The sequence below is a fragment of the Mesorhizobium sp. 131-3-5 genome (assembly GCF_016756575.1).
GTDB lineage: Bacteria > Pseudomonadota > Alphaproteobacteria > Rhizobiales > Rhizobiaceae > Mesorhizobium > Mesorhizobium jarvisii.
Genome location: NZ_AP023254.1, coordinates 1,402,990 through 1,458,409 on the forward strand (window position 1 = coordinate 1,402,990; position 55,420 = coordinate 1,458,409).

Below are 55,420 nucleotides of genomic sequence, written 5' to 3' on the forward strand. Positions count from 1 at the left end.
CGGCGCCGCCAAAGGCGCGCACCATGCGCGCACCGGCAACCAGCGCCACGATCTCGTCACGCGTGAACATCAGCGGCGGAAGATCGAAACCCTCCCTCATCATGTAGCCGACGCCGGCCTCGCCGTCGATCGGCACTCCCGTCGACTGCAGGTCGGCAATGTCGCGATAGATCGTTCGCTCGGAAACCTCGAGCCACGTGCCGAGCTTCTGGGCGGTGACCAGACGGCCACCCCGCAGATGCTGCACGATCTGAAAAAGCCTGTCGGCGCGGCGCATCGTTTGCTTCCCAGTGTTGTTGCTGGAGCGTCTCCTGGACCGGAGCCGCTTCCAGACGGCATTCATTACGGTTTCAGTCCTTCGCGCTTGCGCTGCGCGGCGACGAATTCCGCGCCAAAGGACAGTTTCTTCGTTGTCGGCGTCTTCGCATCGAGTACGCGCCAGAAGGGCGCGATGTCGCTCATCGTCATGCCGCGCTCAAGGTCTTCCTTGGCGGCCTCGGCAACCGTGCGCAGATGATAGCCAATAGTCACCGGACATGTCACTTCGGCGCCGTGTTCGATGGCAAGGGCCGTGCGCAACGCGCGGACACCCATCTCGACGCCTTTCGGAATCGAACGGATGAAAGTGTCGACCTGGCGCGCGGTAGGCACCAACATCGGCTGGCCTTCGACCACGTCACCCACCGTGCGTGGCGTCGGTTTCACGCCGTGGATGCCAGGCGTGTTCAGCCTGTCGTTCCAGCTCTTCATCGATCTTTCTCTCGGCCGGCCATGCGCATTATCCCACCATCGCACGTCTCTCCTGACAGCATACTGTCAGGAGGGTTCAGCATATTCCCTGGCAAACAACGTCCGCATCTGCGCGAGATCGCCGCCTCGTTCGGGATAGAGCGTCTTCAGAAAGGCAAGGGCAAAGGTGCCAGGCGCCGAACCCGGCGCGGACACGATCTTGCCATCGGCGATCGCATGCGGCACGTCCTGATAGTTGCTGTCGCCGGCATAACCGGCTTCGTGTCCGTTGATCCAGTCGCGGCGATTGCTGGTATGTTTGGCTTGTTCGAACATGCCAGCCCGGGCCAGTGCCAGCGTACCGGCGCAGATGCCGCCGACGACGCCGCCGCGCGTTGCAACGGCATTGAGCAGTTGAGCGACATCCGGCGGCGTCTTGCCCGCCCATTGGTCGGAACCGATGACGGCGACTGCGTCGAGATCGGCATTCTCGTCGACGCCGGCCGAACGGTCGGGCGTCAGCCGAAAGCCGCTGATCCCGGTCACCGGCTTGCCTCCAGGGGTCAATGACACGGCACGAGCACCGAACCACTCAACCGCCGAGGCTGCCAGCAAGCCGTATTCCCAGTCGGCAAAACCTTCGATGAAGACGAAGCCGATTGTCTTCTGATCAGGCATAAGCTCGCTCCGTCCCCCAACGCGCCGCGTCTTTGTTTTCATGCATGTCGCACCCCCCAAAACCGGAGGCCACTTTTGGGCGACATGCATTGATATCTGGGCATTGGCGCGCCCCATGTCCAATATCGATGTCGAAAAATTCGCCTCAATTGCCGCGGGAGCGACGTTCCGCATACATATCGGGCCAGCCGATATCCTTGCGGATGTCCGCGGGCAGCGCGTTCATGAAACGCTGCGTGCGAATTTCGTTGCGCATGGTGCGAACCTTGCCGACATAGTGCTGCATGCCGCGCAGGATGGTAAAACCGTTCATGGCTATTCTCCTCTCTCTAACTGGAGGCAGTATCGCACACCCCTCCTGACAGCAGTCTGTCAGGAGGGTGGCAGGGCGCGCGGCGATCGTTCCGGCTGGTGGAAATTGTCCACAACACGTGATCTTCGGCCCAGTTGCGAATGGAGGATTGTTCACCGCGAGGCTGCCTACGGAGCATCATTGTTCAGTTGGAGACGACGGACTGTCGGGATAGGCGACCTTCAGCGAGGTGACCGGAGTTCTGATATGAAGGGAGAAAATTCTTCCCCAAAACCAGGGAGACGACCATGAGCCTGCAACTGACAGGAATCCACCATCTGACCGCCATCACCGCCAACGCTCCTGGCAATCTTCATTTCTATACGAAGGTGCTGGGCTTGCGGCTGGTCAAGAAGACGGTGAACCAGGACGACACGTCGGCCTATCACCTTTTCTATGCCGACGGCGAAGCGACGCCAGGCACCGACCTGACCTTCTTCGACTGGCCGGTTGGCCGCGAACGGCGCGGTACCCACAGCATCGCGCGGACCAGCCTAAGGGTCGGCAGCCCGGAGAGCCTGGCCTGGTGGAAGCAGCACCTGGCCGGCGAAGGCATCGTGACAGGAGAGATTGCCGACATCGGCGGCTATCCGTCGTTCGATTTCGAGGATCCCGAAGGCCAGCGCCTGCGGCTCGTTAGCGATGGCGGCAAGGGTGGCAGCCATCCCTGGGCGCAAAGCCCGGTGCCGGCCGATTATCAGATCCGCGGGCTCGGGCCGATCGTCATCAGCGTCCCCGACATCACAAACACCGAGGCGGTGCTGACCAGGGTGATGAACATGCGCAAGGGCCGCGACTATGCTTCGCCGGATGGCGAAGGCCAGGTCCATGTCTTCGAAATGGGCGCTGGCGGGCCGGCGGCGGAGCTTCGTGTCGCCGTGCAGCCCGGGCAGGCTCCCGCAAGGCAAGGCGCCGGTGCGGTTCACCATGTCGCCTTCAGGGCGCCGGACCAGGAGACGCTGCATCAATGGACCGCCCGTCTGGCCGAATTCCGCCTGCCGTCTAGCGGCGAGGTCGAGCGCTATTACTTCCGCTCACTCTATTTCCGTGAGCCCAACGGCATCCTGTTCGAGATCGCCACAGACGGGCCGGGTTTCACCGCCGACGAGCCGCTGGAAACGCTGGGCGAAAGCCTGGCCCTGCCGCCGTTCCTCGAACCGAAGCGCGCCTCGATCGAAGCCGGCCTTAAGCCGCTGAAGTAGATCGCCGCCTGAAAGGTGGGCGCCGCGTTTCCGGTTCGGGACGCGGCCCCTGTTCTTTCCCAGAGATCGAACAAGGCGCTTTGACAGCCGGCAACGTTGCTGATCAAAAGCGGCATGACGAAACTCCTCGCCCTTGTCATCATCGGCTTCATGGTGATCCAGCTGATCAAACCGATCGGCTGGCCAGGGCTCAAGCGCCGCGGCGATTTCTGGAAGCTGGCGCTGCTGGCCATGGCCGCAATCTCGCTGGCGGCCGTGCTCGGGCATTTGACATAGGTCTGCAGGCCGCATCGGCCGTCGGTGTTCAGCTGGCGAGCACCAGGCCGACGAGATGCTCGGCCCAGGCGCGGTAGCCCGCCTCCGAGGCGTGGAAGCCGTCCGAGGCGAAACCCTGTTCGGGATTGGTGATCGGCAGGCGCGGGGCCGGCACCGCGCCGCGCTCCAGGCAAAGCCGTTCACCCATCCGGTTCATCGCGGTGGCGCGGATTTCGAGGATCTTGCCGAGCAGCGGCGGCATGGCCGGCGCCCGCGTGAACTCCAGCACCGGCGACCACACGACGCGTGCCTCCGGCCATTTGGCGCGCAGGCCATAGAGCAAGCCGCCGAACTCCTTCTTGAAGCGCGGCACCGAATGAAAATTCTTGGTGTCGTTGGTGCCGATGGCCAGCACGATATGCGTCCATGGGTCGGCCGACAGGTTGGGCAGGACATGGTCGCGGATCTGGCCCGATGTCGCCGAATTGAAGCCGGCGGCGCGCCAGCGCACGGCGCGGCCGGTGCGCTGCGCAATCAGCATGGCGAGCTGCGCGGCAAGCCCGTCCTCCGAATTGCCGATGCCGACCGAGGCAGCCGAGGAGTCGCCCAGCACCAGAAGCGAGATATCAGGCGCCTTGCCAGCGAGTTCGTGCATGACCGGTCCCTGTGCCGGCAGCATGCGCGTGGTGCGGTGGCGCACGCCGAGCCCTTGCCAGACATAGACGGGGAAGGCGAGCCAGGTGAGAGAGGCCGGGAAGCGCATGGCGGAACCGTGGAATGATCTGCGGCAGGCTTAGCGCATGTTTGGGCCGAGGTGAACGGATCCTTGCATGGCCGGCCGGTGCCCTAAGGGTATATGTCGTCCTGTTGGGACCTGTTCCCATATTCATCGTGCAGCCGCACCCAGTCCATGAAGGTCCCGTAAGGACCGGTCTCGTCACGACCTTTCGGAGCGATGTCGAGATACTGATAGGCGCCGATGAACTGCTCGCTGCCGCGGGCGCGCGACATGAAGGTCAGGAAGATGTCACCGGTTTCGCCCTTGTAGAAGACAGTGGTGCCGGGCAAGTCCTTCGACGTCAGCACCGGTGTTTCGAAATTGTAGACCGCTTCGCCGGATGCGATCTGTTTGTCGGTGAAGGACACCTGCATATCGAAGTTGAAGTCGGACGCATAGGAAGACACCCAGTCGAATGTCCAGCCCATGCGCTGCTTGTAAGGCAGCAGCTCGGCCAGCGGCGCCCGAGATATGGTGACAAGCGACACGTCATGATGCCTGAGATGCCGGTTGGCGCCATCGATATGGTCGGCGACGAAGGCACAGCTTTCGCAGTGATGGGTGGAACCTGGCGCGAACACGAAGTGGTAGACGATCAACTGGCTGCGGTTGGCGAAAAGCTCGGCCAGTTTCTTCGGCCCTTGCTCCGTCTCAAAGACGTAGTCCTTCCTTAGTTTCAGCCAGGGCAGTTCCCGCCGCTCGGCCGCGACACGTTCCCGCAACCGCGTCAGTTCCTTTTCACGCGCCAGATGCCCCTTGTGCGCCTGGAACCAGTCCTCGCGTGAAACGACCTTGTTGCGATGCATGAACCTCTCCCTGTCTCTCATCCCAAGGACGTTCGGGACGAGCGCAAACCGACATCGCCGGCAACGCCCAGAGGAAATAAGGATGAGGAGGTCTTCCCCCAAATCGCAGACAACGAAAACCCGGGCGCGTTGGCCCGGGTTTGAACGGTGACGGAAGCGGTGTGCTCAGGCGGCCTGTTCGAGGCTCGCCTTCCATTTTCCGAGTGCGGCCAGATAGTTCATGTGGGCGCGATGGGTGAAGGCGGCCTGGCCGGCGGCGACGTTCGACGCCTTGCCGCTCCATGCCTTCTGCGGGGCAGCCTGCAGCGCGCGGCCATAGGAGAAGGTCAGCTTCCACGGATGCGGCCCGATGGCATTGATGGCGTTGAGGTTGGCGGTTGCCTCCTCGTCCTCCTGGCCGCCGGAGAGGAAGGCGATGCCCGGGACCGCCGCCGGCACCGTCTCGCGGAACAGTTTTATGGTCATCTCGGCGACTTTCTCGGGACTGTCCACCGTGCCCGACTTCTTGCCCGACAGCACCATGTTGGGCTTGAGGATCGTGCCTTCCAGCACGACGCGCGCCGCATGGAGTTCATCATAGAGTTTGATCAGCGTCGCCTTCGAGACCTCGTAGCAGGTGCCGATGTCGTGGGCGCCGTCCATCAGCACTTCCGGCTCGACGATCGGCACGATGCCGGCTTCCTGGCAAAGGGCGGCATAGCGGGCGAGCGCATGGGTATTCGCGCTGATCGAATTGGTCGAAGGCACGCCCTTGCCGGTATCGATGTCGATCACCGCGCGCCATTTGGCGAAGCGGGCGCCGAGCTTGTAGTAGTCGGCAAGGCGCTCGCGCAGGCCGTCGAGGCCCTCGGTGACGGTGTCGCCGGGAAAGCCGGCCAGCGGTTTGGCGCCGGCATCGACCTTGATGCCGGGGATGGCGCCTGATGCCTTGATGATGTCGACCAGAGGCGTGCCATCGGCAGCCTTCTGGCGGATGGTTTCGTCATAGAGGATGACGCCGGAAATGTATTTGGTCATCGCGTCCTTGGCGCGGAACATCATCTCGCGATAGTCGCGGCGGCTGTCGGCGGTCGATTCGACGCCGATGACATCGAAACGCTTCTTGATGGTGCCGGAACTTTCGTCGGCGGCCAGCAGGCCCTTGCCGTTGGCCACGATCGCGGCGGCTATGTCTTCGAGACGTTCGCTCATCATGCTTCTCCTGAAAGGGGTTCGTTCCGCGCTTAACGGAAGTCTACCGCCAAAGGAATGGCATCGGAAAGCTCGAATCGATTGAAAGTCCCGGGCGTCTCTTTGTGTTGATCGCCTTGCTTGTTCCAGCCGCATTTCTGCGGCGCCAGGCGTTTCCGCCTGGCTGCAAGATGCGCTTCAGTATTGACGCAATTCCCAAGGGAAAGCGCTACGCGCTTTTCCGGGAAAACCGTTCACAGTTTTCCCGGAACTGCTTACCGCTTCAGCACGTCGACGCCGGGCAGCGGCTTGCCTTCCATCCACTCCAGGAAGGCGCCGCCGGCGGTCGAGACATAGGTGAAGTCGTCGGCGACGCCAGCGTGGTTGAGGGCCGCCACCGTATCGCCGCCGCCGGCGACGGAGACCAGCTTGCCGGCCTTGGTGCGCGCGGCCGCGTGTTTTGCCGCCGCCACCGTGGCGTGGTCGAACGGCTCGATCTCGAAGGCGCCGAGTGGGCCGTTCCAGACCAGCGTCGCGGCGCGGTCGATCCATTCGCCGATCGTCTTCACGGTCTTCTCGCCGACATCGAGGATCATGCCATCGGCCGGCACTTCAGAGATGGCGACGGTCTCGCAGGCGGCGCCCGCCTTGAATTCCTTGGTGACGACACCGTCGACCGGCAGGATGATGGCGCAGCCGGCTTCGGCCGCCTCGATCATGATCTGCTTGGCAGTGGCGGCAAGGTCATGCTCGCACAGCGACTTGCCGACATTGGTGCCGCGCGCGGCAAGGAAGGTGTTGGCCATGCCGCCGCCGATGACCAGCGCGTCGACCTTCTTCACCAGGTTCATCAAAAGGTCGATCTTGGTCGAGACCTTGGCGCCGCCGACGATGGCGACGACCGGGCGGACCGGGTTGCCCAGACCCTTCTCCAGCGCTTCGAGCTCGGCCTGCATGGTGCGGCCGGCAAAGGAAGGCAACAGATGCGCCAGCCCTTCTGTGGAAGAGTGGGCGCGGTGCGCCGCGGAAAAGGCGTCGTTGACGAAAATGTCGCCATTGGCCGCGAGCCGCTCGCTGAAGGCCGGGTCGTTCTTCTCCTCGGCCTTGTAGAAGCGGGTGTTTTCGAAGAGCAGCACGTCGCCCTTGTTCATGGCCGCGACGGCACTTCCCGCTGTGTCGCCGACGCAATCCGAGGCAAAGCCGACGGGGCGGCCGAGCACCTCGGCGGTTGCCCTGGCGATCGGCTCCAGCGAGAATTCCGGCGATGGCCCATCCTTAGGCCGGCCGAAATGGGCGAGCAGGATGACCTTGGCGCCCTTGCCCGACAGTTCGGCGATGGTCGGCGCGATGCGTTCGATGCGGGTGGCGTCGGTGACCTTGCCGTCGGCGACGGGAACGTTGAGGTCGACGCGCACCAGCACGCGCTTGCCGCTGATGTTGCCGATATCGTCCAGGGTCTTGAAGGCGGCCATGCGGGTTCCTTTCCTCGGGAAAATCGCGGGGACCATACCCCGCATCGGTGCCGATGCAAGGCTTTGGCCGCGATGCGGCGCGAAATTTTGAGGCGGGCGGGAACATAGTCCGTGAAGATCGCCCGGTATGACGGGGCAGGGCCAGCGATCGCCCTTCTCAGCTCCCGGTCGTGGCTTTTTCAACCGGCGGCTTGGGGGCGTCTTCGGCCTGTGCCGCCGCTTCCTGCGTCTCGGTCGGCTTGCGCCAATTGCGGATGAAGGCGCCGAGGCGGTCGCCCATCTCGCCGGCACTCAGGAACACCGGCACCCGCGCCACCGGCGCGGTCGGCTCGAAGGAAAGACCGAGACCCGTGATCCTGCCCTTGTCGTCGACATCCCTGACGATCAGCTCGATCGAGCCGATCAGCACGCGATCGGCATATTCGGCATGGCCGCCGAGCCGCGCCGTGACCAGAGCGCCGACGGTGAGCTTCTGCTCCGCCTCGGTCAGGCCCGGTGCGTAGGCGGCTTCCAGTTCGGCGCCGGAGCGTGCCGGGTCGACGGCGAAGGCGCCGAAGAAATCGGCATCTTCCGGGTCGACCACCGCGCGGCTGGCGAATAGCTTGTCGAGCAGGCGCGGATAGCGGTCCGGCACGAAAATGTAGACCTGGTCGCCGGCGGCGAGGCGGCCCATGTCCTGGAAACGCATGGAGCGGCCGTCGCGCAGCACCAGGGAGGGCCGCGCCCAGCGCGGAATGCGCTCGCCGCGCGCCACCGGGCTGCCATGCGCCACGCGATAGGCAAGGAGCTCGTGGTGGGCGGAGCCGGGGAGTTCGAGTTCGACCTTGTCGAGTGGGCCAAGGCGGGCCGGCACGATGAGGCCAAGGCGACGCGCCAGCGGGCCGACCGTCCAGCCCTGGATGACAAGCGACACCAGCACGATGATGAAGGCGGCGTTGAAGATGGTACGGCCGTTTTCCAGCCCGCCAAGCAATGGGGTGATGGCGAGCAGGATCGAGACGGCGCCGCGCAGGCCGACCCAGGAGACGAAGGCGACTTCGGGGCGCGGCAGGCGGAACGGGATCAGGCAGAGCCAGACAGCGATCGGGCGGGCGATAAACATCAGGAAAAGGCCAAGCGCTATCGCCGGCACCATGATCGCCGGAAATTGCGAAGGGGTGGCGAACAGGCCGAGGATCAGGAACATGATGATCTGCGCCAGCCATGACATGCCGTCCTGGAAACGCTTCAGGATGGTGACGGCGCGGATGTCGGAATTGCCGGCAATGAGGCCGGCGATATAGACCGCCAAGAAACCGGAGCCGCCGATGGCGCCGGCGGCGGCGAAGACCATCAGCGACAGGGTCAGCACGAAGATCGGCAGCAGGCCGTGGTCGAGATTGAGCCGGTCGACGAGACGCACGATGGCAAGGCCGCCGAGTGCGCCGACGACGGCGCCAAGGCCCATATTGACGAGGAAGCCGAGGATCAGGCTGGTGACCAGGACATTGGTTTCGGGGTTGGCATGGGCGGCGATGACCTCGACCAGGGTGATGGTCAGGAAGATGGCGATCGGGTCGTTGGTGCCGGATTCCACTTCGAGCGTCGAGCGGACGCGCTCACGCAGATTGATCTCGCCGGCGCGCAGCAGGAAGAACACCGCCGCGGCGTCGGTCGAAGCGACGGCGGCGCCGAGCAGGAAGGATTCCAGCCAGGTAAGGTCAAGCAGATAGTAGGCCGCGGCGCCGAACAGGCCCGTGGTGAGAAGCACGCCGAAGGTCGCCAGCGACAGCGCCGGGCCGGCCGCCTGCCGCAAGGCGTTGAGCGGCGTGCCGAAGCCGGAATCGAACAGGATGACCGCCAGCGCCAGTGAGCCCGCAAAATAGGCGATGCGGGCATTGTCGAATTCGATGCCGAGGCCGTCGGTTCCGGTGGCGAGCCCGATGCAAAGAAAGAGCAGCAGGAGGGGGGCGCCGAAGCGGAAGGCGATCAGGCTCGAAAACGCGGCGGCGACAACGAGCGCCGTGCCGACCAGCGTGACGAGATAGATCGCATGCTCCATCCGTGATTTGCCCCTCGAATTCCTCTTTATATCGATTTACGGGAGAGTGGGGCGAAGGCATGGCCAGTGCAAGGCGCGGGGGTGGTTTTTTGGGGCGAGCCGTTGATTTTCCGGTGGTTCGGCGTTGCTGCTCCGGCAAATGAAAAACGCCCGGACAAAGCCGGGCGTTTCAGGTATCGAGAAGACGGGTCCGCGATCAGGCGATGGTCTTGCCGAAGGCGACGGCGGTGTCGCCCATGCGGTTGGAGAAGCCCCATTCATTGTCGTACCAGGACAGCACCGAAACGAAGTTGCCGTCCATCACCTTCGTCTGGTCGAGCGCCATGATCGAGGAACGCGGATCATGGTTGAAGTCGATCGAGACATTCGGGTGATGGGTGACGCCGAGAATGCCCTTCAGCTTGCCGTTGGAGGCGGCGATGACCGCTTCGTTGATTTCCTGCACCGTGGTGGCGCGCTTGGCGATGAACTTGAAGTCGACGACCGAAACGTTCGGGGTCGGCACGCGGATCGAGATGCCGTCGAGCTTGCCCTTGAGGTCGGGGAGCACGAGGCCGATCGCCTTGGCCGCACCGGTCGAAGTCGGAATCTGCGACAGGGCCGCTGCACGGGCGCGGTAGAGATCCTTGTGCATGGTGTCCAGCGTCGGCTGGTCGCCGGTGTAGGAATGGATGGTCGTCATCATGCCTTTTTCGATGCCGACCGTCTCGTGCAGCACGGCGGCCAGCGGCGCCAGGCAGTTGGTGGTGCAGGACGCGTTCGAGATGACGATATGGTCCTTGCTAAGCTTGTCGTGGTTGATGCCGTAGACCACGGTCAGGTCGGCGCCATCGGCAGGTGCGGAGACCAGCACGCGCTTGGCGCCGGCGGTCAGGTGCGCGGCGGCCTTGTCGCGGGCGGTGAAGATGCCGGTGCATTCGAGCGCGATGTCGACGCCGAGCTCCTTCCACGGCAGCTGCGTCGGATCCTTGATGGCGGTGACCTTGAACTTTTCCTTGCCGACGGTGATCTGATCGCCGGACACCGACACTTCATGCGGGAAACGGCCGTGCACGCTGTCGTAGCGCAGCAGGTGCGCATTGGTCTCGACTGGGCCGAGATCGTTAACGGCGACGACGTCGATGTCCTTGCGGCCGGATTCATGGATGGCGCGCAGGATGTTGCGGCCGATGCGGCCGAATCCGTTGATGGCAACTCTGACGGTCATTTTTCTCTCCCTGGGAGCTGGAAGGCTGACGATGGGTCCGCAGCTTCATAGCGGCGGACGGCCAAAGAATCTAGCCAAAGCGACGCAGATTTAAATCGATTAGGTTGGGCCAGCCCGGCGAAATCGCTTTGCGCGGCTTCGCCGGGGCATTTTTGTTTTGTGCATGCCGTTACCCCAAAACCGCGACACGATTTTGGGCGGCGTGCACGGCCTTACTTGGCGTGCAGGCGGGCTTCCGCCGCCTTGGCCGCCGCCTCGGCGGTGATGCCGAAATGCGGGTAGAGCTGTTCGATCGTGCCCGAGGCGCCGAAGCCGGTCATGCCGACGAAGATGCCGTCCGAGCCGATGAGATGATCCCAGCCCTGACGGATGCCGGCCTCGATCGCCATCTTGATCGGCGCGTTGCCGATCGTCTTCTTGCGGTAGTCGTCGCTCTGCTTGTCGAACAGTTCGAAGCAAGGCACCGACACGACGCGGGTCGGGTGGCCGTGCTTCTCGAGCAGGTCGCGGGCGCCGAGCGCGATCTCGACCTCGGAGCCGGTGGCGAAGATCGTCACCGCCGCCTCGCCGCTGGCCGCGGCCAGTTCGTAAGCGCCCTGGCTGCTGAGGTTCTTGGCCGAATGCTCGGTGCGCACGGTCGGCAGGTTCTGTCGGGTCAGCGCCAGCGTCGACGGCGTCTTTTCGGATTCGAGCGCGATCTGCCAGCATTCCGCGGTCTCCACCGCGTCGGCGGGGCGGAAGACATTGTGGTTGGGAATGGCGCGCAGGGCCGCCAGGTGCTCGACCGGCTGGTGGGTCGGGCCGTCTTCGCCCAGACCAATGGAATCATGGGTCATGACGAAGATCGAGCGGATGCCCATCAGCGAGGACAGCCGCATCGACGGGCGAGCATAGTCGGAGAAGCACATGAAGGTACCGCCATAGGCGATGAGGCCGCCATGCAGCGTCAGGCCGTTGATGGCCGCCGCCATGCCGTGCTCGCGGATGCCGTAGTGGACATAGCGCTGGCCGTAATCGTCCGGCGTGATGTTTTTGGTCTGGCTGGTCTTGGTGTTGTTGGAGCCGGTCAGGTCGGCGGAGCCGCCGATGGTCTCCGGCACGGCGCCGTTGATGACCTCAAGCGCCATTTCCGACGATTTGCGGGTGGCGACCTTCGGCTTGTCGGCCGAGAGCTTCTTCTTGTAGTCGGCGATGACGGCGTCGAAATTGGACGGCAGCTTGCCGGCGAGGCGGCGCTCGAACTCGGCCTTCAGCTTCGGCTCTGCCTTGGCGAGACGGCCTTCCCAGTCGGCGCGCGGCTTGGCACCGGCCTTGCCGGCGGCGCGCCAGGCATCGAGGATGTCGGCCGGAATCTCGAAGGGCGGCGATTCCCAGTTGAAGAACTTGCGCGCGCCGGCGATCTCGTCGGCACCGAGCGGCGAGCCGTGCGCCTTGTTGGTGCCGGCCTTGGTCGGGGCGCCGAAGCCGATGGTCGTCTTGCAGGCGATCATCGTCGGCTTGTCGGAATGGCGGGCCGCCTCGATGGCATAGGCGATGGCTTCCGGATCGGTGCCGTCGATATGGCTGGCGTTCCAGCCGGAGGCCTGGAAGCGAGCGACCTGGTCGGTGTTGTCGGCGAGCGAAACCGGGCCGTCGATCGAGATGTTGTTGTTGTCCCAGAAGACGATCAGCTTGTTGAGCTTGAGATGCCCCGCCAACGCGATGGCTTCCTGGGAAACGCCTTCCATCAGGCAGCCGTCGCCGGCCAGCACATAGGTGTAATGGCTGACCAGGTCGTTGCCGAAGGCAGCGTTCATGATGCGCTCGCCGAGCGCGAAGCCGACCGAATTGGCGAGGCCCTGGCCGAGCGGGCCGGTCGTCGTCTCGATGCCGGTGGCGTGGCCGTATTCGGGATGGCCGGCGGTCTTGGAGCCGAGTTGGCGGAAGTGCTTGATCTGGTCGAGGGTCATGTCCTCGTAACCGGTCAGATGCAGCAGCGAATAGAGCAGCATCGAGCCATGGCCCGCCGACAGGATGAAGCGGTCGCGGTCGGGCCAGTGCGGGGCCCTGGGATCGTATTTCAGGAAGCGGGTGAACAGCACCGTGGCAATGTCGGCGCAGCCCATGGGCAGGCCGGGATGGCCGGAATTGGCCTTCTCGACGGCATCCATGGAGAGAAAGCGGATCGCATTGGCCATCCGGTCATGTTGTTCACGCGACGTCATGGTTCCTCCAAAGGTGGGGGTTTGGGGGCTTGGGAGCGCCCTTGAAAAGGTGCGCGACACATAGCAGGCGCGGGCTTTTAGTCAACAAATCGGGCGCAGATTTGCCGGTCTTGTGATGCTGACTGTGGCCCTACATTAGCGTTAGCAGGGGACAGTCGCGAGAGCTTTGTTGACGTTGCCTTCACCCGGTGCCTAATGTTTCAGGGATAACGCGTTCTGAACGCGAACGATTCGGTGATGGGCAGGGCACAGGACGAAGGCCATGACCGGGGAAACCACACTCAAGGAAGTCATCGCCAGGCTGGGCAAGGCCATCGAGGGGCTGGAAAACGCCGTCGCGGCCAAGCTGGAGCATGAACGCGATTACTCGGAAGCCGAGGCCGAGGTGCAGCGGATGAATGCCGACCGCTCCAGGCTGGCGCAGGAACTCGACAATTCCGAAGCGCGCGCCGAACGGCTGGAGGACGCCAACAAGGAAGTATCGCGACGGCTGGTGACCGCCATGGAAACCATCCGCGCCGTGTTGGACAGATAGGAGCTGGCCCATGGCACAGGTCACGGTTTCAATCGACGGCAAACAGTATCGGATGGCCTGCGACGAAGGCCAGGAAGATCATCTGATCGACCTCGCCGAACGCTTCGACCGTTATGTCTCGCATCTGAAGGATTCTTTCGGCGAGATCGGCGACCAGCGGCTGACCGTCATGGCCGGCATCATGGTGATGGACGAACTCTCGGAACTGCAGAAGCGCGTCAAGGGCATGGAAAGCGAGGTGCTGACCTTGCGCAAGACGCGCGACGAGGCGCTGACCAAGGCCGACAAGAGCGACAGCGTGCTGACCAACGCGCTTGGTGCGCTGGCGCAGCGGATGGAAGACCTCGCCACGTCGCTGGCCGTGAAATCCTAGACTTTCGCGACGCCGACAGCGAAATTTCCATATTCCCCCAGAAATGGCGAAAATTTTTCGCGGCCTGCATCACTGCCGGCGACCGCACCGTTTTGAAGGTCGCAGATGGAGTGGTAAAAGGGTTGCCGCCCGCCAACGAGCGGCATTCACAGGGGTAGGAACCATGAGCCTTCGTATCAACGACATCGCGCCGGATTTCACGGCCGAGACCACGCAGGGGACGATCAGCTTTCACGACTGGATCGGTGACGGTTGGGCAATCCTCTTCAGCCACCCGAAGAATTTCACACCGGTCTGCACCACCGAGCTCGGCACGATGGCCGGGCTGGAAGGCGAGTTCAAGAAACGCAACGTCAAGATCATCGGCATCTCCGTCGATCCGGTTGCGAGCCACGACAAATGGCAGGCCGACATCAAGACGGCGACCGGCCAGACGGTGCACTATCCGCTGATCGGCGACAAGGACCTCAAGGTCGCCAAGCTCTACGACATGCTGCCCGCCGGCGCCGGTGAGACCTCCGAAGGCCGCACGCCGGCCGACAACGCCACCGTGCGCTCGGTCTATGTCATCGGGCCGGACAAGAAGATCAAGCTGGTGCTGACCTATCCGATGACCACGGGCCGCAACTTCGACGAGATCCTGCGCGCGGTCGATTCCATGCAGCTCACCGCCAAGCATCAGGTGGCGACGCCGGCAAACTGGAAGCAGGGTGAGGACGTCATCATCACCGCTGCCGTTTCCAACGAAGATGCGATCAAGCGTTTCGGCGCCTTTGAGACCATCCTGCCTTATCTCAGGAAGACCAAACAGCCGTCCGCCTGAAGCGGACGCCGGAACGGTTTTTGCCTTTTCCGCCCTTGCGGGCCAAGTCATGCTTGACTGGCCCGCAAGGGTGGACAACCATACTCCTGTTGGAGCCTGGCGGAGAAAAACGTTCCTGCTGGCTGGGTTGGGGAGTTCGGTTTGGACTTGGCTTTGGCAAAACCTGAGGTCAGGGGCTTTTACGACAAGCCGACCGGTGCCATTCAGTATGTCGTCACCGATCCGGCGACAAGGCGATGCGCCATCATCGATCCGATCCTCGACTTCGACGAGAAATCCGGCGCGACGGGTACGAAGAGCGCGGATGCCCTGCTCGATTTCGTCGGGGAGAACGGGCTGGAGCCCGAGTGGATCCTCGACACCCATCCGCATGCCGATCATTTCTCGGCCGCGCACTATCTGAAACGCAAGACCGGGGCGCGGACGGCGATCGGTAACAGGATCGTCGACGTCCAGAACCTGTGGAAGGCGATCTACAACTGGCCGGATTTTCCCGCCGACGGTTCGCAGTGGGACAGGCTGTTCAGGGAAGGCGAGACGTTTCGGATCGGCAGCCTACCGGTCCATGTGCTGTTCTCGCCGGGACATACGCTGGCCTCGATCACCTATGTGGCTGGCGACGCCGCCTTCGTGCACGACACGCTGTTCATGCCCGACAGCGGCACGGCGCGAGCTGATTTCCCCGGCGGCAGTGCCGCGCGGCTGTGGCGCTCGATCCAGGACATACTGGCGCTGCCCGATGAGACGCGCGTCTTCGTCGGCCATGACTATCAGGCCGGTGGCCGCGAGCCCTTGTGGGAGAGCACGGTTGGCCTGCAGAAGGCCAAGAACATCCATCTTGTCGCCGCGCACAGCGAGGCCGAATTCGTGGCGCTGCGCGAGGCTCGCGACAGAACATTGCCGATGCCGCGGCTGATCCTGCACGCGCTGCAGGTCAACATGAATGGCGGCCGGCTGCCGGAGCCGGAAGCCAATGGCCGACGGTATCTGAAGTTTCCGCTGGATGCGCTGTGAAAGTGATGCGCCGCGCGGGTAGTCCCTTCTCCCCGTCATTATACGGGGAGAAGGTGGCGGCAGCCGGATGAGGGGCGGCGCCAACGTCCGTTATGATCGCGCCGCTGGCTCTGTGGCTGTAAACCCGCAATCCCGGCGCTGCCCCTCATTGTCCCGCCGGACATTTCTCCCTGTATAGTGACGGGGAGAAATGTCGGCTGCGCCGGTTTCGCCAAATCGCTGGCGTCACAAAAAACGGCGTCAGTTTCCTGACGCCGCCTTGATGTTTTGTCGCCGAAGCTGGGCTTAAGCCGCCGGCTGAGCCTCGATGGTGCGCAGTGCCTGGGTCTGGCGCTTGGCGGCGGCCTTGACGGCATCCTGCACCTTCTCGAAGGCGCGCACCTCGATCTGGCGCACGCGCTCGCGGCTGATGTCGAACTCGGCCGACAGCTCTTCCAGCGTCAGCGGCTCCTCGGCGAGGCGACGGGCCTCGAATATGCGCCGCTCGCGCTCGTTGAGCACGGCAAGAGCGCCCGACAGCATGCCGCGCCGGTTTTCCAGCTCGTCCTGCTCGATCAGCATCTCTTCCTGGCTTTCGTGGTCGTCGACCAGCCAGTCCTGCCATTCGCCGGACTCACCTTCCGTCGCCCGGATCGGCGCGTTGAGCGAAGCATCACCGGACAGGCGGCGGTTCATCGACACCACCTCGGCTTCGGAAACGTTCAGCCGCGTGGCGATCTCGGCGATCTGGTCGGGCTTGAGGTCACCGTCATCCAGCGCCTGGATCTTGCCCTTCACCTTGCGCAGGTTGAAGAACAGACGCTTCTGGTTGGCGGTCGTGCCCATCTTGACCAGGCTCCACGAGCGCAGGATATACTCCTGGATCGAGGCCTTGATCCACCACATGGCGTAGGTCGCGAGGCGGAAACCGCGCTCGGGTTCGAATTTCTTGACGGCCTGCATCAGGCCGACATTGCCTTCCGAGATCACCTCGCCGATCGGCAGGCCGTAGCCGCGATAGCCCATGGCGATCTTGGCGACGAGCCGCAAATGGCTGGTGACGAGCTTGTGCGCGGCGGACGTGTCTTCATGCTCGGCATAACGCTTGGCGAGCATGTACTCTTCCTGCGGCTGAAGCATGGGAAAGCGGCGGATTTCTTCCAGGTAGCGGCTGAGGCCGCCTTCGCCGGAAACAATACTAGGTAGTGACTGGGCCATGATAGCGCCCCCTCTCTATTGGAGTGATGCCCCCGAAACGCGGCGGGCATGTGACGCGAACACCAAAAGGCTCGCTCGCGGCATAAGGTCTTATATAGGAACAAAACCAGAAAAGACAGGCATTTGTTCAACACGAAACAGTGTGTCACGCTGAAGTGAACAATGCCAGTCAGGTTTTTTGATGGCTGGTTTCGAGCTTGTTGAAGGCGGGGTTTAGAGATTGCGAAAGCCGCTGACGAGTTCCTCCATGTCCCCCGGGATCGGCGCCTCGAACCTCACCAGTAGATGGGTATCGGGATGGCGAAATGCAAGGAGCCAGGCATGCAAAGCTTGCCGTGAAAATGCGTTGACCTGACTTTTCAGGGGTTCCGGCAGCCGGTTGGCCTTGGTGCGGAAGGCCTGGCCGTAGTCGGGGTCGCCGATGACCGGGTGGCCGATATGGGCCATATGGACACGGATCTGGTGGGTCCGGCCGGTTTCCAGCCGGCATTCGACCAGGCTGGCGGTGGCGAATTCCTGCTGTTTTTCGCCGAAACGCTCCTGAACGGCAAAGTGGGTGACGGCATGGCGGGCATCGTCGCGGCCTTCCGGCACCACGGCGCGGCGCACCCGGTCGGCGGCGCGGCCAAGCGGCGCGTCGACCGTTCCGGTCGGCCGCTGCGGTATGCCCCAGACCAGCGCCAGATAGGCGCGTTCGAGATCGCCGGTCCGGCCGTGATCGGCGAAGGCCTCCGACAGCGCCTTGTGGGCGCGGTCGGTCTTGGCCACCACCATGACGCCGCTGGTCTCCTTGTCGAGGCGGTGGACGATGCCCGGCCGGCGCACCCCGCCAATGCCAGACAGGCTGTCGCCGCAGTGATGGATCAGAGCGTTGACCAGCGTGCCGGTCCAGTTGCCGGCGCCGGGGTGCACGACCAGCCCCGCCGGCTTGTTGATGACGATCAGCGCGTCGTCCTCATAGAGCACGTCGAGCGCGATGGCCTCGCCCTGCGGCGCGGCCGGCTCCGGTTCCGGCATGGCGACCGACACGCTTTCGCCCGCGATCATCTTGCGCTTGGTCTCGTCGGCCGGCTTGCCGTCGATGCTCACAGCGCCTTGCCTGATCAGCATCTGCACGCGGCTGCGCGACATATCAGGGCCGAGGCTGGCCGCCAGCCATTGGTCGAGGCGCTGGCCGGCCGCATCCGCGCCCACCACCAGCACCGTCGGTTCGGCCGCGATGAATCGATCCTCTATCAATTCGGGGGCCTCTTCGTTATGAGCGCTCATCGAAAACCGTTCCGGAATATTTGCCATGGCCCGGCCCGATGCCGACGAAGACTCTTTTGCTGCCAAAGGCGGGGAAAAGCCACTCGACCCCGAGGTCGAAAAGATGCGTGGCAAGCTCGTCCGCTTCATGGCCATCAATCTCGGCCTGCTGTTGCTGGCTCTTATGGTGGTGATCGCGGCGATTGTCTACAAAGCCCGCAAGGCACCGCCGGCAAGCCCGCCGCTGGCCGGTGACATCCAGGTGCCGGCCGACGAGCCGCTCAGTGGCGACATCGTGCTGCCGGTCGGGGCGAAAGTGGTCAGCCAGTCGCTGTCCGGCAATCGCATCTCCATCGACGCCGAGCTTGCCGACGGCGGCCGTGCGATCTTCATCTATGATATCGCCGAGCGCCGCCTGATTGGGCAGTTCGCAATTCGCAGCAAATGACCGGCGGCAATGCAACAAGCAAGTTTGCCGCAGAAATGAACAGGCCTCAGTCATGACAGGCTTCGCCGGACATCGTCGTGTCGCGACCGTGGCGCTGGTCGTCGCCAATTATGACGAGGCGATCGCCTGGTATGTCGGGCGGTTGGGTTTCCTGCTCCTCGAGGACGTCGATCTCGGCGGCGGCAAGCGCTGGGTCACGGTCGCGCCGGCCAACGGGCAGGGCGCCAGGCTGCTGCTGGCGGAGGCGTCCGACGAGGCGCAAAGGAAAAGTATCGGCAACCAGACAGGCGGCCGGGTCTTCCTGTTCCTCGAAACCGACGACTTTGCGCGCGACCATGCGGCGATGCTGGACAACGGTGTCGAATTCCGCGAGGCGCCGCGTTTCGAACCCTATGGCACGGTCGCGGTTTTCGCCGATCTGCACGGCAATCTCTGGGACCTGATCGAACCGAAACGCTAGGCTTGCGGCCAGCTTTTCTTCGATGTGGTAAAGCTGGCCAACCCCAGTTGCTTTTTCCCAGCCGTCAGCCTATATCGCCGGTTCTTGAGCGCGCCCATCGTCTAGCGGTCAGGACACCGCCCTCTCACGGCGGGAACAGGGGTTCGATTCCCCTTGGGCGTACCAAGCTTCCTTCTGGCTACATTGGCAACTTTTATGGCTCGGCTCCCGCCGAGCATGCGCCTGACCGGACGCTGACTGTCAATGGCATCGCTCACCTTGCGCGAGGAAGGTACAGGGATGATGATGACAGCCCGCAGGCCCAGTCGTATCGATCGACCAAGACCTGCGCCGACTTCCAGGGGCCTGTCAAAATAGATGTTGCCTTCATGATCGACACACCCAAGGGTCAGGACCCCGATGAGACCAACGAGCGGGGTTTGCAGGCGATTGAGGCGCGTAGAGTTCCCTTGCCCGTCGGCTACCGACAGGGTGTGATCTCCGCGATCACCGTGTTGCTCGGGTTTTCGCTTCTTTTCCTGCGGTATTGGAATTTCGAAGCTGATGGCGGATGGACGACGGCCTCGATCCTGGCGACGCTGCTGCTCGCGCTGTCCATCGTCCTCCAACTCGTCGCACTGTGGCGTTCGCTGCTCCCGCGCGACGACGACGAGCCGGTCTATCAGGTCACGCTGCGCTGGTTCCTCGCCTCGATCATCGCTCTCCTTGCGGGCGTGCTGCTGGCCGGGCTGATCGCTTCGCACGTCTTCAATTTTTGATCGGCGCAATGCCGGGCCGGTCGACCATCGGCTATGCGCCGTAAGGTTGTCGTGTCGACTGCACGGAAAAGCCCCGCCGACCGGGAGTCAAGCGGGGCCCTTGGAGTAGCCGCAAAGGGGACTAGCTTCGGACTACTCATTGACCCGTAGGATCATCTTCAATGTAGTCCACACGAAGAGATGCCGCATCGCTCGAATAAATGAAGGAAACAACCCTTTCCACATTTCAAGGCCATTCTTTCTACGAATTAGATGGCCTGCACAATATTCGAGGACGCAGCTTTGCGGCCAGGAGCGGTTTCACCGTCCTGCAAAGATGGGACTTGCCGCTTCTGGCGCGGCGAGGCCGATTGCATTAGCATCAGGTGATGGATCTTAGAGGCACGGTTCAAACGGCGCGCAGAACGCCGGGTGCCAGGCAGATCCTGACGACCAATCGATGCCGCGGGGAGAAGGCCAATGCAGAAACTGCAAGCGCAAGGCGTCCACCACATCACGCTGGTCGGCGCCGGGCGCCAGACCTCGATCGATTTCTGGGAAGGCGTGCTCGGCATGCCTTTCATCTTCGAGCAGCCCAACCTCGACAAGGCCAGCGAGAGCCATCTCTATTTCGATCCGGGCGACGGCCGGCTGATCACCATCTTCACCGATGAGAGCCGCGTGCCGCAGAAGCGACGCACGCCGACCGATCCGGGCTGCGTCCACCACATCGCGTTCGCGGTGTCGCGGGTCACCTTCCTGCAGGCGGTCGCCCGGCTCGACGAGCGCGGCATCAAGCACAGCGGCGTCAAGGATCGCGGCTTCATGGATTCGATCTATTTCGAGGATCCACTCGGCCTGCTGATCGAACTCGCTTCCTACCGCTTCGAGCCGCCGGCGGGTTTCACCCATGCCGATGTGCTGATGCAGGCGCACAGGCTGCGTGTCGGGCGCGGCGACTACAATATCGCCGAGGTGCATCTTGCGGACGCGATCCAGGCGCTTGTCGAGAGCTCCCGTGCGACCTTGTCGGACGACCGGGCGCCGAAGAATCCATACTGACGGCCAACAAAACAAAGGGAGGACAAACATGGCAAAGACAGTGACCAAGAGTGCTGGGAAATCGGCTGCCAAGGCAAAGGCAAAAGCAGCCGCGAAGCCGGCAGTAAAGGCAGCCGCAAAGGCCGCACCGAAGGTGGCCGCGAAAGCCGCAGCAAGACCGGCGGCGCAAAAGCCGGCGCCCAAGACCGCCAAGGCCAAGTCGGCGAAAAAGCCGGCGTTGAAGCTCAGCATGCTGAAGCCGAGCGTCAACAACATGACAGTGCGGGTGTTTGCTCGCGCGGCCGGGTTCGACGCCGCCGAGACCGACGCCTGGGGCCACACGCGTTCGCCCGAATATCTGGCGCGCAATCCGGCGCATCTGACGCCGATGATCGAGGACAAGGGGTTGCCCAGGGGCGTGCTCTGGGAAAGCTGCGCCATCATGCAGTATCTCGCCAACAAGCACGGGCTGGAGAAATTCTATCCCAAGGCGCCGGCCAAGCGGGCGATGATCGACAGCGCCATGTTCTATCTGATCGGTACGCTCTACCCCTATGTGGCGCGCGCCACCTATCCGGCGCTGGGTTTCCCGCAATATGCCGGCGAGGTCGGCCACAGCGATGCCCATCCCGACAAGAAGTCGGAAGCACAGAAGGCCGCGATGGCGGCGATCGCCGAGCCGCTGGAGGTCTTCCATAGCTTCTTCAGGGACGGCAAGCCGTTCATCGGCGGCGCGAACCCGTCGATCGCCGACATAAGGCTGGCGGCGACGCTCGAATTCCTGGCGGTCATCGACTATCCGCTGCCCAAATGGGCGCAGGAGTACATGGCGGCCATCGAGAAGAAGCTCGGCAAGGCCTATGCCGAGCCGGCCGGCGACGTGCGCGGCTATATCGCCTATGTGCGGTCGCAGGCGAAGGCTTCAGCTTAAGGATTCGTTAACCAAAGCCCTGTCTACTGGCGGGAATTCACCGCGCGACCACGGATGTACTGGCGCATATCGGTGTAAGGAAAGGTCGGCTCAGTGCCGGCCTTTTTGCTTTTTCGGACCCGATGCCGGGACATCGCGCGACGGTGACAAGGCAATGCCGGAGCATCAACTTTTCGCGTCGGATATTGTCATCGCCGACGTTGCCTCTAACATTCCGTTCAGCGGATCCGGCTTGGAACGCCGGCCTGGAGTGAGATGAGGGCTTGCGATGAAATGCGTGGCAATGCTGACGGTCGCCGGTGGAATGCTGGCCGGGACGCTCCTCCCGTCTGAGGCAGCAGTGCTCAATACGATGGATGATGTCGGGGATGCGATCCAGGCCTGCTGGACGCCGCCGGCGGATGCCGGAAATTCGACCGTAACCTTGAGTTTCAGCTTTAAGCGCGACGGCTCGCTGATCGGTCCGCCGCGGCCGACCGCCGCCAAAGTGGCCGGCGATGACAAGGCGCGAAAGGCGTTCATCGACGCGGCCATCGCCGCCGTCAAGAATTGCACGCCTCGGAGTTTGTCACCGGCTTTGGCGCAAGGCATTGGTGGCAACGTCTTCACGTTGCAACTGGTTTCCCCAAAGAAATAGCGGCTGGCGCCGCCGCTTCGGAGCCAATTGCTCAGTGGCTCAGGCGCCGCGCCTTGGCATGCCGGGCCAGATCCGGGGTCTCGAAGACATAGTCGCTCCAGGCCGATTCCGGGATGTGCCCGGCCAGATAGCACTCAAGCAACAGGCTTTCCTCGGGATTGAGCGGTCGTGGCGCGCGCTCGTGATCCAGCCCGAGAGAATGAAAAAGGTTTCTTGTCAGTTCCGACACCGTGAAGTGGATCGACATCTGCGTTCTCCCTATGCCTTCAACGCGGCAGTCAGGCAAAGGTTTCAGCGTCAAGCGTCGGTAACGTCGGATTGATCGTTCGCCCCGAGAGCCACGCCCCGGTGATTCCGATAGTCGCCGGCATGGCTGCTTGGTTTTGTGGTTCGTCTCAATCTTGAAATAAAAATGTAATATCGAATTTACAGGAGCCATTCTACTACACTAAATGAAAGTCTTTTCGATCATGAAAGCTTCAATTATTAGGTATTGCTCATTTATCTGAAGCTTATCCAAGTCGAAAGAATGTGATTCCAGGCTATCAGCAGCAAGGACCATGTCGTCCCGATGATCCGTTTCTGGCTTCTCATGATGATCGCGCTGGTGACGGTGGCCGCCCTTGTGCTCGGCACGACGTCTTCCTACGCGGATAGTTGCAGCGCGATCAGAAGTCAGTTGCTTTCTGGCGGCCGCAGCAGCGGCGTGAGCCCCGAACTGGCGCAGTTGCGCCGTCAGCTTGCGGCGATCCAGGGCCTGGAGAGGCAGCGCCGGTGCACGGCGCAAAGTGCCGCGGGTGGCTTCTTCAATGCATGCGCCGACCTTGGCAGAAACCGGACGGAAGTGCAGCGCCGGATGGCCGCCGCGTCCGATTCCGGCCGGGACCTTTCAGGCCTGCAGGCACGCCTCGCGGCGCTTGGCTGCGGGGCAAAGGAGCAGCGCCAGGCGCCGAGGAGCCAATCCGCGCAGGCAGCGGCGGGGCCAACATATGCCGGCAATACGATGCTGTTTTGCGTGCGCCTGTCGGATGGATACTTTTTTCCCGCGCCCAAATCGCAATTCGCCGGCAGCGACGATGTCAGGGACACGGCCGATCAGTGCCGTTACATCTGCGATGACCCGGCCGTCGATCTCTACACGCTCAGCGACGCCAGTCTGGAAACCGAAAAGATGGTCGCGCTCGATACGCGCAAACCCTATATCGAACTGCCTTCGGCTTTTCGCTACCGTGACGATGCCAATTTCAAGGCCTGCGACGTCAAGCGCTATTACCGGCGGGTAGCCGAATTGAGGGCAAGGACGGTGACGCCCACAAACATGACCAATGCCATCATTCCGTTGCCGCAGCCTAAGCCGGATTTCGACAGTGTCGCGGCAATCCCGCAATCCGGCACCGAGGCCTCTGGGGCCGCTCAGTTGCAGTCGATCGAAGCCGGTACGCGGCCGGTGCGTGTGGTCGGCCCGGCCTTCTTTCCGGCTGAATGACCTCTCCTCTCTGGAATAACCGCCTGCAGCGTGCCGTCATGATGAAGCCGGCTATGGGACTCGTCTGGAACGGAGGGGCGCTCACGGCGTTGTGATCGACAACAGCCGGGAGAAACGCCATGGCTACATTCAGGGAAATGCGGGTTCTGGAGATCGTCGAAAACGGCTCCCTGACCCATGACGAGAAGGTCGCGGAACTGCGCGAGATCGAATCCGAGGCCCGCGGCCTGCAACGAGCCGCGTCGGAGAGTTCCATGGGTGATGATGACGGCTGGCAGGACGATCTGCGCCAGGTTCGCCTTGCGCTCGACAAGCTTGGCGCGAAGGAACCGAGGAAGGGCGCGGCATCGCTGTAAGGCTGCGGGGAACTCTCCCCGAATTGAGCCTATTCGCAGACCATGCGAACGCGCTCGCCTAGTGCGCTCACGTTCCTGCATGCCAGTTGCTTTTCCGGGCCTGGCGGCGGGGGAGGCGGCGGTGAATATCGCGTCTGATGCCGTCTGTGCCCGGCAGGTTTCGAAACCCTGCGTTCGGCAAACTGTCCGGGCGGCTGCGGCGACGCCGGAAAGGCGCCGTTGTCGGCCGGCGGCACGTAGTCGACATTGGGTGGCGGCCGGTCCCAGAAGCGCCTGGCGTCGAGCGGCCGCGGGATGATGACCGTGCCGTCATAGCTGCGCGCACAGCCGCTGCCGAAAAGCAGCGCTACGCCCAGCAAGAAAGGCCCTATCCGTCGATACATTAGCAACACCCCTGCGCGGCTTATAACGCGGGCTTGGCCCGCCCGACAACCCGACGGATTAACGCAGAAAGAGCATGCCGGTTGCGCCGTTAAGGTTAGCGGATCGTTAATGCTTCTCGGGCACATTCCGCCGACGAACCGCGGAGGGAGGGTTCGGCCTTGATTTTCGGGTGGGGACAGGATGGCGGAAGCGGACGAAGCAACCGGCGCGCGCGGCAAGCGTAGGCCTGAAAAGCCGGTGCATCGCGGCGACGCGCCGCTATGCGCGGACATGGATTCGCCCGACGCGCTTCGCCAACTGCTCGAGGCAGGCTCGGACTGGGTCTGGGAGACCGACGCCGAACTGCGCTTCTCCTGGCTCTCACCCACCTACCAGGCGGCCACAGGCATCGATCCGGCTGATGTGCTGGGCCGGTTCCGCTTCGATTTCCTCAACCAGGTCCTGAAGGGTAATCACAGCGCCACGGCGCATCTGGAGGATCTGCAGGCGCGCCGGCCGTTCCGCGACTTCGTCTATGAACTGAAGGGTGGCGGCGCCGACTGCCGCTGGGTGCTGACGTCAGGCTTCCCGCGGTTCGACAACGAAGGAAAATTCGCCGGCTACCGCGGCATAGGCCGCAACGTCACCGCACTGGCCGGCGCCTTCGAAACCATGGAGCAAAACCCGTTGTCGGGCAGCGATCCCGACCGGCATCTTGCCGATCTCGAACGGACGATGGACGCCATGCACATGGGCGTCGTGCTGCTCGATGGCAAGCTCGACACGCTGATCGTCAACAAGGCCTATCGCGACCTGTCCAGCATTCCGGACGGCGCTGTGACCGTTGGCGCTCCGTTCAGCCAGTTGATGGAACTGAACCGCCGCAACGGCATCTATGGCGATATCGACGAACAGCAGTGGCAGCGCTACCTCGCCAGCCGTATCGAGGAGATTCGCGCCGGCTCCGTCGCGCCTCGCGAATTTGTCCATGCCAGCGGCAGGACGATGATGTTCTCGGTGACGGCGCTGTCCGGCGGCAAGCGGCTCTTGACCTACTATGAGGTCACCGAACTAAAGCGTCGCGATGCCGAGATCGAAGGCGCCAACGCCAAAATCGCCGAGACCTTCGTCAATCTCCGCACCATGGTCGATGAGATGCCGATCGGTGTTCTCGTGCTGGATGCCGATATGCGCGCCGAAGTCATCAATCGCGCCTTCTATGACTTCTGGAGGATCGATCCAGGCCGCGCCGGGATCGGCTCGGCCTTTCGCGAACTCATGGAAGCCAGCCGCGCCATTGATCCTTACGGCGCCGATGACGTCGCCTGGCAACGCCATACCGCCGAGCGCGAAGCCGAAATCAGGGCCGGTGTCGCCGGCTCAAGACAATTGCCGCACAATGACGGGCGCACACTTGTCGCATCGCTGGCGCCGCTGCACGGCGGCAAGCGGCTCATCTCCTATGTCGACGTCACCGACATGAAGGGGCGCGAGACCGAGGCACAAGATGCGCGCAAGCACCTCGCCAGCGTGCTGGAATCGCTGCCGGCCGGCGTCATCATCTACGACCGCGACGACAAGTTCGTCTTCGCCAACCGCAAGCTGCAGGACACGCTGCCGGCGCTGAAGCCCTTCTGGCAGCTTGGCTGCAGCTTCCGCGAGGCGTTGGAATTCGGTCAGTCGATCGGCTATTTCCGCTCGAGCGGCGATGCCGAGATCGACAAGCTGTACGGGGTCGAACCCGAACGCTGGCTCGACGGCATACTGGCCCGCTACCACCTGCCGAATTCTTCCTACGAGCGCCTCAATGCCGATGGGCGCTGGTACCAAGTCTATGACATGCGCACCGATGACGGAACGTTCATCGGCGTGCGCGTCGACATCACCGACATCAAGAGCCGCGAGGCGGCGCTGCGCGACTCGATGCGCCAGATCGATCTCTTCCGCCACGTCATGGACGAGTTGCCGGTGGCCGCCTTCATCAAGGCGCAGGACCTGAGCATCGAATTCGTCAACAAGGCCTGGTGCGCGCTGACAGGCATCGCCAAGGAAGACGTCATCGGCCGGACCGACCGTGAGCTGTTCGGCACACAAGACGCGGAAAGCTACAGCAATGACGACACCGAGGTCGTCGTAACCGGCAAGGGCCTCGAGGTCGAAGAGCCCGTCACCCATCGTGACGGCACCGTGCGACAGTTGATGACGCGCAAGAGCCGCCTGGTGGCGACCGACGGATCGGTGCATCTGGTCGGCTCCAGCACCGACATCACCGACGTCAAGGCGCGCGAGAAGGCTCTGGAAGAGAGCATGCGCGAGAACGAGGTGTTCCGCAGCCTGATCGACAATGTACCGGTGTCGATCTACGCCAAGCGTTCCGATCTCAGGCAGTTCTATGTCAACAAGGGCTGGTGCGATCTGACCGGCCTCAGCAGGGAAGACGCGATCGGCAAGACCGACATCGAGATTTTCGGGGAGGACGGCGAGGCTTTCGTGGCCGGCGATCTGGCCGTGCTGCGCACCGGCGACACCCAGGAGGTCGAGGAGACGGTGCGGCTTGCCGACGGCACCGTCAGGCATCAGTTCGCGCGCAAGGGTGCAATGATCGCGTCGGACGGTTCGCTCTACCTGATCGGATCGACCACCGACATCACGGAACTGAAGATGCGCGAGGCGGAGCTCAGCGAGGCGCGCCAGCGTGCCGTGCTCGCCGACCGCGCCAAGTCGGAATTCCTCGCCAATATGAGCCATGAGATCCGCACGCCGATGAACGGTGTGCTGGGCATGGCGGAACTTCTGGCCAAATCCAATCTCGATCCCAAGCAGAAGACGTTCACCGACATCATCGTCAAGTCGGGCAACGCGCTGTTGACCATCATCAACGACATCCTGGATTTTTCCAAGATCGATGCCGGCCAGATGGTGCTCGATCCGGCGCCCTTCAACCTTGCCGAGGCGATCGAGGACGTGGCGACGCTGGTGTCGACACGCGCCAAGGAAAAGGATCTCGAACTCATCGTGCGTGTCGAGCCGAGGCTCGAAAACCTGTTCGTCGGCGATGTCGGCCGCATCCGGCAGATCGTCACCAACCTGGTCGGCAATGCGGTGAAATTCACCGACGAAGGCCATGTGCTGGTCGACGTGACCGGTGAGAGGATTCCGACCGGAACCAGGCTGACGATCTCGGTCACCGACACCGGGATCGGCATCCCCGAGGAAAAACTGAAGCTGGTGTTCGAAAAATTCAGCCAGGTCGACACCTCCTCGACACGGCGGCATGAGGGCACCGGGCTTGGCCTTGCCATCACCTCACGGCTGGTCGAACTGATGGGCGGCACCATCGGCGTCGAGAGCGCCGAGGGCAAGGGCTCGACCTTCTGGTTCACCGTGACGCTGCCCAGGGCCGGACAGAGCGGGCAGCGCATCATGCCGGTGGACGTGACGGGCGCACGCGTGCTGATTGTCGACGACAATGCCGTCAACCGGGCCATCCTGACCGAGCAGATGACTTCGTGGACGTTCGATTCCTGCGCGGCCGAAAGCGGCGCGGAGGGCCTCAAGGTGCTGATCGCGGCCGCCGCCTATGGCGTGCGTGTGGATTGCGTCGTGCTCGACTACCAGATGCCCGAGATGAGCGGCGCCGAAATGGCGCGCATCGTGCGCAGCACCGAAGGCCTCGCCGACACGCCCATCATCATGCTTACCTCGGTCGACCAGTCGCTCGCCAACACGAGCTACCGCGATCTCGGCATCGATGCCCAGCTGATCAAGCCGGCACGCTCCTCGGTGCTCCTGGAGACGCTGGTGGCGACCATCCAGCGCCATCGCCACGCCACGGACAGCCAGGCCATCCAGCCGCTTGCAGCCGAAAGGCCTGATGCTCCCCAGCCGCAGCCGCTGGCGCTGTCCGAACAACGCGCGCAATTGCAGCCGCCGCCGGTTCGGCCCCGGCTGCCCGCCACTGGCGGTGATGGACACAGGCTGGACATACTGGTGGCCGAGGACAATGAGGTGAACCAGATGGTCTTCACCCAGATCCTTGCCGAGACCGGCCATAGTTTCGAGATCGTCGGCAATGGCCGTAAGGCGCTCGACGCATTCGGCAAGCTCAATCCGTGCATGATCCTGATGGATGTCTCGATGCCGGAGATGAGCGGGCTCGAGGCGACCGCCGCCATCCGCCAGCTGGAGCAGGAAACAGGCATGCATGTGCCGATCGTTGGCGTGACCGCGCATGCGCTCAAGGGCGATCGCGAACGCTGCCTGGAGGCGGGCATGGACGACTATCTGCCCAAGCCGATCAGCCCCAGGGCCCTGCTGGAGAAAGTCGAGCGCTGGCTCGGCGCCGGGCGCCAGGTCCAGCGCAACGCGGGATAGCAGCGCGTCGCCCGGTTCCAAGAGCCAAGCCGAGGGAATCAATCGCGGATTCTGCTGCTACCCCTGCGTGCAATGCCTATGGTGCGATCGCACCATACCAAAGGCGGTGCCGACCCGGGACAATGGCAAAATCGAATTCCGCCCTTGCAGTTACGGGCGGGAGCAGCGACCGCCGGCAACAAACAGCGTCAACCTACCCCAACGGACCTGTTTTTGGCGATGGCCCGGCCATGACACGCTCTGGCCTTGAGCAACGCGCTCCCGTCCGGATTTTCTTCATCCGACAAAGCCCCGTCGAATCCGGCGGCGGCTCCGGCCGGTGGATGGCTCAAGTCCCTGATTCCGGGCGCAAACTCGGATCAGGCCACGGCCATCCGACGCGACTGCTTTTTGCAGTGCCGGCGACGCGTTACCGGGCTGACACGAAACTGTCATGCGACTGTAATAATCCAAGGCTATTGGCCTCAGCGGGCGCTGGTTAGCAGTGGCGCCGAGAGACCATCTTCCGAACAGGAGCAGGCCACATGAGACATTTCATCCGCTCGGCGGCCGTTGCGATCGCAATGGCTACAGCGTCTACCTTCACCCTTTCCGCAGCCATCGCAGCTGACCTTTCCGGCGCTGGTTCGACCTTCATCTATCCGGTGTTCGCCAAGTGGGCCGACACCTACAAGAAGGACACCGGCATCGGCCTCAACTATCAGTCGATCGGTTCGGGCGGCGGCATCAAGCAGGTCATCGCCAAGACCGTGACCTTCGGCGCCACCGACAAGCCGATGTCCGACGCCGATCTGGAAAAGAACGGCCTCGTGCAGTTCCCGATGGTGATGGGCGGCATCGTGCCGATCGTCAACCTGACCGGCGTCAAGCCGGGCGAACTCGTCCTCGACGGCAAGACGCTCGCCCAGATCTATCTCGGCGCCATCACCACCTGGGACGATGCCGCGATCAAGGCGCTGAACCCCGGCCTCACCCTGCCGTCGACCGCGATCGCCGTCGTGCATCGTTCGGACGGCTCGGGCACCACCTTCAACTTCACCAACTATCTGGTGAAGCTCTCGCCCGACTGGAAGGACAAGGTCGGTTCGGACACCGCCGTCGAATGGCCGACGGGCGTCGGCGCCAAGGGCAGCGAAGGCGTTGCCAACACCGTCAAGCAGACGGACGGCGGCATCGGCTACGTCGAATATGCCTATGCCAAGCAGAACAACCTGTCCTATTCCAAAATGCTGAATGCAGCCGGCAAGGTCGTCGAGCCGTCGCTCGAATCCTTCGGCGCGGCCGCTTCGAATGCGGACTTCAAGGGCGCCAAGAACTTCAACGTCATCATCACCAACGAGCCCGGCGACACCACCTGGCCGATCGCGGCCTCGACCTGGGTCCTGATCCACAAGGCTCCGGATGATGCCGCTGCCACTGGCGAAGCCCTGAAGTTCTTTGCCTGGGCCTACAAGGACGGCAAGGAAACCGCCAAGGCGCTCGACTATGTCTCGATCCCCGACAGCGTCGTCGACCTGATCAAGGCTTCGTGGAAGGCCGACATCCAGGCCGGCGGCAAGCCCGTCTACGTTGGCGAGTAACATCCTCCAAAGGAGCGCCGCGCCCGCGGCGCTCCTTTTCCTTCAACTGAAAGAGCCGAGCTTGACATGAGCGCTGTCCAGGAAGCCTTGCCAGCCGTTAGAAGTTCGCGCGATGCCACCGTTCGACGGTTCGCGCTGACCGACGCAATCTTCCATGCGACAACCCGCGCCGCCGCGATATTGGTGCTGGTTCTGCTCGGCGGCGTTGCGATCTCGCTGTTTGCCGGTTCCTGGCAAGCCCTGTCGACCTTCGGCTTTTCCTTTCTGACCAGCGAAAGCTGGAACCCGGTGACGGAGAAGTTCGGCGCCCTGGCACCGATCTACGGCACCATCATTACCTCGGCCATCGCCATCCTGATCGCCGTGCCGCTCGGTATCGGCATTGCCATCTTCCTCACCGAGCTTTGCCCGCGCCCGCTGCGGCGTCCGATCGGCATGGCGGTTGAACTGCTGGCCGGCATCCCTTCGATCATCTACGGCATCTGGGGCCTGTTCGTGCTGGCGCCGTTCCTGCAGACGACGGTGCAGCCCTTCATCATCAGCGTGTTCCACGGCATTCCCGGCCTCAACGGCCTGTTCGCGGGCCCTCCTTATGGCATCGGCCTGCTGACCTCGGCGATGATCCTGGCCATCATGATCCTGCCGTTCATCACCTCGATCACCAAGGACGTCTTCGATACGGTGCCGTCGGTGCTGAAGGAATCGGCCTATGGCATCGGCTGCACGACCTGGGAGGTCACGCGCCGGGTCGTCATTCCCTACACTCGCATCGGCATCATGGGCGGCATCATGCTCGCTCTCGGCCGCGCGCTCGGTGAAACGATGGCGGTGACCTTCGTCATCGGCAACGCGCACCGCATCTCGACGTCGCTGTTTGCGCCGGCAACGACCATCTCGGCGACCATCGCCAACGAATTCACCGAAGCGGTCGGCGATCTCTACACCTCCTCGCTGGTCGCGCTCGGCCTTATCCTGTTCGTTATCACCTTCCTGATCCTTGCCATCGCCCGCTACATGCTGATGCGCATCGACGCCCGCACGGGAGCCTGACCGATGTCGACCGCCGCATCGCTTCACCAAAGCCGCAAGCGCAAGAATGGCGTGATGATGACGCTGTGCGTCATCTCTGCCGGCATCGGCCTTGCCTGGCTGGCGCTGATCCTTGGCGCCTTGCTCTACAAGGGCCTGGCCGGCGTCTCCCTCTCGGTCTTCACGGAAATGACGCCGCCGCCCGGCGACGCCGGCGGCCTGCTCAACGCCATCTACGGCAGCATCGTGATGACCATCATCGGCATCATCGTCGGCACGCCGATCGGCGTGCTGGCCGGTACCTATATGGCCGAATATGGCCGCTTCTCGAAGCTCACCACGGTGGTGCGCTTCATCAACGACATCCTGCTGTCGGCGCCGTCGATCATCATCGGCCTGTTCGTCTATGAGCTTATGGTGCGGCCGATGGGGCATTTCTCGGCGATCGCCGGTGCCGTAGCACTCGCCATCCTGGTCATCCCCGTCGTCGTGCGCACCACCGAGGACATGCTCAACCTGGTGCCCAACGCCTTGCGCGAAGCCGGCACCGCGATCGGCGCGCCGCGCTGGGTGGTCATCCGCTCGGTTGCCTATCGCGCCGCGCTTTCGGGCATCGTCACCGGCATATTGCTGGCCATCGCCCGCATCTCCGGCGAGACCGCACCGCTTCTTTTCACGGCGCTGAACAACCAGTTCTGGTCGAGCAATCTCAACGCGCCGATGGCCAGCCTGCCTGTCACCATCTTCCAGTTCGCTCTCAGCCCCTATGAGGAATGGCAGCAGCTGGCCTGGACCGGTGCACTCATAATCACATTGACGGTTCTCGCGCTCAGCATCTTTGCGCGCAGCCTGACCGGACGCAGAGAGGACAAATGAGCCAGATGTTGTCTCCAGACATGACGATCGCCGCCGAGGCGGTGACCAAGGCCAAGATCGAGGTCAAGAACCTCAACTTCTACTACGGCCAGTCGAAGGCGCTGAAGGATATCACGCTGTCGCTGCCCGAGCGCAGCGTCACCGCCTTCATCGGCCCGTCGGGTTGCGGAAAGTCGACGCTGCTGCGCGTCTTCAACCGCATCTACGAGCTTTATCCCAAGCAGACCGCCGAGGGCCAGGTGCTGCTCGACGGCCAGAACATCCTCGACCGTTCGCAGGATCTCAACCTGCTGCGCACCAAGATCGGCATGGTGTTCCAGAAGCCGACGCCGTTCCCGATGTCGATCTACGAGAACATCGCTTTCGGCGTCAGGCTCTACGAGAAGATCAGCAAGGCCGAGATGGACGGCCGTGTCGAGCAGGCGCTCAAGCGCGCGGCGCTGTGGACCGAGGTCAAGGACAAGCTCAATGCCAGCGGCCTCAGCCTGTCGGGCGGCCAGCAGCAGCGGCTGTGCATCGCCCGCACCGTGGCGGTGAAGCCGGAGGTGATCCTGCTCGACGAGCCGGCCTCGGCGCTTGACCCGCTGTCGACCGCCAAGATCGAGGAGCTGATCGACGAGTTGCAGGCCGACTACACGATCGTCATCGTCACCCACAACATGCAGCAGGCGGCGCGCGTCTCGAAGCAGACCGCCTTCATGTATCTGGGCGAACTGGTCGAGTTCGACCGCACCGAGAAGATCTTCACGTCGCCTCGCGAGAAGCGCACGCAAGACTACATCACCGGCCGCTTCGGCTGATCGCACGCATACGAGGACCAGGATCATGGCCGAACACACAGTCGCAGCCTTCGACGAGGATCTCGGACAGATCAGCAGGCTGATCAGCGACATGGGCGATCTCGCCGGCTCGATGGTCGGCGGCGCCACCAAGGCACTGCTGAACTCCGACAATGCTCTCGCTCAGCGCGTCGTCTCCGACGACGCCATCATGGATGCGCGCCAGCGCGAACTCGACGACCGCGCCATCACGCTGATCGCCAAGCGCCAGCCGATGGCCGACGACCTGCGTCATGTCGTCGGCTCGATCCGCATGGCCGGCGACCTCGAACGCATTGGCGACCTTGCCAAGAACATCGCCAAGCGCGTCGGCACTGTCGGCCTCAGCGCCACGCCGCGCGACCTGTCGCATTCCATCGACGCCATGGCGCAGCTGGTGTTGATCCAGGTGCAGGGTGTGATCGAGGAGTATGCGGCGCGCGATGCCGCGGCACTGGCGAAGCTGCGCGCCGACGACGAGCGCATCGACGTCAAATACACCTCCGTCTTCCGCGAATTGCTGACCTATATGATGGAAGACCCGCGCAACATCACGGCTTGCACGCATCTGTTGTTTTGCGCCAAGAATCTCGAACGCATCGGCGACCATGTGACCAACATCGCCGAGAATGCGTACTATGTCCTGACCGGCACTCAACTGCCCGCCAACCGTCCAAAACAGGACGAGACGGCGATGTCGGCGCCGGCGGCCTGAGCGCAGGGGTAATCAATCGATGATCGCACCACGCATCATGGTGGTGGAGGACGAGGAGCCGCTCGGCGTGCTCCTCCGCTACAATCTGGAATCGGAGGGTTACCAGGTCGAGGTGGTGACCCGCGGCGACGAAGCCGAAATCCGCCTGCAGGAGAACGTGCCCGACCTCCTTGTGCTCGACTGGATGGTGCCGGCGGTGTCCGGCATCGAACTCTGCCGGCGCCTGCGAATGCGGCCCGAGACCGAGCGGCTGCCGATCATCATGCTGACCGCCCGGGGCGAGGAAAGCGACCGTGTACGTGGGCTCTCCACCGGCGCCGACGACTATCTGGTCAAGCCGTTCTCGACGCCGGAATTCATGGCCCGCGTCAAGGCGCTGCTGCGCCGCGCCAAGCCGGAAGTGCTGTCCAGCGTGCTCAAGGTCGGCGATATCGTGCTCGACCGTGAATCGCACCGGGTCTACCGCAAGAAGAGCGAGATCCGGCTCGGGCCGACCGAATTCCGCCTGCTCGAATTCATGATGCGGCACCCCGGGCGCGTGTTCTCGCGCAGCCAACTGCTCGACAATGTCTGGGGCGAGACGATCTACATCGACGAGCGCACCGTGGACGTGCATGTCGGCCGGTTGCGCAAGGCGGTCAACAATGGCCGCATGCCGGATGTCATCCGCACCATCCGTGGGGCGGGCTACGCGATCCGCGAGGATTGAGCACGACCTGACTCAGGCGACGTTTTTCTTCGCGGCAGGGCCTGCTTTCGTTTGCACGCCGGGCGCGAAAATCTCCTGGTCGACGAAGGTCAGCGCGCGCATGGCACAGCCTTCGCGGATCAGCGGCAGTTCGTTCGGCTCGGTGTCGAAGGAGATCGATTTCGAGTGCTGGCCGCCGGCGGTCTGGGCGATGGCCTCGCGCAATGCCGGCTCGATCAGGTCGAAGGCAGCGGCGCTGACGCCGACCATGGCGACGGGCGCGGGATCGATCAGCGCAAACAGGCTGCCGAGGCCGTAGCCGAGTGCCTCCCCGGCCTTGCGGTAGGCTTCGCGCTCGGGCCCGTCCCGTTCCCGTGCCGTCGCGGCCAGCGCCCGCATCTGCGCGTCGCTGACATCGGCCACCGGCTCGGTGTCCTCGCCGAGCTGCCTGGCGTTGCGCCAGATGGCGTAATTGCCGGCATAGGCCTCGACACAGCCGCGCCGCCCGCAGCGGCAGAGCGCGCCGCCCGGCCGGTGGATCATGTGGCCGAATTCGCCGCCTGAGGAATGGGTGCCAGTGAACAACTCGCCCTTCAGCACCAGCCCCATGCCGATGCCGTGCGAAAGCAGGATGGCGATGAAGTCGTCACGGTAGCGCTCGGGATCGCGCCAGCGCAGCGCCACCGCCATCATGTTGCAGTCGTTTTCCATGGTGGCGGGGATACCGAACTCGGCTTCGAGTATGTCTGCGAAGGCGATGTCGGTCTGCGGTGTGATCGGCGACCACAGCATCGCCCGGGCCTCGGTGTCGGTGATGCCCTGGATCGCCAGCGCGATGCGGGCGACGCTGCGTACGTCGATGTCGGGATCCTCGAGGCGCCGCCGCACTATGGCCACGCACTCGCCGATCAGCGCCTCGCGCGACATGGTCAGCGTGTCCAGCCGGCGCTGTTCCTCCGATATCACCTGGCCGGCATAGTCGATGACTGCGACCGATAGGAAATTCAGCGACAGCACCACGGTCATCACAGCCGCGGCCTCCGGATTGAGGCCGAGGCCGACCTGCGGCCTGCCGCGTTTCAGCGCGCCGGCCTCGCTCGGCTTGCCCTCGGCCAGGATGCCTTCACCGATCAGGTCGGAGGAAATCGCCGATATGGTCGAATGGCTGAGGCCGGTGGTCGCTGCGATCTCGGTGCGCGAGGGCCGGCCGGCCCGGCGCACGGCCGCGATCACCATCGCGCGGTTGCGCCGGCGCAGATCGTCGTGGCGGATTCCGACCGACATGTTTTTTCACATCCTCCCGGTCGCCGCGGTTCTTCCGGTCCTCCCTCGAACGCTGCCGGCGACACGGTCAAATACTGGCAGAAGCGGCCTGTGCTGTCATTTATTTATTGCGAAGCTCGAAAAAAATTCAGAGGGACATCAAAATCCATCAGAATCGTTGTTGACAGCGTTCCGGTGTTGGATCAGTGTTTTTTCGAGGCTCGAAAAAATAGGGCCTTTGTGCCGGCCTTAGGGCCAGTTTGGTCGCGCCATACGCGGCGCAGGGAGGAATATCATGAAGAGATTCACAGCCGCCATCCTGGCGGGTGTCGCCATGTCGCTGACGCTTGCGTCGGTCGCGCAGGCGAAGGACAAGGTCATCGGCGTTTCGTGGTCCAACTTCCAGGAAGAGCGCTGGAAGACCGACGAGGCCGCCATGAAGAAGGCGATCGAGGCCGCCGGCGACAAGTACATTTCCGCCGATGCGCAGTCCAATCCTGGCAAGCAGCTTACCGATGTCGAGAGCCTGATCTCGCAGGGCGCCAATTCGCTGATCATCCTGGCCCAGGATGCCTCGGCCATCGGCCCGGCCGTGCAGAAGGCGCTGGACGAAGGCATTCCGGTCGTCGGCTATGACCGCCTGATCGAGAACAAGGACGTCTTCTACCTGACCTTCGACAACAAGGAAGTCGGTCGCTTGCAGGCCAGCGCGGTGTTCAAGGCCAAGCCGGAAGGCAACTATGTCTTCATCAAGGGCTCGGGCGCCGATCCGAACGCCGACTTCCTGTTCGCGGGCTCGATGGAAGTGCTCAAGGCTGCCATCGACAGCGGCAAGATCAAGAATGTCGGCGAGGCCTATACAGACGGCTGGCTGCCCGCCAACGCCCAGAAGAACATGGAGCAGTTCCTGACCGCCAACGACAACAAGGTCGACGCGGTCGTCGCGGCCAATGACGGCACCGCCGGCGGCGTCGTCGCGGCGCTGACGGCGCAGGGTCTTGCCGGCACCGTGCCGGTTTCGGGTCAGGACGGCGACCATGCCGCGCTGAACCGCATCGCGCTTGGCACCCAGACCGTGTCGGTGTGGAAGGACGCGCGCGAACTCGGCAAGAACGCCGCCGAGATCGCCTCGCAGCTGGCCGACGGCAAGAAGATGACCGACATCGCCGGTGTGAAGGACTTCACGACGCCCGGCGGCAACACCGTCAAGTCGCTGTTCCTGACCCCGGTGGCCATCACCAAGGACAATCTCAACGTCGTCATCGACGCCGGCTGGATCAAGAAGGACGAAGTCTGCGCGGGTGTCGCCGCCGGCAGCGTCGCCGCCTGCAACTAAAATGGCGCAATACCGTTCGATATCGACGCCGCGGCCCAAAAGCCGCGGCGTTTCTCAAGGGGCTTCCCGCTTCAAATGACCGCGGAAAGCAAATAGCATCCATGTTCGGTACCCGCGCCAGACGGTAAACCGGTGGGAGGATAGCATGACCGACACGACCTCTAATCAACCGGTCGGCAGCACTACAGCGGACAAGGCGCGTGCATCCGAACTCAGCGCCGTCGGACGGTTCCTCAAGGCTACCGAGCTCGATACGCGCATGCTCGGCATGGTCGGTGCACTGCTGGTCATCTGGGTCGGCATCCATATCCTGTCGGGCGGGCTTTTCCTGACACCGCGCAATCTGTGGAACCTGTCGGTGCAGACCTCGTCGGTCGCGATCATGGCGACCGGCATGGTGCTGGTCATCGTCATGCGCAACATCGACCTCTCGGTTGGATCCGTCGAAGGCGTGATCGGCATGATCATGGGCGTGGCGCAGGCTGAATTCCTCATCCGCGTCGTCGGTTTCCAGCTTGGAAACCCCTGGCTCTGGATCATCGCGCTGGCGGCTGGCGTGGCGCTTGGTCTCCTGATCGGCGCGTTCCAGGGCTTCATCATCGCCTATATGGAGGTTCCGGCCTTCATCGTGACGCTGGGCGGCCTGCTGGTCTGGCGCGGCATGGCATGGCTGATCACCAGCGGGCGCACGGTCGCGCCGCTCGACACGACTTTCCAGCTGATGGGCGGCGGACCACGCGGCTCGATCGGCGCCACCGCCAGCTGGATCGTCGGTGTCGTCGCCTGCGTGGCGGTCGCCTTCATGCTGCTCAATGGCAGGTCGCAGCGCAAGCGGTTCCACTTTCCGCTGCGCCCTGTCTGGGCCGAGACCTTGCTTGGCGTGGTTGCCTGCGCCGCTATCCTTGGCGCCGTCTGGATCGCCAATTCCTATCCATGGCCGATCGGCATCGTGCGCCAGTATGCCCAGCAGAACGGCATTACCGTTCCCGAAGGCGGGCTGTACATCGCGCATGGCATTGCCATACCGGTGCTGATGGCGGTGGCCGTCGGCATCATCATGACCTTCATCACCAAGCGCACGCGTTTCGGCCGCTACGTCTTCGCTATTGGCGGCAATCCGGAGGCGGCCGAACTAGCCGGCATCAACACCCGCTGGGTGACCATGAAGGTGTTCATGATCATGGGCGTGCTGGCGGCGGTCAGCGCGGCGATCTCGTCGGCCCGGCTCAACGCGTCGACCAATGCGCTGGGCACGCTGGACGAGCTTCTGGTCATCGCCGCCGCCGTAATCGGCGGCACGTCGCTCGCCGGCGGTTCCGGCACCGTGATGGGCGCCATGCTGGGCGCGCTTCTGATGCAGTCATTGCAGTCGGGCATGGTGCTGCTCGGCATCGACTCGCCGCTGCAGAGCATTGTCGTCGGCGCCGTGCTGGTCATCGCGGTGTGGCTCGACACCGTCTATCGCAAGCGGGTTTAGGGGAGAAACGATCATGGCCGACAAAATCGCTCCCGCAACTGCCCCCACAACTGCGGCCCCTGGCACGCCGCTGATCGACATGCGCAACATCTCGATCGCCTTTGGCGGCATCCGCGCCGTCGACGATGCCTCGATCGATCTTTTCCCCGGCGAGGTCGTGGCGCTGCTCGGCCATAACGGCGCCGGCAAATCGACGCTGATCAAGATCCTGTCAGGCGCCTACAAGCGCGATGCCGGCCAGATATTCGTCAATGGCGAGGAGGCTTCGATCTCCAACCCGCGCGACGCCAAGAAATACGGCATCGAGACCATCTACCAGACGCTCGCCTTGGCCGACAACGTCGACGCCGCCGCCAATCTGTTCCTCGGCCGCGAGCTGATGACCGGCTGGGGCACGCTCGACGACGTTGCCATGGAGGCCGAGGCCCGCAAGGTGATGGGCCGGCTCAATCCGCGCTTCCAGCGCTTCAAGGAGCCGGTGATCAAGCTGTCGGGCGGCCAGCGCCAGTCGGTGGCGATCGCGCGCGCGATCCTGTTCAACGCCCGCATCCTGATCATGGACGAGCCGACGGCAGCCCTTGGTCCGCAGGAGACGGCGCAGGTCGGCGAACTGGTCAAACAGCTAAAATCCGATGGTATCGGCATCTTCCTGATCAGCCATGACATCCACGACGTCTTCGAGCTGGCCGACCGGGTCTGCGTGATGAAGAACGGCCAGGTCGTCGGCACCGCGCGCACCACCGATGTTACCCAGGACGAAGTGCTCGGCATGATCATCCTGGGCAAATGTCCTCCGGGCGCCATCCCGGGGCCGGGCGCGCTGAAGATCGCCGCCTGAGGCCTGCCGACCGCCCGAAATGCGCTGATCGGCATGGCCGGTTGCCGCTCACGTGATATGCCAGTGATCGCGATGGCTTGGCCTTGCCATTGTGTTGGCCTGACGACTTGCCCATAAAGGTCCGGTATTGCTCATGGACCGCATCATCCGTTGAAGAAACTTTTTCCAATCGTTGCGTTCATCGCCGTAGCGCTGATCAGCATGACCATGGCGGGGTTCGCCTATTTCGCGACGCAGGAAGCCTCCCGCATCAAGTTCGAAGCGGCGGCCGACGACGCGCTCAACCGGATCGAGAGCCGTATCGATCTGCATTTGTCGCTGCTGCGGTCGACACAGGCCCTGTTCGACGCCCGCAATGGAGATATCTCCCACAGCGAGTTCAAGGCGTTTTTCAACGCGCTGGACATCGACAACAATTTCGCCGGCCTGCGGGGCATCGGATTCCTAAGACTCGTCAAGACGGGTGACGAGGCGGCGGCCGAACGCGATATCCTGCACGATTTCGGCGCCAGCCATCCGATCTATCCGGAGACGACGCAGCCCTGGCGCACGCCCATCATGCTCTTCGAGCCGCTGGATCCGTCCAACCAGACGGGCATCGGCTACGACATGTTCAGCGAACGAGTGCGGCGCGCGGCGATCGAGCAGGCGATGGCCGACGACAAGCAGCACGCGAGCGGGCTGGTGCAACTGGGCCAGGGCACAGGCGCGACACAGACCTTCCCCGGCTTCCTGGTTTTCGTGCGGCTCAACGTCGAAACCGCGCCAGAGGTCATCAACGCATCGCGATCCTCGACCGCGGGCTTTCTCTATGCGGCCTTCCGGGCGCGGGATCTTTTCCAGATCGCGCTCAGTCGCGCGCCGCTGCTGCCGGTCAACACCGAGATCTATGACGGCGCGGTGAGCGGCGACAATCTCTTGTTCCGGTCGGAGACCCCGCCGGCCTCCGCCTTTGGCGACCGGCTGCTGGTCACCCGCAAGCTCACGGTAGCCGGCCGCCCGTGGACGGTGCTGTTCCGGCCGACCAGCGCGTTCTCGCAGCCGTCGTCGCGCGCCATCCCTGTGATGCTGGGGCTGTTCGGCCTGCTCGCGGCGGGCGCCATCGCGCTGGTGGCGCGCTATCAGGAGCGCGCCTATGAGGCGGCCTCGCGCCTGCACGAGACGACCGAAAAGAGCCTGCTCGAAAAAGACCTGATGCTGCAGGAGATGAAGCATCGCATCAAGAATTCGATCACCCGGGTGCTGGCGATCGCGCGGCAGACGGCGTCGCGGGCGACCGACGTCAACGAGTTTTCGGCGTCTTTTTCGGCCAGGCTGCAGGCGATGGCCGCCTCCCAGGACATGCTGACGCGCTCGCGCTGGCAGAAGGCCGATCTCGCCGACCTCCTGCGCATCGAGCTTGGCCAGGTGTTCGGCAAGGACCTCCCCGAGGGGTTGTTGTCGGGACCGGAGGTGCTGCTCGACGAGACCACGACGCAGGCGCTTGGCTTGACCTTCCATGAGCTGGCGACCAATGCGCTCAAATATGGCGAAGCCGGCAATTCCGCCAATTCGCTCAGGAGCGACTGGGCGCTCAAGGTCGAGTGGTCGGTGGAAGGGCGCGGGCGGGAGCGGACGCTGGCTCTGAACTGGCGGGAGGCCGGAAAGAAAAAAGTCGAGGCGCCGGCCGAGACCGGATTCGGCACCAAGCTGATCGACCTCAACGTCACGCGTGAACTGCGCGGCACGATCAAGCGCGATTTTCAGGCCGACGGTCTGAAGGTGGAAATCAAAATTCCGCTGACAGGCTGAGACGAATATTCAGGCCGACAGCAAATGGCACGCCCATACGTGCAAAATCCGGAGGCCGGCGAACCGGCCTCCGGATCGAAGTTTCGACTATCGCCGAATCAGTTGCAGCGGGCCGTGTAGATCCGGCCGCGATGATCGCGATACTGGCAGTAACCATTGCGCAGGTTGCGCACCAGCAGGCCGGAACCGGCACCGACAGCCGCACCGATCAGCGCGCCCTTGCCGCCGCCGACCAGACCGCCGATGCCGGCGCCAATCAAGCCGCCGCCAACCACGTCCTGCTCGGTCGAGGTGCAGCCGCTGAGAGCGGCAACCGCAACCATGGCAATAATCATCTTCCGCATAGAGTCACTCCTCACTTTGTGTCCACACTTTGGTAAGCTCCAGCAGCCATTTAGCATGAAATGACGGCCTTTGCTGCGCGAATTTATTCTTGGCTAAGATAGTCTTTTTCTGGGCGCGCCGCATTCGATGCCATGACAAGGCTGGAAATGGCAAGAGAGGCGTCGAGGCTGCCGTCGGGAAGCACCTTCCAGACGACCTGGTCGTAGTCATCCTCAAGTGCTGGATCGACAGCGAGACATCTGGCGACGATGTGCTGCGCCTGCCCCTGCACGTCGCCCATGGCAAACGGCCGTTCGGCGGTGCATTCGTCGGCGGTTTCGAAAATGCTCACCGGCACCTGCAGCTCACGACAATCGGTCATCGAGTTGCTGCAGCCGATGACAAGCAACAATGCAGCGATGTGTTCCATGGCGACATGTCCTCTCGCCTCAACAACGGCCCGTATCGGCCAAAAGTTCCTGAGCGGTCGGGGTGAGATGCGAATAATGCCGGCGCTGAACCGGTTAACAGCGCGCACTGTTGTCAGCAGGGGTTCGGTCAGGGCAGCTGGAACATAGCGATGAGGAGAATTGTCGAGGCCGCCGCCAGGACGATGCCCCACAGCAATGTGTGATGCGGCGAGCTAAGCGGTTCCGCGGATGCTTCGGGATCCTGGAATTCGCCCATCGAAACACGGGCAGCCTGTTCCAGTCTGTTCATGTCGGCGACCGCCAAGCATTCCTCCCACACCGTGCCGCAACCCAGCGGATTGCAGCGGCATCTGGGAAAAACAGCATCCGCCCTTATGGTGAACAGCCGGTTAAGGATCGTTGATTGCGGCCAGAGCCGGATGATTTCTGGTCGGATCGACCTGAAATCTGAATCCGCCTCTAAATCAAAGAGATAGCGCAAGATATCTGGGCAAACGGTCTCCCTTTGTCCAGACATCACGCTCTAGTCGTTCACTGCGTCTCGAAATTGCTGTGTGGGACGACAAGACGGTATTCAAGGCGGCCGTCCGCGATGTCGAGGCTTGCGGTTCCGCTCAGGGATGCCGGCACCACCCGCTCCAGCGCGACGCTGCCGAAACGCTTTTGGCTCCCTCGGCCGCCATTGGTTCCTATGGCTTCGGCCCATGTCAGCGAGAGTGTGACCTCGCCAGGGGCGATGATCTCGAGATTGGCGGTCACCTCGACGAATCCATCCGGTCGGGACAGGGCGCCGTAGCTGACCGAGTTGACTGCGAGTTCATGCATCGCCAGGCCGATATGCAGTGCGGCATTGGGATTGAGATAGGGGTTGGCGCCCCGGAGGCGAAGGCTATGCGATGTGTTCGTGCCATAGCGGCCGACCTGGCTCGTCACCAATTCATGAAGCGCCGCACCTCGCCAGTTGGAAGATGTCACCAGATCCTGGGAGGAGGAAAGCGACTGCAGCCGGCCGCGAAAGCGCGTGAGGAAGTCGCCGATGCCGTCGGAATAGCGACCGGTCTGCGTCGCGATGCTCTGGATGATCGCCAGCAGATTCTTCGAGCGGTGGCTGACCTCGCGCAGCAGCGTCGTCAGCGTCTGTTCGCGCCGCTTCTGCTCGGTCGTCTCGACCATGGTGGTGACGACACCTTGCACGTCGCCGGCGTCGCCGCGGTCGGCATCGACCCAGACCTGGAACCAGCGTACGCCGTTTTCGACAGGAACACTGATCTCAAGGCGCTCCGGGTTGCCGGTGGCGACCACGTCGCGCTTGGCGGTGCTGATGCGGTCGGCCTGCGCCATCGGCAGGATGCCATTGCCGTCGGAGTTGTCTGAAATCCAGGGCGCGCGCATGTTGCGGGCCCAGACGGTTTTCATGTCGCGATCCTGATAGAGGACGGAAATGCCGGCATTGTGCAGTGCGTGAAGAAGAGCCCGGCCAAGCTGCATGCCACTTTCGGCCGGATGCATGGCGATGACTTCGTCGCTCCGTGCGCCTTCCGTCTTATCTGCAGTCCTGGAACGCATCGGTCGATCTGTCCACCCAACTCACGCTGAACGGCTCACTATGAAATGGGTTCCCAAATGAAGTTTCCGAGGAGCCATCCCCCCAAAAACGGTCCGCCGGACGGTCTCCTTTGAAGGATACCGCCCGGCGGTGGCTGGAAACCGTTTGAGGGGTGCGGCTTCCAGTGTTCGCTCGGAGAAGCGTTCGCCTCACGCCCGTCTAAACAGGCCGGCCAGGAGCGAAATGACCAGGAAGGCGAGAAAGATGAAGAACAATATCTGCGCTATGCCGGCGGATGTACCGGCGATGCCGCCGAAACCAAGCGCGCCGGCGATAATCGCCACAACGAGAAATACGAGCGCCCAGTAAAGCATGGTTCATCTCCTTCCGAATGCTGCAGGGAAAACGTGGGTGGGTGCGGTTTGTTCCACCCTTTGCCGAAAAAGGCGATGCTTGCAAACCGTTAGAGCAACTCCAGGAAAAGTGTGAACGATTTTCCCGGGAAAGCGCGTCGCGCGTTCCCCTTGGGAATTGCGTCAAAACAACAACTTAGAGCAGCTCGACGTTTCCCTGACACGGTGAACTGCTCGAGGCAAAGCGCCTCGAAATTCGCGACGGATGGGTCCGGTTTGGCAAAAAAACCGCCCGACGCATTCGCATCGGGCGGCCTTTGGGTTTGGCTTTCCCGGCTGGAAAGGCAGCGACTTATGCGGCGGCCTTCGCCTGACGATCGAAGAACAGCGCCTGGCTGATCAGTGCCTTGACCATGTCGGGATTGAACGGCTTGGTCACCAGGAAGGCCGGTTCGGGGCGTTCGCCGGTCAGGAGGCGTTCGGGAAAGGCAGTGATGAAGATCACCGGCACAGAGGTTGACGACAGGATCTCGTTGACCGCCTCGATGCCCGAACTGCCGTCGGCGAGCTGGATGTCGGCCAGCACCATCTTCGGCCGCGTCTTGCCGAACATCGTCACCGCTTCGGCGTGCGTGCGCGCGGTTCCAACGACACGATGGCCGAGGCTCTCGACCATCTCCTCTATGTCCATGGCGATCAGCGGTTCGTCCTCGATGATGAGCACATCGGTCGCCACCTGGCGGGAAATCTCGTTGCTTGCCTGGGCAAGCAGCTCGGAGAATTGCTGGTCGCCGACGTCGAGGATCTCGGCTGCCTCGTCCTCGCTGAAACCCTCGACGGCAACCAGCAGGAAGGCCTGGCGCGGAAGGGGCGCGATGGCGTTGAGATTGGCGGCGGCGCGCTGTTCCCACGCCGATTGGGCCTGCTCCTGCGGCACGCGGATGGCGACGGACGTGAAAAGCTTGGCGAAGACCTTGTACAGAGCGATACGGTCGCTCGATGCTTCGGGGAAGATGTCGACATCGGCGATGATGGCCTCAAGCATCGCAGCGACCAGCGCGTCGCCGCTCTCTTGCGATCCCGAGACGGCGCGCGAAAAGCGGCGCAGGAACGGCAGGTGCGGTGCGATGGTAGCGGATAAACTCATGATAAGACGTCTCCCTCAGTATGACGCGATTGCCCGGATTGCAGGTCAAGCTGATTGCAAGCCCCGCTAATACAACGCGGGTTTTCTCAAAAAGTTCCGGCCGATATGGAACGAAAAGCCGATAACGGCGTTTTGCGGTCGGGATGGGCAACCAGACGAGGGAGCCGCTTGCCTTGTGTCGAGTTGAGTATGAGCGGCCTAGTGCTGGGAATATAAGGGCGAAATGAAGGATATGACGAAAGATATTTTGGCTGGCGCCGAGGGCAGGCGCCGGAACGGCGTCGGTGACCCGCTCGGGGCCAACTCCGAAATCGGGCGCAAACTCAAACAATATTATGACGAGCTGGTCTCTGACGATGTGCCGGATCGCTTTGCCCAGCTGCTCAGCCAGCTGGAACAGGCCGAACCCGCACAGAAGAAGGACTGAGCCATGGCAGCGGTCTCCCAAGGCTTCAAGACCGATCTGCTTGGGGCAATCCCGAGCTTGCGTGCCTTTGCCGTGTCGTTGACGCAGAATGCCGACAAGGCCGACGACCTCGTTCAGGAAACGCTGGTCAAGGCCTGGGACAAGCATGAGAGCTTCCAGCCCGGCACCAACCTCAAGGCATGGCTTTTCACCATCCTGCGCAATGAATTCTATTCGCAGATGCGCAAACGCGGCCGCGAAGTGCAGGACAGCGACGGCATCATGACGGCCAGGCTCGCGGTGCATCCGGCCCAGCACGGCCAACTCGATCTCAAGGACTTTCGTGGCGCTCTCGAGCAGTTGCCAGAAGACCAGCGCGAGGCCATCATCCTCATCGGCGCATCGGGCTTTTCCTATGAGGAGGCCGCTGAAATCTGCGGTTGCGCGGTCGGAACGATCAAGAGCCGCGTCAGCAGGGCGCGCACGCGCCTGCAGGAGATTCTCAAGATTTCCGGCGAGGACGAATACGGTCCCGATGCGATCTCGGCCCAGGTCACGGGGACTGCGGCGCATTGACGTGAGATCCGGGTAGCGGACCCGGATCGATCTCACCCCGGAGAGCCGCGTCCATAGGCCAGCGCCACCGCTTCGACGAGATCTTCGCCCGAATAAGGCTTGGTGACGAGCTTCACCCCTGGAAAGGATGCCTTGATCTCGTCCGCATCGGAATAGCCGGAGGCAAACACGAAAGGCACGCCTGTCTCACGCAGGCCGGCGGCGAATTCGAGCGTCGAGGTGCCGCCCAGCATCAGATCGACGATGGCCGCGTCGAATTGCGTTGCCACCTTTCGGCCATCGATCTCGGCCAGGTCGCGGGCAACCACCACCTCGCCGGCGCCGTGGTCGCGGCAGAGCTGCTCGACATCCATGGCGATGAGGAATTCGTCCTCGAGGACGAGAATTCGCAATCCGTCAAGCAAATTGGGCACGGTAGTGGCTCCTTGAAACGCCGGGAGTCATGATCGCAATTCGGCGCGCTGTCATTTAAAAAAGACATGGCCCTAGCGCGGAACTCCGATCCTGGCAAAACGTTTTAGACATACCTGCTGACCGGCAGGCTTTCGAAGAGGGGTCGAAATGCCAGGCCAGAATGGGCGCTCCCTATCGAGTCGACAATATCCTTGCGAGAAGTGCCCTTTGCGGCCATTGCCGGTTTTCCGCGAGTTCGAAAAGCAGGAGCTGGCCTTCATCAGTACCTTCAAGAAAGGGGAACTGGCGGTCGACAAGGGCGCCACGGTCATCGTGGAAGGAAGCCACAGCGCTCATCTCTACACGGTACTGTCCGGCTGGGCGTTCCGCTACAAGCTGTTGCCGGACGGTCGCCGGCAGATCCTCAACTACCTCATGCCCGGCGATCTCATCGGCCTGCAAGGCAGCGTCATGGGGGAAATGCAGCATTCCGTCGAGGCCCTGTCGCCAATGCTGCTTTGCGTCTTCGAGCGCGACAGTCTGCATGAACTCTACCGCAACCATCCGGGTCTTGCCTACGACATCACCTGGATCGCGTCACGCGAGGAACGCATGCTGGACGAGAACCTGCTAAGTGTCGGCCGCCGCAGCGCGATCGAGCGCGCCGCCTATCTGATTGCCTTCATCGGCAGCCGTGCCAAGGTCGTGGGGCTGAACGGCAAGCAATCCATCCAGATTCCGATTACGCAACAACATATCGCCGACACGCTCGGCCTTTCGCTGGTTCACACCAACAAGACGATCCGCAAGCTGATGGATCGCAAGCTGATTCTCTGGCGCGATGGTGGTTGCGAGGTGGTCGATGCGGAAGGGCTCAAGCAACTCGCCGGCTGGGAAGGGCTGGGCGAGGGGCGTCGCCCGCTGATCTGAGACGCGTTTCTGGCCATGGATTGGCGATTGGTGCGCACGCGCACGTTTTCGGCTAGAGCAGTGTTTCACGGAGATAGCGAACTGCTCTATCTCTTTGTTTTGACGCAACTCCGGACGGAAAACCGTTTCACACTTTTCCTGGAGTTGCTCTAGTTTGTCCCAATGCCGGAACCTTGAGGCGCAAGGCGCGTTTGAAATCGAGCAATCACAAGGAGTTAAGCAATGGCAACCGCCGCAGGAAAGAGCGCCAACGAGGCGCGGGCGAATTCGGACCTCGAAGCCGACATCAGGCAGTTGAAGGCGGATATCGACAAGCTCACCAAGCAGTTGGCCAAAACCGGCGAACACGGCTATGGCACTGCCCGCCGCGCGGCCACCGAGGGCGTTGAGCAATTGCGCGCGCAGGGCGAAGCGGCCTTCGACAGCCTGCGCGGCAGTGCCAAGGACATCGAGGCGCAGTTGCTGGCAAATGTCCGCGAGAAGCCGGTGACGTCGCTGGCGATCGCCGCCGGCGTCGGCTTCCTCTTCGCGCTACTCGCACGTCGCTAGTTCCCCAAATGGGACTGTTGGCATCCCTGCTCTCGGGTTTCGCCTCGGGTGAAACCGTGGCCGCCATACGTCGCGCACGTACGGCGGCCATCGTCTATGCGATTGTCGCTTTGGCGGCATTGTGCGGGCTCGGCTTCCTGGTCGGGGCAGCCTATATCTGGGCCGCCGCCCGCTATGGATCGTTCGCCGCCGCGCTTGGCTTCGGTGTCGGTTTTCTGGTGATCGCCGGGCTCGTTCTCCTGGTCCATCGTTTGACGTCGGGCGCCCGTGCCCGCCGCGAGTCAAGGCGGCGCAGTGCTGACATGAAGGCGCTCGGCATCACGGCTGCACTCGCCGTGCTGCCGACCTTGCTCAAGGGAAAAGGTGGCCTCGGTGTCCTTCTGGGCCCGGCCGTGGCGCTCGCCGCCTATGCCATCTACCGCGAGAATGTGAAGCCCGACGATCCGGATGCCGGCGAGGGGAAATAACGCCCCGGCCTGGGATCAAAGATCCGTCACTTGGACAGATCTTCCAGCGGCATCGATATTTCGGCGAACACGCCTTCCGGCCGGAATTCATGGGTCACTTCGCTTGAAATGACCTTGGCCAGGCTGCGGCGGATGAGGATCGAGCCGAAGCCGTGGCGCTCCGGCGGGGCGACTGCAGGGCCGCCGCTTTCGCGCCAGGTCAGCACCAAGCGCCGGTTGCCCTTCCTGCCTTGTGTCTTCCAGCCGAGATCGACCTTGCCCGATGCAATCGACAGCGATCCATGTTGCAGCGCGTTGTTGGCCAGTTCGTGCAGGATAAGCCCGAGCCCGACGGCCTGGTCCGGCGACAGCAAGAGATCGGCGCCGGAGACCGTGATACGCGGCTGGTCGGCGGTGTCGAACGGCCTGATCTCGATCTGGGCGAGTTCGCGGATGCCGATGCCGCGCCACTCGCGGTCGGACAAAAGGTTGTGGGCGATGCCCAGCGCCTGAAGCCGGGCGCCGAAGGCATCGAGGAATTCGCTGGGCTGGCGGGCATGACGCACGGTCTGCGTCGCCAGCGCCTGGACGGTCGCCAGCGTGTTCTTGACGCGGTGGTTGAGCTCGCGCAGCAGAAGCCGCTGCCGCTCCTCGCCGAGCTTGCGTTCGGAGATGTCGTAGTTGACGCCGAAGATCAGCGTCGGCTTGCCATCGCCGTCGCGCTCGATGACGCGGCCGCGCGTGGCCACCCAGCGCGGCGGATGAAAGCCCTTCACCCGGTATTCGCCGAAATAGTCGTCGCTGCCGGACAGGGCATCGCGAAAGCGGGTTTCGGTCTGGTAGACATCGCGCGGGTCGATGGCGGTCAGGATGTCGCGCGCCCGCAGCCGGGTGGAGCGCGGCAGGTTGAACAGTTCCGATAGCCGGACATCGCATTCGATCATGTCGGTGCGGATGTCCCATGCCCAGCTGGCGAGCGAAGCCGCGTCGAGCGCGATGGCGCGCCGCTTTTCCTCGCGCGCCAGGGCTGCTTCGGCAATGGCGCCGCTGCGGGTGGCGTCCTTCAAGGTGAACAGGCTGGCGGCGAGGCCGGCCAGCGTCTTCAACTGGTCGAGCTTTGCCCCGGAAGGATAGGCGTGCGGTTTGCGGTCGAGCACGCACAGCGTGCCGATCCTGGCGCCTGCCACCACCATCGGCGCGCCGGCATAAAAGCGCACATGATGTTTGCCGGTGACCAGCGGGTTGGTTCTGAAGCGCGGGTCCGTCGTTGCGTCCGTCACCACCATGGGCTCGTCGCCGGCGGCGATGGCATGGGCGCAGAAAGAGATGCCGGTCGCGGTTTCGGTCTCGTCGAGGCCAAAGCACGACTTGAACCATTGCCGCTCGATGTCGACGAGTGTGACAAGGGCGGTGGGCGCCTGCATCACGGCCGCGGCAAGGCTGGTGATGCGGTCGAAATCCGGATCAGCCGCCGTATCGAGCATCTCCAGCCCGTGCAGCACGGCCAGCCGGTCTTCGGCATTGACCGCCAGCGCCACCTCGGCCGGCAGGCTCGCTCGTATTTCTACCTTGTTATCCACCCCAAACCCCAAATGCCCATGCCGGTCTTCGCCGTCCTGCCGACGCACCGGCCCGTGACAAGCTTGCCTCCCGGAACCATCCTAGCGAGGAACCGTTACCCGACCGTGATTTGCCGAGTGCGCCGACGGGCGCAAAACGAAACAGGGACCGGCCATGACCAAGATCATTCCCGAGGACAAAGCGCGGCAGGGGCGGTGGGGCTGGCATGGCCTGCGCATCTTGATCGCCGGGCTGCTTCTGGCCTTTGCGGCCTGGGGCATCGCCGAAATCTATGGTGAGGTGGTCAAGACACCGGCGACGCAGCAAGAAAGCGCGCCGGGCGGCTAGATTTTCGGCCGTCATGGTTGGAGATTGCATCAGGCGGCCTTTGCCTCGGCGATGCTGGCCGGCACCAGGACATTCAGCGCGCCGGGCTGGATTTCGATCGTCGTCTCACGCTCGAGCCTGACCAGTTCGCCATCCATGACGGCGCGGAACTTTCTGCTGCCGGAATGGATTTTCAGGACGGTGCGGTCAGCCTGGTGAATCTCGACATGTTCGTTGTCGCGCCATTTGCCGCGCGCCACGTTGAATAGGAATTTCACCAGTTCGGCGCGCTGTTGCGCCACCGTGACGTAGATGCCGAGCACGCCGCCCGAAGGATTGTCCGCATAGGGCAGATGGCCTTCACCGAACAGATTGTTGGTGACGCCGATGCCTGAGATGCGCGCCGTCATCTCGGCCTTGCCGATAGCGAGCGTGACGTTCATCGCCGGCGGGTTCTTGATTGTCGCCCATGCCGCCTTGGCCGAAGCGCCGATCTTGCCCAGGCGCGAGCCGAATTCCATTCCCTGACGCAGTTGCACCATCTTCGCATGCATGCCGATCGAGAATTGATGAACGAAGGGACGGCCATTGGCGGTGGCCATGTCGACGGCGATGATCTCACCGTCGGCGAAGGATTTCAGCGCGGCATCGAGCGACTGCGGAATGCCGAGGCCACGCGCGAACAAGTTCATGGTGCCGGCCGGCAAGATGGCAAGCGCCTTTTTCTTGCCCATCAGTCTCGCGGCCGCCGCTGAAATGGTTCCGTCACCGCCACCCGCCAGCACGACATCGACGGCGCGGCGCGAGGCGGCGCTGTCGAGGCTCTCCACGACGTCCTTGCCGGCAACCACTTCGATACTCAGCGAATGGCCTGCCGTTTCCAGCGTCTGGCGCATCCTGTCGGAGAAGGCGGCGAGGTCGGTGGTGCGCAAGGTGCCGCCATCCCGGTTCAGCACCGCTGCAAATTTCATGCCCCGCTCCGTTATGTCAGTCCTAAACGGGCCAGGACGAACCCAGCCGCAGGCTGAAACGTGGCGATGCAGGAAAGGTTCCGTTCGAAACGGCGCAATTCAGCGCGTGTTCATCAGCGCCCGCGCAACTGCTGCGTGTTTTTCCTGTGCGAAATCCACGCCAGTTTTGTCGGAACAACGGCATGGTCACGACGTTGTGAACCCGTGGAGATGCCACGCCCGATCTTCCCAGCGACGGTTCAATCGGGCGCGGCGTGCATGAAATCACGCACCAGGAGAGACTACCATGATACGCACCCTTTTAGCCACGACCGCACTCGCAACGTTGATCGCGACGGGCGCGCTCGCGCAAAGCGGCACGACCCCTGCTCCAGCCAACCCACCTGCCGTTCAGGAGCCGGCCACGGCCGCTCCGGTGCCGCGCGCTGAAGGCAGCATCGTCACCAACATCATCGGCGAATCTGTCTATAACGGTACCGGCGATGATGCCGAGAACATCGGCAAGGTCACTGATGTCGTCTTCGACAAGGACGGCATGGCCAAATCCGTCGTCATCGGCGTCGGAGGCTTTCTGGGCGTCGGGGCGAAGAATGTCGCCTTCGACTACGACAAGCTGCAATGGGCCGAAAAGAACGGCGACCGTTGGCTGGTGGCCCAGACAAGCAAGGACGAACTGACGGCGCATCCGGAGTTCGACAGCAAGCCCTACGGGCCTGCGCCGGCTCCTGCCACTTCCACCGACGCGGCAGCACCGAAAGCGCCTGCGACGACGGATACCGCACAGGCTCCTGCAGCCGCTCCGGCCGAGCCGATGAAGCGCGCCGACGGCAACCTCGCCACCAACATCATTGGTGAGACTGTCTACAACGGCACCGGCGACGACGCGCAGAACATCGGCAGCGTAAACGACATCGTGCTGTCCAAGGATGGCAAGGCCGAATCGCTGGTGATCGGCGTCGGCGGCTTCCTCGGCCTCGGCGCTAAGAACGTCACCTATGATTTCAACAAGGCCCAGTGGGCGGAGAAGAACGGCGACCGCTGGCTGGTGGCGCAGACCACCAAGGAAGAGCTGCAGGCGCAGCCGGATTTCAACCGCAAGGCCTATGATCCGGTGCCGGCAACCACGGCATCCAATGAGCCGGCGGCAACAGCTCCAGCCGCGACCACGGCTCCTGCCGCCGCGACTGCGGACAAGACGGCCGAAGCACCGGCGGCTACAGCCCCTGATGCCACCGCTCCTGACCAGACACAGACCGCAGCCATCGACAAGTCGACGCTGACCGAGATGCCGATTGGCGAAATCAGAGGTGAAGATCTGAAGGGCGCGACGGTCTATGGCGCCAATGACGCCAAGGTCGGCGAGATCGGCGATGTTGTGCTGACGCCCGATAAGAAGACGGATGCGGTGATCGTCAATGTCGGCGGCTTCCTCGGCATCGGTGAGAAGGAGGTTGCGGTCGGCCTGGATAATCTGAAGTTCATGACCGACAAGAACGGCAAGAAGTATCTCTACACCACCTTCACCAAGGAACAGCTCGAGGCGCAGCCTGCCTATGATAAGGGCAGCTATGCCGAGAAGCGTGACCAGCAGCGCCTGATTGTGAAGTAGGGCAGTAGGGCAGTAGGGCAGTAGGGCAGTAGGGCAGTAGGCAAGCCCTATTCCCTACTGCCTATTCTCTTGCTCACATGTCCTACCACGCCATTCTCCGTCAGCTCCGCCAGCGCCAGCGACTGGTCGAGATGTTCGGCCCGCCAGGCGAGAAGCCGTTCGGCGAATTGCAGGCGGGTGGATAGATGCGCAGGGCTGGTGGCGAGGTTGGTCAGTTCGCCAGGGTCTGCCTCGACGTTGAAAAGCAGGGGTGGCAAGCCGCCGCCAAAATGCACGTATTTGAATTTTTTGGTGCGGATGACCGCCAGGTTGCACTGGCGCGAGGCAATGCCGAAATGCGCTTCGGCGTCGCCGTCCGCGATCGAGCGGAAATCGAACTCCCAATGCGCGGAGTCACGCCAGGTGGCGGGGCTTCCGCCGCTCAGGAATGGTTTCAGCGAGCATCCGTCGAGATGCTGTTCGGGGGGCTCGCCAAGCAGGTCTATAAGCGTGGGCAAGATGTCTACCGCTTCGGTGAAGCGATCGACCGTGCTGCCGGCCGCCTTGCGATGCCGCGGGTCGCGAATGATCAGCGGGATGTGGTAGCTGCCGTCGAAGTAGCCGCCCTTGCCCAGCGCGTAATGGTCACCCATCATCTCGGCGTGGTCCGAGGTCAGCACAATGATGGTGTCGTCCCACGCGCCTGAAAGCTTGAGCGCCTGCCATATCAGGCCAAGCTGAGTATCGACCTCCGAGATCATGCCGTAATAAATCGCCCGGATACGGCGGAAATCATCCTCGCTCCAGTCGTGCACCTTGCCAGCGGCGCCGGGGCGGAAATTCGCGCGATACCGCCGGCTGAGATCATAAGCGAGATAGGGATGGCCCTGCGCTTCGGCCCGCCAGCTTTCCGCCCGGTGAAAGGCCGGGCCGTCGGCCGGATCGTATAGCGTGTTGTAGGGCTCCGGCACGATGAAGGGCGGGTGCGGACTGATGAAGGACAGATGCGCGAACCAGGGCGTGGCCTGTTCCTGCTCGCCGAGCCAGCGGATGAACTCACCGGCAAGGAAGGCCGTCGGCGTATGGTCCTTCGAATAGATTGGCGGCGCCTCGGTCACGGTGTCATCGTCTTCCTCGCCTGCAGGACGATGGATGTCAGGAGATCCGGCACTGGCATCAATACCCTGCTGCTTCAGCCAAGAGAGCCACTGCTTCTGATGCTCGGGCAGCAGCTGGCGTACCGTGAATCCCGGCAGCACGCCTTCATAGCTTCTCAGCCTTGGATCACCTGAGCTCAGCAGGCGCGGGTCGAGCGACACGTCGGTGTAGCCGAACAGCGTCGGATCGTAGCCGATGCTGCGCGCGTGCTGCGCGATGTTGCCATGACGGGCGTCCAGCGGTGAGCCGTTGCGGCAGACGCGGTTGTTCATCTGGTAGAGGCCGGTGTAAAGGCAGGCACGCGCCGGCGAGCAAGGGGCCGCGCCGCCATAGTGCTGCTTGAACAGCACGCCCTCGGCGGCCAGCGCGTCGGCATTCGGCGTCCTCACCACGGGATGGCCGGCGGCCGACAGGCAATCACCGCGCCATTGGTCGCAAGTGATCAGGAGAACGTTCGGGCGCCTGGCTTTTCCTGTCACTCGCGATACCTTTCGCTGCATGGTCGAATGCCATTCATGGAACCGATTTCCGGGAAGGGCGCAAGACCGCCCGTGTTAGCCGTTTGGTGAACAAGGCTCTTTCGACTGTTCACTTTTACAGCACAGTCCATTCTGTGTTTGCCGCCTTTGCCGCAAGCGGTGGTGTCCTCATATTGGCGTGGACAGCGGCGAGGGCCGCACAAACAACAAGGGAAGGAGCAAGACAATGCTCGACCAGATCAAGGGCCTGCATCACGTCACCTCGATGGCGAGGGATGCCCGGCAGAACAATGATTTCTTCACCCACAAGCTCGGCCTGCGCCGCGTCAAGAAGACGGTCAATTTCGACGCGCCCGACGTCTACCATCTTTATTATGGCGACGAGGTTGGCACGCCCGGTTCGGTTATGACCTATTTTCCGTTTCCCAACATCGGCAAGGGCCGTCCCGGCGTCGGCGAAGTCGGCACCACGGTCTACTCCGTCCCGGAAGGCACGCTCGCCTATTGGGAAAAACGCTTCGCCGACCAAGGCGTGAACGGTGTTTCCCGCGAGGAGAGTTTTGGTGAGAAGCGGCTCAGATTTGCCGGCCCCGATGGCGACGGTTTCGCGCTTGTCGAGGACAAGGCCGACAGCAGGGCGCCGTGGAACAAAGGCGGCATTGCGACCGATGAGGCGATCCGCGGCTTCCACTCGGTTTCGCTCAGGCTGAAGGATGGCGGCGCCACCGAGGAGCTGTTGAAATTCATGGGCTACGAGGAAGTCGACAAATCAGGCAATGTCAGACGGCTTGCCGTGAAGAACGGCAACGGCGCCGATGTCGTCGACATCGAATCGCTGCCGACCGCGGCCTTCGCCGACCTTGGCGCCGGCTCGGTGCATCACGTCGCCTTCGCCGTCGAGAACCGCG

The 55,420-nt window shown here is 63.0% G+C and carries 59 protein-coding genes and 1 tRNA gene (2 of these 60 running past the window's edge); 34 read left to right on the forward strand and 26 right to left on the reverse strand.

What is annotated here, in order from left to right:
- From JG747_RS06885 to JG747_RS06900, 4 genes are all read right to left on the reverse strand, one after another.
- A protein-coding gene (locus tag JG747_RS06885) for a helix-turn-helix transcriptional regulator (protein WP_019861637.1) crosses the window boundary here: on the reverse strand, positions 1–277 show its start. The gene continues 443 nt to the left of window position 1, outside the view; only the first 277 of its 720 coding nucleotides appear in the window; the start codon lies at positions 275–277; its stop codon lies beyond the left edge, outside the window.
- 65 nt (positions 278–342) lie between these two features.
- Positions 343–750, reverse strand: a complete 408-nt coding sequence (locus JG747_RS06890) for a hypothetical protein (RefSeq protein WP_202361436.1) — start codon at positions 748–750, stop codon at positions 343–345.
- A 66-nt stretch (positions 751–816) separates the two neighbouring features.
- Positions 817–1,407 (reverse strand): DJ-1/PfpI family protein, encoded by a 591-nt coding sequence (locus tag JG747_RS06895; protein WP_202361437.1) that lies wholly within the window; start codon positions 1,405–1,407, stop codon positions 817–819.
- Positions 1,408–1,552: 145 nt separating this feature from the next.
- Positions 1,553–1,720 carry a hypothetical protein gene (locus tag JG747_RS06900; protein WP_019861634.1) on the reverse strand — a complete coding sequence of 56 codons (168 nt, stop codon included), beginning with the start codon at positions 1,718–1,720 and terminating at the stop codon, positions 1,553–1,555.
- A 287-nt stretch (positions 1,721–2,007) separates the two neighbouring features.
- Between JG747_RS06900 and JG747_RS06905 the strand changes: the two genes are divergently transcribed.
- Positions 2,008–2,961 carry a ring-cleaving dioxygenase gene (locus JG747_RS06905; RefSeq protein ID WP_202361438.1) on the forward strand — a complete coding sequence of 318 codons (954 nt, stop codon included), beginning with the start codon at positions 2,008–2,010 and terminating at the stop codon, positions 2,959–2,961.
- 114 nt (positions 2,962–3,075) lie between these two features.
- Positions 3,076–3,237 carry a hypothetical protein gene (locus JG747_RS06910; RefSeq protein WP_080643995.1) on the forward strand — a complete coding sequence of 54 codons (162 nt, stop codon included), beginning with the start codon at positions 3,076–3,078 and terminating at the stop codon, positions 3,235–3,237.
- 28 nt (positions 3,238–3,265) lie between these two features.
- Here JG747_RS06910 and JG747_RS06915 read toward each other — a convergent pair whose 3' ends face one another.
- The 7 genes from JG747_RS06915 to tkt all read right to left on the reverse strand — a co-directional run bounded on the left by JG747_RS06915 (position 3,266) and on the right by tkt (position 12,894).
- Entirely contained in the window at positions 3,266–3,979 is a 714-nt protein-coding gene (locus JG747_RS06915; RefSeq protein ID WP_202361439.1) for an SGNH/GDSL hydrolase family protein, read from the reverse strand.
- Positions 3,980–4,062: 83 nt separating this feature from the next.
- A complete protein-coding gene (locus JG747_RS06920; RefSeq protein WP_019861630.1) occupies positions 4,063–4,800 on the reverse strand; it encodes a DUF899 domain-containing protein in 738 nt (245 codons plus the stop codon).
- A 165-nt stretch (positions 4,801–4,965) separates the two neighbouring features.
- Positions 4,966–5,991 (reverse strand): class I fructose-bisphosphate aldolase, encoded by a 1,026-nt coding sequence (locus JG747_RS06925; RefSeq protein WP_027047477.1) that lies wholly within the window; start codon positions 5,989–5,991, stop codon positions 4,966–4,968.
- A gap of 254 nt (positions 5,992–6,245) precedes the next feature.
- Positions 6,246–7,442 (reverse strand): phosphoglycerate kinase, encoded by a 1,197-nt coding sequence (locus JG747_RS06930; protein WP_202361440.1) that lies wholly within the window; start codon positions 7,440–7,442, stop codon positions 6,246–6,248.
- A gap of 157 nt (positions 7,443–7,599) precedes the next feature.
- Positions 7,600–9,483, reverse strand: a complete 1,884-nt coding sequence (locus tag JG747_RS06935) for a potassium/proton antiporter (RefSeq protein ID WP_064981122.1) — start codon at positions 9,481–9,483, stop codon at positions 7,600–7,602.
- A gap of 196 nt (positions 9,484–9,679) precedes the next feature.
- The gene (gene gap / locus JG747_RS06940) at positions 9,680–10,690 is read right to left on the reverse strand and encodes a type I glyceraldehyde-3-phosphate dehydrogenase (RefSeq protein ID WP_038650127.1); all 1,011 of its coding nucleotides are present in this window, start codon (positions 10,688–10,690) and stop codon (positions 9,680–9,682) included.
- A gap of 212 nt (positions 10,691–10,902) precedes the next feature.
- Entirely contained in the window at positions 10,903–12,894 is a 1,992-nt protein-coding gene (gene tkt / locus JG747_RS06945) for a transketolase (RefSeq protein WP_202361441.1), read from the reverse strand.
- Positions 12,895–13,156: 262 nt separating this feature from the next.
- On the opposite strand from tkt, the gene JG747_RS06950 reads away from it, so the two are divergent.
- The 4 genes from JG747_RS06950 to JG747_RS06965 all read left to right on the forward strand — a co-directional run bounded on the left by JG747_RS06950 (position 13,157) and on the right by JG747_RS06965 (position 15,639).
- Positions 13,157–13,429, forward strand: coding sequence for a DUF4164 domain-containing protein (locus tag JG747_RS06950; protein WP_006200774.1), 273 nt, complete (start codon positions 13,157–13,159; stop codon positions 13,427–13,429).
- A 10-nt stretch (positions 13,430–13,439) separates the two neighbouring features.
- Positions 13,440–13,802, forward strand: coding sequence for a cell division protein ZapA (locus JG747_RS06955; RefSeq protein WP_019861624.1), 363 nt, complete (start codon positions 13,440–13,442; stop codon positions 13,800–13,802).
- A 163-nt stretch (positions 13,803–13,965) separates the two neighbouring features.
- On the forward strand, positions 13,966–14,625 hold the full coding sequence (locus tag JG747_RS06960; RefSeq protein ID WP_019861622.1) for a peroxiredoxin: 660 nt from the start codon (positions 13,966–13,968) through the stop codon (positions 14,623–14,625).
- Positions 14,626–14,778: 153 nt separating this feature from the next.
- A complete protein-coding gene (locus tag JG747_RS06965) occupies positions 14,779–15,639 on the forward strand; it encodes an MBL fold metallo-hydrolase (protein ID WP_244748342.1) in 861 nt (286 codons plus the stop codon).
- A gap of 285 nt (positions 15,640–15,924) precedes the next feature.
- Here JG747_RS06965 and rpoH read toward each other — a convergent pair whose 3' ends face one another.
- Both rpoH and JG747_RS06975 read right to left on the reverse strand, forming a co-directional pair.
- Positions 15,925–16,836 (reverse strand): RNA polymerase sigma factor RpoH, encoded by a 912-nt coding sequence (rpoH, locus tag JG747_RS06970; RefSeq protein WP_019861619.1) that lies wholly within the window; start codon positions 16,834–16,836, stop codon positions 15,925–15,927.
- 213 nt (positions 16,837–17,049) lie between these two features.
- A complete protein-coding gene (locus JG747_RS06975; protein ID WP_038653457.1) occupies positions 17,050–18,105 on the reverse strand; it encodes an RluA family pseudouridine synthase in 1,056 nt (351 codons plus the stop codon).
- 25 nt (positions 18,106–18,130) lie between these two features.
- Here JG747_RS06975 and JG747_RS06980 point away from each other — a divergent pair, with 25 nt between their 5' ends.
- From JG747_RS06980 to JG747_RS07010, 7 genes are all read left to right on the forward strand, one after another.
- Positions 18,131–18,532, forward strand: coding sequence for a fimbrial protein (locus JG747_RS06980; RefSeq protein ID WP_202361443.1), 402 nt, complete (start codon positions 18,131–18,133; stop codon positions 18,530–18,532).
- Between the two features lie 52 nt (positions 18,533–18,584).
- Positions 18,585–18,992 carry a VOC family protein gene (locus JG747_RS06985; RefSeq protein WP_019861616.1) on the forward strand — a complete coding sequence of 136 codons (408 nt, stop codon included), beginning with the start codon at positions 18,585–18,587 and terminating at the stop codon, positions 18,990–18,992.
- A gap of 90 nt (positions 18,993–19,082) precedes the next feature.
- Positions 19,083–19,157: transfer RNA gene (locus JG747_RS06990), tRNA-Glu, on the forward strand.
- Between the two features lie 203 nt (positions 19,158–19,360).
- Positions 19,361–19,750, forward strand: a complete 390-nt coding sequence (locus JG747_RS06995; protein ID WP_202361444.1) for a hypothetical protein — start codon at positions 19,361–19,363, stop codon at positions 19,748–19,750.
- A 459-nt stretch (positions 19,751–20,209) separates the two neighbouring features.
- Entirely contained in the window at positions 20,210–20,791 is a 582-nt protein-coding gene (locus tag JG747_RS07000) for a VOC family protein (RefSeq protein ID WP_019861615.1), read from the forward strand.
- 28 nt (positions 20,792–20,819) lie between these two features.
- Positions 20,820–21,701, forward strand: a complete 882-nt coding sequence (locus JG747_RS07005; RefSeq protein ID WP_202361445.1) for a glutathione S-transferase family protein — start codon at positions 20,820–20,822, stop codon at positions 21,699–21,701.
- Positions 21,702–21,969: 268 nt separating this feature from the next.
- Complete coding sequence (locus JG747_RS07010) at positions 21,970–22,338, forward strand: hypothetical protein (protein ID WP_202361446.1); 369 nt, start codon at positions 21,970–21,972, stop codon at positions 22,336–22,338.
- Positions 22,339–22,369: 31 nt separating this feature from the next.
- On the opposite strand, the gene JG747_RS07015 is transcribed toward JG747_RS07010, so the two are convergent.
- Positions 22,370–22,585: a hypothetical protein gene (locus JG747_RS07015; RefSeq protein WP_019861612.1), complete on the reverse strand. Its 216-nt coding sequence runs from the start codon at positions 22,583–22,585 to the stop codon at positions 22,370–22,372.
- 324 nt (positions 22,586–22,909) lie between these two features.
- Between JG747_RS07015 and JG747_RS07020 the strand changes: the two genes are divergently transcribed.
- Positions 22,910–23,824, forward strand: a complete 915-nt coding sequence (locus tag JG747_RS07020; protein ID WP_202361447.1) for a DUF2865 domain-containing protein — start codon at positions 22,910–22,912, stop codon at positions 23,822–23,824.
- Positions 23,825–23,943: 119 nt separating this feature from the next.
- Entirely contained in the window at positions 23,944–24,180 is a 237-nt protein-coding gene (locus tag JG747_RS07025) for a hypothetical protein (RefSeq protein WP_019861610.1), read from the forward strand.
- 29 nt (positions 24,181–24,209) lie between these two features.
- On the opposite strand, the gene JG747_RS07030 is transcribed toward JG747_RS07025, so the two are convergent.
- Positions 24,210–24,539: a hypothetical protein gene (locus JG747_RS07030; protein WP_244748343.1), complete on the reverse strand. Its 330-nt coding sequence runs from the start codon at positions 24,537–24,539 to the stop codon at positions 24,210–24,212.
- 205 nt (positions 24,540–24,744) lie between these two features.
- Here JG747_RS07030 and JG747_RS07035 point away from each other — a divergent pair, with 205 nt between their 5' ends.
- The 7 genes from JG747_RS07035 (at position 24,745) to phoB (ending at position 34,644) form a co-directional block, all read left to right on the forward strand.
- Positions 24,745–28,917 (forward strand): PAS domain-containing protein, encoded by a 4,173-nt coding sequence (locus JG747_RS07035; RefSeq protein ID WP_202361449.1) that lies wholly within the window; start codon positions 24,745–24,747, stop codon positions 28,915–28,917.
- Between the two features lie 524 nt (positions 28,918–29,441).
- Positions 29,442–30,497, forward strand: coding sequence for a phosphate ABC transporter substrate-binding protein PstS (gene pstS, locus JG747_RS07040; protein WP_083246445.1), 1,056 nt, complete (start codon positions 29,442–29,444; stop codon positions 30,495–30,497).
- Positions 30,498–30,563: 66 nt separating this feature from the next.
- Entirely contained in the window at positions 30,564–31,547 is a 984-nt protein-coding gene (pstC, locus tag JG747_RS07045) for a phosphate ABC transporter permease subunit PstC (protein ID WP_019861606.1), read from the forward strand.
- 3 nt (positions 31,548–31,550) lie between these two features.
- Positions 31,551–32,402: a phosphate ABC transporter permease PstA gene (gene pstA, locus JG747_RS07050; RefSeq protein ID WP_019861605.1), complete on the forward strand. Its 852-nt coding sequence runs from the start codon at positions 31,551–31,553 to the stop codon at positions 32,400–32,402.
- Complete coding sequence (gene pstB / locus JG747_RS07055) at positions 32,399–33,202, forward strand: phosphate ABC transporter ATP-binding protein PstB (RefSeq protein WP_020629059.1); 804 nt, start codon at positions 32,399–32,401, stop codon at positions 33,200–33,202. Before pstA ends, pstB begins: the two co-directional genes overlap by 4 nt.
- A 25-nt stretch (positions 33,203–33,227) precedes the next feature.
- Entirely contained in the window at positions 33,228–33,935 is a 708-nt protein-coding gene (phoU, locus tag JG747_RS07060) for a phosphate signaling complex protein PhoU (RefSeq protein ID WP_010911897.1), read from the forward strand.
- 19 nt (positions 33,936–33,954) lie between these two features.
- On the forward strand, positions 33,955–34,644 hold the full coding sequence (gene phoB, locus JG747_RS07065; protein ID WP_010911896.1) for a phosphate regulon transcriptional regulator PhoB: 690 nt from the start codon (positions 33,955–33,957) through the stop codon (positions 34,642–34,644).
- 12 nt (positions 34,645–34,656) lie between these two features.
- On the opposite strand, the gene JG747_RS07070 is transcribed toward phoB, so the two are convergent.
- Positions 34,657–35,907 carry an ROK family protein gene (locus JG747_RS07070; RefSeq protein WP_202361450.1) on the reverse strand — a complete coding sequence of 417 codons (1,251 nt, stop codon included), beginning with the start codon at positions 35,905–35,907 and terminating at the stop codon, positions 34,657–34,659.
- Between the two features lie 274 nt (positions 35,908–36,181).
- On the opposite strand from JG747_RS07070, the gene xylF reads away from it, so the two are divergent.
- The 4 genes from xylF (at position 36,182) to JG747_RS07090 (ending at position 41,328) form a co-directional block, all read left to right on the forward strand.
- Entirely contained in the window at positions 36,182–37,222 is a 1,041-nt protein-coding gene (xylF, locus tag JG747_RS07075; protein ID WP_019861602.1) for a D-xylose ABC transporter substrate-binding protein, read from the forward strand.
- Between the two features lie 145 nt (positions 37,223–37,367).
- Positions 37,368–38,699 (forward strand): sugar ABC transporter permease, encoded by a 1,332-nt coding sequence (locus JG747_RS07080; protein ID WP_069090310.1) that lies wholly within the window; start codon positions 37,368–37,370, stop codon positions 38,697–38,699.
- Positions 38,700–38,712: 13 nt separating this feature from the next.
- Complete coding sequence (locus JG747_RS07085; RefSeq protein WP_019861600.1) at positions 38,713–39,537, forward strand: ATP-binding cassette domain-containing protein; 825 nt, start codon at positions 38,713–38,715, stop codon at positions 39,535–39,537.
- A gap of 150 nt (positions 39,538–39,687) precedes the next feature.
- Positions 39,688–41,328 (forward strand): CHASE domain-containing protein, encoded by a 1,641-nt coding sequence (locus tag JG747_RS07090; protein ID WP_019861599.1) that lies wholly within the window; start codon positions 39,688–39,690, stop codon positions 41,326–41,328.
- A 98-nt stretch (positions 41,329–41,426) separates the two neighbouring features.
- Here JG747_RS07090 and JG747_RS07095 read toward each other — a convergent pair whose 3' ends face one another.
- The 6 genes from JG747_RS07095 to JG747_RS07120 all read right to left on the reverse strand — a co-directional run bounded on the left by JG747_RS07095 (position 41,427) and on the right by JG747_RS07120 (position 45,129).
- On the reverse strand, positions 41,427–41,672 hold the full coding sequence (locus tag JG747_RS07095) for a YMGG-like glycine zipper-containing protein (protein WP_019861598.1): 246 nt from the start codon (positions 41,670–41,672) through the stop codon (positions 41,427–41,429).
- Positions 41,673–41,755: 83 nt separating this feature from the next.
- The gene (locus JG747_RS07100; protein ID WP_027047471.1) at positions 41,756–42,082 is read right to left on the reverse strand and encodes a hypothetical protein; all 327 of its coding nucleotides are present in this window, start codon (positions 42,080–42,082) and stop codon (positions 41,756–41,758) included.
- Between the two features lie 128 nt (positions 42,083–42,210).
- Positions 42,211–42,564: a hypothetical protein gene (locus JG747_RS07105; protein WP_202362398.1), complete on the reverse strand. Its 354-nt coding sequence runs from the start codon at positions 42,562–42,564 to the stop codon at positions 42,211–42,213.
- A gap of 50 nt (positions 42,565–42,614) precedes the next feature.
- Positions 42,615–43,649, reverse strand: coding sequence for a sensor histidine kinase (locus JG747_RS07110; RefSeq protein ID WP_019861595.1), 1,035 nt, complete (start codon positions 43,647–43,649; stop codon positions 42,615–42,617).
- A 189-nt stretch (positions 43,650–43,838) separates the two neighbouring features.
- Entirely contained in the window at positions 43,839–44,003 is a 165-nt protein-coding gene (locus JG747_RS07115; protein ID WP_010911886.1) for a DUF1328 domain-containing protein, read from the reverse strand.
- A gap of 331 nt (positions 44,004–44,334) precedes the next feature.
- Complete coding sequence (locus JG747_RS07120; protein ID WP_064990804.1) at positions 44,335–45,129, reverse strand: response regulator; 795 nt, start codon at positions 45,127–45,129, stop codon at positions 44,335–44,337.
- A 223-nt stretch (positions 45,130–45,352) separates the two neighbouring features.
- Between JG747_RS07120 and JG747_RS07125 the strand changes: the two genes are divergently transcribed.
- Positions 45,353–45,556, forward strand: coding sequence for a NepR family anti-sigma factor (locus tag JG747_RS07125; RefSeq protein WP_019861594.1), 204 nt, complete (start codon positions 45,353–45,355; stop codon positions 45,554–45,556).
- 3 nt (positions 45,557–45,559) lie between these two features.
- Positions 45,560–46,111, forward strand: coding sequence for an RNA polymerase sigma factor (locus tag JG747_RS07130; protein ID WP_010911883.1), 552 nt, complete (start codon positions 45,560–45,562; stop codon positions 46,109–46,111).
- Between the two features lie 32 nt (positions 46,112–46,143).
- On the opposite strand, the gene JG747_RS07135 is transcribed toward JG747_RS07130, so the two are convergent.
- Entirely contained in the window at positions 46,144–46,464 is a 321-nt protein-coding gene (locus tag JG747_RS07135; RefSeq protein WP_051112925.1) for a response regulator, read from the reverse strand.
- A 208-nt stretch (positions 46,465–46,672) separates the two neighbouring features.
- Here JG747_RS07135 and JG747_RS07140 point away from each other — a divergent pair, with 208 nt between their 5' ends.
- The 3 genes from JG747_RS07140 (at position 46,673) to JG747_RS07150 (ending at position 48,450) form a co-directional block, all read left to right on the forward strand.
- On the forward strand, positions 46,673–47,434 hold the full coding sequence (locus JG747_RS07140) for a Crp/Fnr family transcriptional regulator (RefSeq protein WP_202361451.1): 762 nt from the start codon (positions 46,673–46,675) through the stop codon (positions 47,432–47,434).
- Positions 47,435–47,656: 222 nt separating this feature from the next.
- Positions 47,657–47,983, forward strand: a complete 327-nt coding sequence (locus tag JG747_RS07145; protein ID WP_019861589.1) for a DUF883 family protein — start codon at positions 47,657–47,659, stop codon at positions 47,981–47,983.
- A gap of 8 nt (positions 47,984–47,991) precedes the next feature.
- Complete coding sequence (locus tag JG747_RS07150; RefSeq protein WP_202361452.1) at positions 47,992–48,450, forward strand: hypothetical protein; 459 nt, start codon at positions 47,992–47,994, stop codon at positions 48,448–48,450.
- Between the two features lie 26 nt (positions 48,451–48,476).
- Here JG747_RS07150 and JG747_RS07155 read toward each other — a convergent pair whose 3' ends face one another.
- Positions 48,477–50,009, reverse strand: coding sequence for a sensor histidine kinase (locus JG747_RS07155; RefSeq protein ID WP_202361453.1), 1,533 nt, complete (start codon positions 50,007–50,009; stop codon positions 48,477–48,479).
- Between the two features lie 154 nt (positions 50,010–50,163).
- On the opposite strand from JG747_RS07155, the gene JG747_RS07160 reads away from it, so the two are divergent.
- The gene (locus tag JG747_RS07160; RefSeq protein ID WP_019861585.1) at positions 50,164–50,337 is read left to right on the forward strand and encodes a hypothetical protein; all 174 of its coding nucleotides are present in this window, start codon (positions 50,164–50,166) and stop codon (positions 50,335–50,337) included.
- A 29-nt stretch (positions 50,338–50,366) separates the two neighbouring features.
- On the opposite strand, the gene JG747_RS07165 is transcribed toward JG747_RS07160, so the two are convergent.
- On the reverse strand, positions 50,367–51,287 hold the full coding sequence (locus JG747_RS07165; RefSeq protein ID WP_202361454.1) for a diacylglycerol/lipid kinase family protein: 921 nt from the start codon (positions 51,285–51,287) through the stop codon (positions 50,367–50,369).
- A 286-nt stretch (positions 51,288–51,573) separates the two neighbouring features.
- Here JG747_RS07165 and JG747_RS07170 point away from each other — a divergent pair, with 286 nt between their 5' ends.
- The gene (locus tag JG747_RS07170) at positions 51,574–52,896 is read left to right on the forward strand and encodes a PRC-barrel domain-containing protein (protein ID WP_019861584.1); all 1,323 of its coding nucleotides are present in this window, start codon (positions 51,574–51,576) and stop codon (positions 52,894–52,896) included.
- Positions 52,897–52,943: 47 nt separating this feature from the next.
- On the opposite strand, the gene JG747_RS07175 is transcribed toward JG747_RS07170, so the two are convergent.
- The gene (locus JG747_RS07175; RefSeq protein WP_202361455.1) at positions 52,944–54,512 is read right to left on the reverse strand and encodes an alkaline phosphatase family protein; all 1,569 of its coding nucleotides are present in this window, start codon (positions 54,510–54,512) and stop codon (positions 52,944–52,946) included.
- Between the two features lie 226 nt (positions 54,513–54,738).
- On the opposite strand from JG747_RS07175, the gene JG747_RS07180 reads away from it, so the two are divergent.
- Positions 54,739–55,420 carry the 5' portion of a VOC family protein gene (locus JG747_RS07180; RefSeq protein WP_038653450.1) on the forward strand. The gene runs 251 nt beyond the window's last position, so 682 of the gene's 933 nt are visible here — the first part of the coding sequence; its start codon is at positions 54,739–54,741; its stop codon lies off the right edge, out of view.

Excerpts from the sequence above, each read along its gene's own strand:
- JG747_RS06890 (WP_202361436.1), bottom strand. The coding sequence starts at position 750 with ATGAAGAGCTGGAACGACAGGCTGAACACGCCTGGCATCCACGGCGTG.
- JG747_RS06895 (WP_202361437.1), bottom strand. The coding sequence starts at position 1,407 with ATGCCTGATCAGAAGACAATCGGCTTCGTCTTCATCGAAGGTTTTGCC.
- JG747_RS06900 (WP_019861634.1), bottom strand. The coding sequence starts at position 1,720 with ATGAACGGTTTTACCATCCTGCGCGGCATGCAGCACTATGTCGGCAAG.
- JG747_RS06905 (WP_202361438.1), top strand. The coding sequence starts at position 2,008 with ATGAGCCTGCAACTGACAGGAATCCACCATCTGACCGCCATCACCGCC.
- JG747_RS06910 (WP_080643995.1), top strand. The coding sequence starts at position 3,076 with ATGACGAAACTCCTCGCCCTTGTCATCATCGGCTTCATGGTGATCCAG.
- JG747_RS06915 (WP_202361439.1), bottom strand. The coding sequence starts at position 3,979 with ATGCGCTTCCCGGCCTCTCTCACCTGGCTCGCCTTCCCCGTCTATGTC.
- JG747_RS06920 (WP_019861630.1), bottom strand. The coding sequence starts at position 4,800 with ATGCATCGCAACAAGGTCGTTTCACGCGAGGACTGGTTCCAGGCGCAC.
- JG747_RS06925 (WP_027047477.1), bottom strand. The coding sequence starts at position 5,991 with ATGAGCGAACGTCTCGAAGACATAGCCGCCGCGATCGTGGCCAACGGC.
- JG747_RS06930 (WP_202361440.1), bottom strand. The coding sequence starts at position 7,442 with ATGGCCGCCTTCAAGACCCTGGACGATATCGGCAACATCAGCGGCAAG.
- JG747_RS06935 (WP_064981122.1), bottom strand. The coding sequence starts at position 9,483 with ATGGAGCATGCGATCTATCTCGTCACGCTGGTCGGCACGGCGCTCGTT.
- gap (WP_038650127.1), bottom strand. The coding sequence starts at position 10,690 with ATGACCGTCAGAGTTGCCATCAACGGATTCGGCCGCATCGGCCGCAAC.
- tkt (WP_202361441.1), bottom strand. The coding sequence starts at position 12,894 with ATGACGTCGCGTGAACAACATGACCGGATGGCCAATGCGATCCGCTTT.
- JG747_RS06950 (WP_006200774.1), top strand. The coding sequence starts at position 13,157 with ATGACCGGGGAAACCACACTCAAGGAAGTCATCGCCAGGCTGGGCAAG.
- JG747_RS06955 (WP_019861624.1), top strand. The coding sequence starts at position 13,440 with ATGGCACAGGTCACGGTTTCAATCGACGGCAAACAGTATCGGATGGCC.
- JG747_RS06960 (WP_019861622.1), top strand. The coding sequence starts at position 13,966 with ATGAGCCTTCGTATCAACGACATCGCGCCGGATTTCACGGCCGAGACC.
- rpoH (WP_019861619.1), bottom strand. The coding sequence starts at position 16,836 with ATGGCCCAGTCACTACCTAGTATTGTTTCCGGCGAAGGCGGCCTCAGC.
- JG747_RS06975 (WP_038653457.1), bottom strand. The coding sequence starts at position 18,105 with ATGAGCGCTCATAACGAAGAGGCCCCCGAATTGATAGAGGATCGATTC.
- JG747_RS06980 (WP_202361443.1), top strand. The coding sequence starts at position 18,131 with ATGGCCCGGCCCGATGCCGACGAAGACTCTTTTGCTGCCAAAGGCGGG.
- JG747_RS06985 (WP_019861616.1), top strand. The coding sequence starts at position 18,585 with ATGACAGGCTTCGCCGGACATCGTCGTGTCGCGACCGTGGCGCTGGTC.
- JG747_RS06995 (WP_202361444.1), top strand. The coding sequence starts at position 19,361 with ATGATCGACACACCCAAGGGTCAGGACCCCGATGAGACCAACGAGCGG.
- JG747_RS07000 (WP_019861615.1), top strand. The coding sequence starts at position 20,210 with ATGCAGAAACTGCAAGCGCAAGGCGTCCACCACATCACGCTGGTCGGC.
- JG747_RS07005 (WP_202361445.1), top strand. The coding sequence starts at position 20,820 with ATGGCAAAGACAGTGACCAAGAGTGCTGGGAAATCGGCTGCCAAGGCA.
- JG747_RS07010 (WP_202361446.1), top strand. The coding sequence starts at position 21,970 with ATGAAATGCGTGGCAATGCTGACGGTCGCCGGTGGAATGCTGGCCGGG.
- JG747_RS07015 (WP_019861612.1), bottom strand. The coding sequence starts at position 22,585 with ATGTCGATCCACTTCACGGTGTCGGAACTGACAAGAAACCTTTTTCAT.
- JG747_RS07020 (WP_202361447.1), top strand. The coding sequence starts at position 22,910 with ATGATCCGTTTCTGGCTTCTCATGATGATCGCGCTGGTGACGGTGGCC.
- JG747_RS07025 (WP_019861610.1), top strand. The coding sequence starts at position 23,944 with ATGGCTACATTCAGGGAAATGCGGGTTCTGGAGATCGTCGAAAACGGC.
- JG747_RS07035 (WP_202361449.1), top strand. The coding sequence starts at position 24,745 with ATGGCGGAAGCGGACGAAGCAACCGGCGCGCGCGGCAAGCGTAGGCCT.
- pstS (WP_083246445.1), top strand. The coding sequence starts at position 29,442 with ATGAGACATTTCATCCGCTCGGCGGCCGTTGCGATCGCAATGGCTACA.
- pstC (WP_019861606.1), top strand. The coding sequence starts at position 30,564 with ATGAGCGCTGTCCAGGAAGCCTTGCCAGCCGTTAGAAGTTCGCGCGAT.
- pstA (WP_019861605.1), top strand. The coding sequence starts at position 31,551 with ATGTCGACCGCCGCATCGCTTCACCAAAGCCGCAAGCGCAAGAATGGC.
- pstB (WP_020629059.1), top strand. The coding sequence starts at position 32,399 with ATGAGCCAGATGTTGTCTCCAGACATGACGATCGCCGCCGAGGCGGTG.
- phoU (WP_010911897.1), top strand. The coding sequence starts at position 33,228 with ATGGCCGAACACACAGTCGCAGCCTTCGACGAGGATCTCGGACAGATC.
- phoB (WP_010911896.1), top strand. The coding sequence starts at position 33,955 with ATGATCGCACCACGCATCATGGTGGTGGAGGACGAGGAGCCGCTCGGC.
- JG747_RS07070 (WP_202361450.1), bottom strand. The coding sequence starts at position 35,907 with ATGTCGGTCGGAATCCGCCACGACGATCTGCGCCGGCGCAACCGCGCG.
- xylF (WP_019861602.1), top strand. The coding sequence starts at position 36,182 with ATGAAGAGATTCACAGCCGCCATCCTGGCGGGTGTCGCCATGTCGCTG.
- JG747_RS07080 (WP_069090310.1), top strand. The coding sequence starts at position 37,368 with ATGACCGACACGACCTCTAATCAACCGGTCGGCAGCACTACAGCGGAC.
- JG747_RS07085 (WP_019861600.1), top strand. The coding sequence starts at position 38,713 with ATGGCCGACAAAATCGCTCCCGCAACTGCCCCCACAACTGCGGCCCCT.
- JG747_RS07095 (WP_019861598.1), bottom strand. The coding sequence starts at position 41,672 with ATGCGGAAGATGATTATTGCCATGGTTGCGGTTGCCGCTCTCAGCGGC.
- JG747_RS07100 (WP_027047471.1), bottom strand. The coding sequence starts at position 42,082 with ATGGAACACATCGCTGCATTGTTGCTTGTCATCGGCTGCAGCAACTCG.
- JG747_RS07110 (WP_019861595.1), bottom strand. The coding sequence starts at position 43,649 with ATGCGTTCCAGGACTGCAGATAAGACGGAAGGCGCACGGAGCGACGAA.
- JG747_RS07115 (WP_010911886.1), bottom strand. The coding sequence starts at position 44,003 with ATGCTTTACTGGGCGCTCGTATTTCTCGTTGTGGCGATTATCGCCGGC.
- JG747_RS07120 (WP_064990804.1), bottom strand. The coding sequence starts at position 45,129 with ATGAGTTTATCCGCTACCATCGCACCGCACCTGCCGTTCCTGCGCCGC.
- JG747_RS07125 (WP_019861594.1), top strand. The coding sequence starts at position 45,353 with ATGAAGGATATGACGAAAGATATTTTGGCTGGCGCCGAGGGCAGGCGC.
- JG747_RS07130 (WP_010911883.1), top strand. The coding sequence starts at position 45,560 with ATGGCAGCGGTCTCCCAAGGCTTCAAGACCGATCTGCTTGGGGCAATC.
- JG747_RS07135 (WP_051112925.1), bottom strand. The coding sequence starts at position 46,464 with ATGGATGTCGAGCAGCTCTGCCGCGACCACGGCGCCGGCGAGGTGGTG.
- JG747_RS07140 (WP_202361451.1), top strand. The coding sequence starts at position 46,673 with ATGCCAGGCCAGAATGGGCGCTCCCTATCGAGTCGACAATATCCTTGC.
- JG747_RS07145 (WP_019861589.1), top strand. The coding sequence starts at position 47,657 with ATGGCAACCGCCGCAGGAAAGAGCGCCAACGAGGCGCGGGCGAATTCG.
- JG747_RS07150 (WP_202361452.1), top strand. The coding sequence starts at position 47,992 with ATGGGACTGTTGGCATCCCTGCTCTCGGGTTTCGCCTCGGGTGAAACC.
- JG747_RS07160 (WP_019861585.1), top strand. The coding sequence starts at position 50,164 with ATGACCAAGATCATTCCCGAGGACAAAGCGCGGCAGGGGCGGTGGGGC.
- JG747_RS07165 (WP_202361454.1), bottom strand. The coding sequence starts at position 51,287 with ATGAAATTTGCAGCGGTGCTGAACCGGGATGGCGGCACCTTGCGCACC.
- JG747_RS07170 (WP_019861584.1), top strand. The coding sequence starts at position 51,574 with ATGATACGCACCCTTTTAGCCACGACCGCACTCGCAACGTTGATCGCG.